Source organism: Pseudomonas sp. PARCl1 (genome assembly GCF_947311875.1).
GTDB classification, from domain to species: domain Bacteria; phylum Pseudomonadota; class Gammaproteobacteria; order Pseudomonadales; family Pseudomonadaceae; genus Aquipseudomonas; species Aquipseudomonas juntendi.
In genome coordinates, this window is record NZ_CAMZMX010000022.1 from 1 (window position 1) to 56509 (window position 56509).

56 protein-coding genes (1 of these 56 cut by a window edge) are annotated in these 56509 nt (G+C 63.4%); 25 read left to right on the top strand and 31 right to left on the bottom strand.

Going from position 1 to position 56509, the window contains the following annotated elements; genetic code table 11:
• Positions 1 to 158 precede the first annotated feature (158 nt).
• The 12 genes from QME24_RS13625 to QME24_RS13680 form a co-directional block, all read right to left on the bottom strand.
• Positions 159 to 1439, bottom strand: a complete 1281-nt coding sequence (locus QME24_RS13625; RefSeq protein WP_054881430.1) for a CynX/NimT family MFS transporter — start codon at positions 1437 to 1439, stop codon at positions 159 to 161.
• Between the two features lie 13 nt (positions 1440 to 1452).
• Positions 1453 to 2100 (bottom strand): FadR/GntR family transcriptional regulator, encoded by a 648-nt coding sequence (locus QME24_RS13630; protein ID WP_281690866.1) that lies wholly within the window; start codon positions 2098 to 2100, stop codon positions 1453 to 1455.
• Positions 2101 to 2243: 143 nt separating this feature from the next.
• Entirely contained in the window at positions 2244 to 3290 is a 1047-nt protein-coding gene (hisC, locus tag QME24_RS13635; RefSeq protein WP_009683023.1) for a histidinol-phosphate transaminase, read from the bottom strand.
• Between the two features lie 2 nt (positions 3291 to 3292).
• On the bottom strand, positions 3293 to 4618 hold the full coding sequence (gene hisD, locus QME24_RS13640; protein WP_029887545.1) for a histidinol dehydrogenase: 1326 nt from the start codon (positions 4616 to 4618) through the stop codon (positions 3293 to 3295).
• A 134-nt stretch (positions 4619 to 4752) separates the two neighbouring features.
• Positions 4753 to 5388, bottom strand: a complete 636-nt coding sequence (gene hisG, locus QME24_RS13645; RefSeq protein ID WP_009683026.1) for an ATP phosphoribosyltransferase — start codon at positions 5386 to 5388, stop codon at positions 4753 to 4755.
• A gap of 91 nt (positions 5389 to 5479) precedes the next feature.
• On the bottom strand, positions 5480 to 6745 hold the full coding sequence (gene murA, locus QME24_RS13650; RefSeq protein WP_009683027.1) for a UDP-N-acetylglucosamine 1-carboxyvinyltransferase: 1266 nt from the start codon (positions 6743 to 6745) through the stop codon (positions 5480 to 5482).
• Between the two features lie 23 nt (positions 6746 to 6768).
• Positions 6769 to 7008, bottom strand: coding sequence for a BolA family protein (locus tag QME24_RS13655; protein ID WP_003255121.1), 240 nt, complete (start codon positions 7006 to 7008; stop codon positions 6769 to 6771).
• 117 nt (positions 7009 to 7125) lie between these two features.
• Positions 7126 to 7428 carry an STAS domain-containing protein gene (locus tag QME24_RS13660; protein ID WP_009683028.1) on the bottom strand — a complete coding sequence of 101 codons (303 nt, stop codon included), beginning with the start codon at positions 7426 to 7428 and terminating at the stop codon, positions 7126 to 7128.
• Positions 7425 to 8072 carry an ABC transporter substrate-binding protein gene (locus QME24_RS13665; RefSeq protein ID WP_009683029.1) on the bottom strand — a complete coding sequence of 216 codons (648 nt, stop codon included), beginning with the start codon at positions 8070 to 8072 and terminating at the stop codon, positions 7425 to 7427. The genes QME24_RS13660 and QME24_RS13665 overlap by 4 nt, the downstream gene beginning before the upstream one ends.
• A 9-nt stretch (positions 8073 to 8081) precedes the next feature.
• A complete protein-coding gene (gene mlaD / locus QME24_RS13670; protein WP_009683030.1) occupies positions 8082 to 8567 on the bottom strand; it encodes an outer membrane lipid asymmetry maintenance protein MlaD in 486 nt (161 codons plus the stop codon).
• Positions 8567 to 9364, bottom strand: coding sequence for a lipid asymmetry maintenance ABC transporter permease subunit MlaE (gene mlaE / locus QME24_RS13675; RefSeq protein ID WP_009683031.1), 798 nt, complete (start codon positions 9362 to 9364; stop codon positions 8567 to 8569). Before mlaE ends, mlaD begins: the two co-directional genes overlap by 1 nt.
• Positions 9364 to 10173 carry an ATP-binding cassette domain-containing protein gene (locus tag QME24_RS13680; RefSeq protein ID WP_009683032.1) on the bottom strand — a complete coding sequence of 270 codons (810 nt, stop codon included), beginning with the start codon at positions 10171 to 10173 and terminating at the stop codon, positions 9364 to 9366. The genes mlaE and QME24_RS13680 overlap by 1 nt, the downstream gene beginning before the upstream one ends.
• 247 nt (positions 10174 to 10420) lie before the next feature.
• On the opposite strand from QME24_RS13680, the gene QME24_RS13685 reads away from it, so the two are divergent.
• The 10 genes from QME24_RS13685 to QME24_RS13730 all read left to right on the top strand — a co-directional run bounded on the left by QME24_RS13685 (position 10421) and on the right by QME24_RS13730 (position 17418).
• Complete coding sequence (locus QME24_RS13685) at positions 10421 to 11395, top strand: KpsF/GutQ family sugar-phosphate isomerase (RefSeq protein WP_054881447.1); 975 nt, start codon at positions 10421 to 10423, stop codon at positions 11393 to 11395.
• Positions 11395 to 11919 carry an HAD family hydrolase gene (locus QME24_RS13690; protein WP_009683034.1) on the top strand — a complete coding sequence of 175 codons (525 nt, stop codon included), beginning with the start codon at positions 11395 to 11397 and terminating at the stop codon, positions 11917 to 11919. The genes QME24_RS13685 and QME24_RS13690 overlap by 1 nt, the downstream gene beginning before the upstream one ends.
• Before the next feature lie 8 nt (positions 11920 to 11927).
• Positions 11928 to 12500, top strand: coding sequence for an LPS export ABC transporter periplasmic protein LptC (gene lptC / locus QME24_RS13695; protein ID WP_029887548.1), 573 nt, complete (start codon positions 11928 to 11930; stop codon positions 12498 to 12500).
• Positions 12487 to 13011 carry a lipopolysaccharide transport periplasmic protein LptA gene (gene lptA, locus QME24_RS13700; protein ID WP_029887549.1) on the top strand — a complete coding sequence of 175 codons (525 nt, stop codon included), beginning with the start codon at positions 12487 to 12489 and terminating at the stop codon, positions 13009 to 13011. The genes lptC and lptA overlap by 14 nt, the downstream gene beginning before the upstream one ends.
• Entirely contained in the window at positions 13012 to 13737 is a 726-nt protein-coding gene (lptB, locus tag QME24_RS13705; RefSeq protein ID WP_010952146.1) for an LPS export ABC transporter ATP-binding protein, read from the top strand.
• Between the two features lie 173 nt (positions 13738 to 13910).
• Positions 13911 to 15404, top strand: coding sequence for an RNA polymerase factor sigma-54 (locus QME24_RS13710; RefSeq protein ID WP_054890012.1), 1494 nt, complete (start codon positions 13911 to 13913; stop codon positions 15402 to 15404).
• A 79-nt stretch (positions 15405 to 15483) separates the two neighbouring features.
• A complete protein-coding gene (gene raiA, locus QME24_RS13715; protein WP_003255135.1) occupies positions 15484 to 15792 on the top strand; it encodes a ribosome-associated translation inhibitor RaiA in 309 nt (102 codons plus the stop codon).
• 12 nt (positions 15793 to 15804) lie between these two features.
• The gene (ptsN, locus tag QME24_RS13720) at positions 15805 to 16269 is read left to right on the top strand and encodes a PTS IIA-like nitrogen regulatory protein PtsN (protein WP_009683041.1); all 465 of its coding nucleotides are present in this window, start codon (positions 15805 to 15807) and stop codon (positions 16267 to 16269) included.
• 2 nt (positions 16270 to 16271) lie between these two features.
• Complete coding sequence (gene rapZ, locus QME24_RS13725; RefSeq protein WP_009683042.1) at positions 16272 to 17126, top strand: RNase adapter RapZ; 855 nt, start codon at positions 16272 to 16274, stop codon at positions 17124 to 17126.
• A 19-nt stretch (positions 17127 to 17145) separates the two neighbouring features.
• Positions 17146 to 17418: an HPr family phosphocarrier protein gene (locus QME24_RS13730; protein ID WP_009683043.1), complete on the top strand. Its 273-nt coding sequence runs from the start codon at positions 17146 to 17148 to the stop codon at positions 17416 to 17418.
• 55 nt (positions 17419 to 17473) lie between these two features.
• On the opposite strand, the gene QME24_RS13735 is transcribed toward QME24_RS13730, so the two are convergent.
• The 6 genes from QME24_RS13735 to pmbA form a co-directional block, all read right to left on the bottom strand.
• Positions 17474 to 18367: a ZIP family metal transporter gene (locus tag QME24_RS13735; RefSeq protein ID WP_009683044.1), complete on the bottom strand. Its 894-nt coding sequence runs from the start codon at positions 18365 to 18367 to the stop codon at positions 17474 to 17476.
• Between the two features lie 11 nt (positions 18368 to 18378).
• Entirely contained in the window at positions 18379 to 18990 is a 612-nt protein-coding gene (locus tag QME24_RS13740; RefSeq protein ID WP_029887551.1) for a superoxide dismutase, read from the bottom strand.
• Position 18991: 1 nt separating this feature from the next.
• Entirely contained in the window at positions 18992 to 19453 is a 462-nt protein-coding gene (locus QME24_RS13745; RefSeq protein WP_029887552.1) for a hypothetical protein, read from the bottom strand.
• 27 nt (positions 19454 to 19480) lie between these two features.
• Positions 19481 to 20857 (bottom strand): class II fumarate hydratase, encoded by a 1377-nt coding sequence (locus QME24_RS13750; protein WP_054881433.1) that lies wholly within the window; start codon positions 20855 to 20857, stop codon positions 19481 to 19483.
• Positions 20850 to 21251, bottom strand: a complete 402-nt coding sequence (locus QME24_RS13755; protein WP_281690867.1) for a FagA protein — start codon at positions 21249 to 21251, stop codon at positions 20850 to 20852. The genes QME24_RS13750 and QME24_RS13755 overlap by 8 nt, the downstream gene beginning before the upstream one ends.
• Positions 21252 to 21480: 229 nt before the next feature.
• Positions 21481 to 22827, bottom strand: coding sequence for a metalloprotease PmbA (pmbA, locus tag QME24_RS13760; protein WP_054881434.1), 1347 nt, complete (start codon positions 22825 to 22827; stop codon positions 21481 to 21483).
• A gap of 108 nt (positions 22828 to 22935) precedes the next feature.
• Here pmbA and yjgA point away from each other — a divergent pair, with 108 nt between their 5' ends.
• On the top strand, positions 22936 to 23457 hold the full coding sequence (yjgA, locus tag QME24_RS13765; RefSeq protein WP_009683052.1) for a ribosome biogenesis factor YjgA: 522 nt from the start codon (positions 22936 to 22938) through the stop codon (positions 23455 to 23457).
• 114 nt (positions 23458 to 23571) lie between these two features.
• Here yjgA and tldD read toward each other — a convergent pair whose 3' ends face one another.
• From tldD to mreB, 8 genes are all read right to left on the bottom strand, one after another.
• Complete coding sequence (tldD, locus tag QME24_RS13770) at positions 23572 to 25011, bottom strand: metalloprotease TldD (RefSeq protein ID WP_009683053.1); 1440 nt, start codon at positions 25009 to 25011, stop codon at positions 23572 to 23574.
• 2 nt (positions 25012 to 25013) lie between these two features.
• Positions 25014 to 25865, bottom strand: a complete 852-nt coding sequence (locus QME24_RS13775; RefSeq protein ID WP_054881435.1) for a carbon-nitrogen hydrolase family protein — start codon at positions 25863 to 25865, stop codon at positions 25014 to 25016.
• Between the two features lie 14 nt (positions 25866 to 25879).
• Entirely contained in the window at positions 25880 to 29701 is a 3822-nt protein-coding gene (locus tag QME24_RS13780) for a YhdP family protein (protein ID WP_281690868.1), read from the bottom strand.
• A gap of 88 nt (positions 29702 to 29789) precedes the next feature.
• Entirely contained in the window at positions 29790 to 31247 is a 1458-nt protein-coding gene (gene rng, locus QME24_RS13785; protein WP_009683058.1) for a ribonuclease G, read from the bottom strand.
• Positions 31248 to 31301: 54 nt separating this feature from the next.
• Positions 31302 to 31940 carry a Maf family protein gene (locus QME24_RS13790; RefSeq protein ID WP_281690869.1) on the bottom strand — a complete coding sequence of 213 codons (639 nt, stop codon included), beginning with the start codon at positions 31938 to 31940 and terminating at the stop codon, positions 31302 to 31304.
• Between the two features lie 32 nt (positions 31941 to 31972).
• Positions 31973 to 32461, bottom strand: a complete 489-nt coding sequence (gene mreD / locus QME24_RS13795) for a rod shape-determining protein MreD (RefSeq protein WP_029885529.1) — start codon at positions 32459 to 32461, stop codon at positions 31973 to 31975.
• The gene (mreC, locus tag QME24_RS13800; RefSeq protein WP_080709180.1) at positions 32461 to 33516 is read right to left on the bottom strand and encodes a rod shape-determining protein MreC; all 1056 of its coding nucleotides are present in this window, start codon (positions 33514 to 33516) and stop codon (positions 32461 to 32463) included. Before mreC ends, mreD begins: the two co-directional genes overlap by 1 nt.
• Before the next feature lie 165 nt (positions 33517 to 33681).
• On the bottom strand, positions 33682 to 34719 hold the full coding sequence (gene mreB, locus QME24_RS13805; RefSeq protein WP_003255163.1) for a rod shape-determining protein MreB: 1038 nt from the start codon (positions 34717 to 34719) through the stop codon (positions 33682 to 33684).
• A gap of 205 nt (positions 34720 to 34924) precedes the next feature.
• Between mreB and gatC the strand changes: the two genes are divergently transcribed.
• The 5 genes from gatC (at position 34925) to QME24_RS13830 (ending at position 39725) form a co-directional block, all read left to right on the top strand.
• Positions 34925 to 35212 (top strand): Asp-tRNA(Asn)/Glu-tRNA(Gln) amidotransferase subunit GatC, encoded by a 288-nt coding sequence (gene gatC, locus QME24_RS13810; protein WP_003255165.1) that lies wholly within the window; start codon positions 34925 to 34927, stop codon positions 35210 to 35212.
• 15 nt (positions 35213 to 35227) lie between these two features.
• Positions 35228 to 36679: an Asp-tRNA(Asn)/Glu-tRNA(Gln) amidotransferase subunit GatA gene (gene gatA / locus QME24_RS13815; RefSeq protein ID WP_029885531.1), complete on the top strand. Its 1452-nt coding sequence runs from the start codon at positions 35228 to 35230 to the stop codon at positions 36677 to 36679.
• 11 nt (positions 36680 to 36690) lie between these two features.
• Complete coding sequence (gene gatB / locus QME24_RS13820) at positions 36691 to 38136, top strand: Asp-tRNA(Asn)/Glu-tRNA(Gln) amidotransferase subunit GatB (protein WP_009685165.1); 1446 nt, start codon at positions 36691 to 36693, stop codon at positions 38134 to 38136.
• A gap of 110 nt (positions 38137 to 38246) precedes the next feature.
• Complete coding sequence (locus QME24_RS13825) at positions 38247 to 38621, top strand: septal ring lytic transglycosylase RlpA family protein (protein WP_054881438.1); 375 nt, start codon at positions 38247 to 38249, stop codon at positions 38619 to 38621.
• A gap of 60 nt (positions 38622 to 38681) precedes the next feature.
• Complete coding sequence (locus QME24_RS13830) at positions 38682 to 39725, top strand: calcium/sodium antiporter (protein WP_054905741.1); 1044 nt, start codon at positions 38682 to 38684, stop codon at positions 39723 to 39725.
• A gap of 16 nt (positions 39726 to 39741) precedes the next feature.
• Here the strand turns inward: QME24_RS13830 and QME24_RS13835 are convergent, their stop codons facing one another.
• The 4 genes from QME24_RS13835 to QME24_RS13850 form a co-directional block, all read right to left on the bottom strand.
• On the bottom strand, positions 39742 to 41103 hold the full coding sequence (locus QME24_RS13835; RefSeq protein WP_281690870.1) for an amino acid permease: 1362 nt from the start codon (positions 41101 to 41103) through the stop codon (positions 39742 to 39744).
• Between the two features lie 56 nt (positions 41104 to 41159).
• Positions 41160 to 42101, bottom strand: coding sequence for an AEC family transporter (locus QME24_RS13840; RefSeq protein ID WP_232892576.1), 942 nt, complete (start codon positions 42099 to 42101; stop codon positions 41160 to 41162).
• 152 nt (positions 42102 to 42253) lie between these two features.
• Positions 42254 to 42814: a response regulator transcription factor gene (locus QME24_RS13845; protein ID WP_029885058.1), complete on the bottom strand. Its 561-nt coding sequence runs from the start codon at positions 42812 to 42814 to the stop codon at positions 42254 to 42256.
• The gene (locus tag QME24_RS13850; protein ID WP_009685158.1) at positions 42814 to 44070 is read right to left on the bottom strand and encodes an ATP-binding protein; all 1257 of its coding nucleotides are present in this window, start codon (positions 44068 to 44070) and stop codon (positions 42814 to 42816) included. The genes QME24_RS13845 and QME24_RS13850 overlap by 1 nt, the downstream gene beginning before the upstream one ends.
• Before the next feature lie 201 nt (positions 44071 to 44271).
• On the opposite strand from QME24_RS13850, the gene QME24_RS13855 reads away from it, so the two are divergent.
• From QME24_RS13855 to QME24_RS13895, 9 genes are all read left to right on the top strand, one after another.
• Positions 44272 to 44988 (top strand): SIMPL domain-containing protein, encoded by a 717-nt coding sequence (locus QME24_RS13855; protein ID WP_009685157.1) that lies wholly within the window; start codon positions 44272 to 44274, stop codon positions 44986 to 44988.
• Positions 44989 to 45401: 413 nt separating this feature from the next.
• Entirely contained in the window at positions 45402 to 47027 is a 1626-nt protein-coding gene (locus QME24_RS13860) for an ABC transporter substrate-binding protein (RefSeq protein WP_054881441.1), read from the top strand.
• Positions 47028 to 47172: 145 nt separating this feature from the next.
• A complete protein-coding gene (locus QME24_RS13865) occupies positions 47173 to 48765 on the top strand; it encodes an ABC transporter substrate-binding protein (protein WP_281690871.1) in 1593 nt (530 codons plus the stop codon).
• Between the two features lie 146 nt (positions 48766 to 48911).
• The gene (locus tag QME24_RS13870) at positions 48912 to 50291 is read left to right on the top strand and encodes an OprD family porin (protein ID WP_029885060.1); all 1380 of its coding nucleotides are present in this window, start codon (positions 48912 to 48914) and stop codon (positions 50289 to 50291) included.
• Between the two features lie 78 nt (positions 50292 to 50369).
• Positions 50370 to 51980, top strand: coding sequence for an ABC transporter substrate-binding protein (locus QME24_RS13875; RefSeq protein WP_054881443.1), 1611 nt, complete (start codon positions 50370 to 50372; stop codon positions 51978 to 51980).
• Positions 51981 to 52070: 90 nt separating this feature from the next.
• A complete protein-coding gene (locus QME24_RS13880) occupies positions 52071 to 53081 on the top strand; it encodes an ABC transporter permease subunit (protein WP_009685151.1) in 1011 nt (336 codons plus the stop codon).
• Between the two features lie 10 nt (positions 53082 to 53091).
• The gene (locus QME24_RS13885; RefSeq protein ID WP_009685150.1) at positions 53092 to 54018 is read left to right on the top strand and encodes an ABC transporter permease subunit; all 927 of its coding nucleotides are present in this window, start codon (positions 53092 to 53094) and stop codon (positions 54016 to 54018) included.
• Between the two features lie 10 nt (positions 54019 to 54028).
• A complete protein-coding gene (locus tag QME24_RS13890) occupies positions 54029 to 54997 on the top strand; it encodes an ABC transporter ATP-binding protein (protein ID WP_029885062.1) in 969 nt (322 codons plus the stop codon).
• Positions 54997 to 55965, top strand: coding sequence for a peptide ABC transporter ATP-binding protein (locus QME24_RS13895; RefSeq protein ID WP_009685148.1), 969 nt, complete (start codon positions 54997 to 54999; stop codon positions 55963 to 55965). Before QME24_RS13890 ends, QME24_RS13895 begins: the two co-directional genes overlap by 1 nt.
• Positions 55966 to 56282: 317 nt before the next feature.
• Here QME24_RS13895 and QME24_RS13900 read toward each other — a convergent pair whose 3' ends face one another.
• On the bottom strand, positions 56283 to 56509 hold the end of the coding sequence (locus tag QME24_RS13900) for a hypothetical protein (RefSeq protein ID WP_029885064.1). 673 nt of this gene lie beyond the right edge of the window; the window shows 227 of its 900 coding nt (coding positions 674-900); the start codon falls outside the window, past its right edge; its stop codon occupies positions 56283 to 56285.

A 56509-nucleotide genomic window follows, 5' to 3' on the forward strand; every position in this document is an offset into this window, starting at 1 on the left:
CTTTATCGGCGCTTGGGTGAAAAGGGAGGAGGGGCGAGGTCTCCCACGGTCTGTACTGCGCTAACAGTCAGAAGCTGGCTTTGTCCCTCCTCCTCCCTTCAAGTCTAACCATACAAGCTGGCTTGCCGGCGACAGGGCCGGTGCTGCCCAGCACAGATTCAGACTTTTTCGCTGGTCACCTGCACATGCAAAGCCCGCCCGGCCCCCAACCCGAAGACGATGGCGCCGACGCCAAGCACAGCGAAGATCCAGCCCACGGCCGCCCAGCCGCCCGTCAGGTCATGCACCAACCCCACCGCGAACGGCCCCATCGACGCCAGGGTATAACCCACGCCTTGGGCCATGCTCGACAGGTTGGCCGCCACGTGGGCGTCCTTCGAGCGCAACACGATCAAGGTCAGCGCCAGGGCAAATGTACCACCCTGCCCCAGGCCCAGCACCACGGCCCAGCCCCACAGCCCGGAAAGCGGGGCATACAGGCAACCGAACAGGCCCGCCAGAGTGGTCAGCATGACCACCACGATTGCCAGCCGCTGGTCCTTGCCGCGAGTGGCCAGCCACGGCGCGCTCAGCGAACTCAGCAACTGCACGATGACCGACCCGGAAAGGACCAGGCCGGCCTGGGTCGGGCTCAGGCCACGACCGATCAGGATCGACGGCAGCCAGCCAAACACGATGTAGGCCAGCGACGACTGCAGGCCCATGTACAGGGTCACCTGCCAGGCCAACGGGTCACGCCAGAGGCCACGCACGCGGTATGCCACCTTGTGCAGGCCGTGCCCCTGGCGGGCTTGTGGCAGCCAGACCAGCATGGCCAGCAGCGCCGGGAGCACCCAGAAGCCCAGGCCCAACGCCCAGCTGCCACCGAAATGGCTGGCCAAGGGCACGGTGGCACCCGCCGCCATGGCCGCGCCCAGGCACAAGGCCATGGTGTACACCCCGGTCAGCGTGCCTGCGTGCTGGGGGAAGTCGCGCTTGACGATACCGGGCAACAACACCCCGATGATGCCGATGCTGGCGCCAGCCATCAGGCTGCCCAGAAACACCCCCGCCACGCCCAAACTGCTGCGCACGACAATGCCCAAAGCCAGGGTGAGCAGAATGCCGACGATCACCCGCTCACTGCCAAAGCGCCTTGCCAGCATCGGTGCCAGCGGCGCAAACAGCCCCAGGCACAACACCGGTAAGGTGGTCAGCAAACCGGCTTGCGAAGCGTTCAGCCCCAGGCTTTCGGACACCTGGCCCAACACGGGCGCCATGCTCGACAGCGCCGGGCGCAGGTTCAGCGCCACCAGCACCAGGCCGAGCAACAGCAGCCACGGCCGACGTAATTGCACCGGCTGCTGCTGGATTTGCTCGTCGTCGGCCTCGGCGTCGATCAGCAGTTCATCGAGGTCACGCGCGTGCGGTGGGGTGTTGCGGGGTAGGGACTCAGCCATGGTGTTCTCGGGGTCAGGATTCGATGAGGGTACGGCTCAGGCGCTTGGCCCGGTCCGCATCACGCTGTTCGATGGCGTCGAGGATCTGCCCATGCAGATCGAACGTGGCCTGGCAGCGCGGCACGGTCGCCATGCTGTGCTGCAGCGCCGCCGCGACCACGCCGGAGAAATAGCGGTAAAGCTCGCTGAGGGCGGGGTTGTGGGCGGCATCGACCAGCCGCTGGTGAAACACCAGGTCGCATCTTATGTAGTGATCGACATCACCATGAAAATGCCCGGCGCTGCCGGCCAGCGCTTCGCGCAGCCCTTGCAGGTCTGCATCGGTGCGCCGCAGCGCGGCCAGGCCAATCGCCTCCGCCTCGAGAATGTGGCGTGTTTCACGGGCCTGCTCGGCGGTACAGCGGGCCATGGCCTGCATCGCCAGCAACGGGTCCTGCGCGGTACGCAGGTAGCTGCCGTCGCCTTGGCGTACTTCGACCAGGCCGCTGAAGGCCAGCACGCGCATGGCTTCGCGCACGGTGTTACGGCTGATGCCCAGATGCAGGGCCAGTTCCGGCTCGGTCGGCAGGCGCTGGCCGATCTGCCAGTCACCCTGGGCGATGCGCTCACGCAGTTGCTCAACGGCCTGCTCGACGAGGGAGCGTTTGATCAATAACGGCATGGATACATCCAGTCATCGGACGAATTAGGGCTAACCATAAGCGCTGAATCAACAGGCTGCAACGCTTCACAGAATTGTTTTTGAGTAGGCACCAAGCGCCGCGCGGGCGGCGCTCGGTGTGACAGGCACTAGAAAGGGCCCGGTCAGTTCAAGGCATCCAGCAGCGCCTGGTTCATCTCCGGGGTGCCAATGGTGATCCGCAGGAACTGGGCGATACGTGCCTGCTTGAAGTGGCGCACGATGACGCCCTGCTCGCGCAAGCGCGCTGCCAACTCGGCGGCATCCTGTTGCGGGTGGCGCGCGAAAATGAAGTTGGCCGCCGACGGCAGCACTTCGAAGCCCTTGGCCTGTAGCTGGCCAACCAACGCCTCGCGGCTGTCGATCACCTTGCGGCAGGTTTGCTCGAAGTACTCTCGGTCCTCGAAAGCCGCGGCAGCGCCAACAATGGCCGCACGGTCCAGCGGGTAGGAGTTGAAGCTGTTCTTGATGCGCTCCAATGCTTCGATCAGGTCCGGGTGCCCCACGGCCAAGCCGACACGCAGCCCCGCCAACGAGCGCGATTTGGACAAGGTCTGGGTCACCAGCAGGTTGTCGTAGCGGTCGACCAGGCTGATGGCGGTTTCGCCGCCGAAGTCGATGTACGCTTCATCCACCACCACCACCGAGTCACGGTTGGCCTGCAGCAGTTGCTCTACCGCCTGCAGTGGCATCAGGCAACCCGTAGGCGCGTTGGGGTTGGGGAAGATGATCCCGGCATTGGGCTTGTTGTAGTCCTCGATACGGATCTGGAACTGCTCGTCCAGGGCTACCTGCTCGAACGCGATGCCGTAGAGACCACAGTACACCGGGTAGAAGCTGTAGCTGATATCGGGGAACAACAACGGTGCATCGTGCTGGAACAGGCCGTGGAAGATGTGCGCCAGCACCTCGTCCGAACCATTGCCGACAAACACTTGCGCCGGGGTAACGCCGTAATACTCGGCCACCGCCTGCTTCAGGCGGTCACCGTTAGGATCGGGGTACAGGCGCAGGTTGTCGTTCAGTTCCGCGCGCATGGCCTCCAGCGCCTTGGGCGACGGGCCGTAGGGGTTCTCGTTGGTGTTCAGCTTGACCAGCCGCGCCAGTTTGGGCTGCTCGCCCGGCACGTAAGGCACCAGGTCCTTGACGAAGGGGCTCCAGAATCGGCTCATGTTCAGTTCCCCTTCTGTTGGGTAAGGATGCGGTATTCAGCGCTTCGGGCGTGCGCGGTCAGCGATTCGCCACGGGCCAGCACGGAGGCAGTCTGGCCCAGTTCGGACGCGCCTTGCTCGGAGCAGAAGATGATCGACGACCGCTTCTGGAAGTCGTACACACCCAACGGCGACGAGAAGCGTGCAGTGCCGGAGGTTGGCAACACGTGGTTGGGGCCGGCGCAGTAATCACCCAGTGCTTCGCTGGTGTGGCGGCCCATGAAGATCGCCCCAGCGTGGCGAATGTGCGGCAGCCAGGCCTGCGGGTCGGCCACCGACAGCTCCAGGTGCTCGGGGGCAATTCGGTTGGCCACGTCCATGGCCTGCTGCATGTCTTTTACCTGGATCAATGCACCACGGCCGTTGACCGACTTCTGGATGATTTGCGCACGCTCCATGGTCGGCAGCAGCTTGTCGATACTGGCAGCGACACGGTCGAGGAAGGCGGCATCCGGGCTGACCAGAATGGCCTGTGCGTCTTCGTCGTGTTCAGCCTGGGAGAACAGGTCCATGGCGATCCAGTCCGGGTCGGTCTGACCGTCGCACACCACCAGGATTTCCGAAGGCCCGGCGATCATGTCGATGCCCACCTGGCCAAATACATGGCGCTTGGCAGTGGCGACGTAGATGTTGCCCGGGCCGACGATCTTGTCGACCTGTGGCACGCTTTCGGTGCCATAGGCCAGTGCCGCGACCGCCTGGGCGCCACCGACAGTGAACACGCGGTCGACACCGGCGATGCAGGCAGCGGCCAGCACCAGCTCGTTGACCTCACCGCGCGGGGTCGGCACCACCATCACCACTTCGGCCACGCCGGCCACCTTGGCCGGGATGGCATTCATCAGCACCGACGAGGGGTACGAGGCCTTACCGCCGGGCACATACAGGCCGGCCCGATCCAGCGGGGTAACCTTCTGCCCCAGTACGGTGCCGTCGGCTTCGGTGTACTGCCAGGAATCCTGCTTCTGCCGCTCATGGTAGATGCGCACACGTTCGGCGGCCTTTTCCAGGGCCTGGCGCTGTACGGGGGTGATACGGGTCAGCGCCAGCTCCAGGCGCTCGCGATCGAGGATCAGGTCATCGATCGATGTGGCCTGAACGCCATCGAAACGCTGGGTGAACTCCACCAGCGCTGCGTCGCCACGCTCGCGCACGGCCTTGATGATGTCCAGCACGCGCTGGTTGACCGCGTCATCGGACACACTTTCCCAGCTCAGCAGATGATCCAGATGTCGGGCGAAATCCGGATCAGCAGCGTTGAGACGGGCAATTGCAGTGGACACGGTCATGGCGAGGGCCTCGATGATTAGCGAATGCTCAGGCGCCCTAGGCTACCAGTCCATCCGCGCGGGCACCCGAGAAAAGTGGCTATGACGCGGATAGATGGGCGCGGCAGCAACGGCCGCGCGCAATCGGTAGGGAATTAACCGCGGTGTCGCGATTCGACCGCCGCGCGCAGCGTGTCGATAAGGCTCTGGATGCGGGCGTGCTGCATCTTCATGGAAGCCTTGTTGACCACCAGGCGCGAGCTGATCGTGGCGATCATTTCCTGGGGCTCCAGGCCATTGGCCCGCAGGGTGTTGCCGGTATCCACCACGTCGATGATCTTGTCGGCGAGGTTGATCAGCGGTGCCAGCTCCATCGAGCCGTACAGCTTGATGATGTCGACCTGGCGGCCCTGTTCAGCGTAGTAACGCTTGGCGACGTTGACGAACTTGGTGGCCACGCGCAGGCGGCCCTTGGGCTCAGGGGCGCCGACCACGCCTGCGGTCATCAGCTTGCAGCGGGCAATCTGCAGGTCCAGTGGCTCGTACAGGCCCTGGCCGCCGTACTCCATCAGCACGTCCTTGCCGGCCACACCCAGGTCGGCAGCACCATGCTCGACATAGGTCGGCACGTCGGTAGCACGCACGATCAGCAGGCGTACGTCGTCCTGCGTGGTAGGGATGATCAGTTTGCGGCTCTTGTCCGGGTTCTCGGTCGGCACGATGCCGGCCTCGGCCAGCAACGGCAAGGTATCGTCGAGAATACGGCCTTTGGAAAGCGCGATGGTCAACATTGGAACGTCGGTCCTTAAGCGGCTACTGCTGGCCAGGTCAGGGACCTGGCCGCTTTCAATTCGAACGGTGCGTCCTTGCACCAGAGGGCGATCAGCCCGGTACGCGGCGGATTTTCGCGCCGAGCATCTGCAGTTTTTCTTCGATGCACTCGTAGCCACGGTCAATGTGGTAGATGCGGTCGATCAGCGTGTCACCTTCGGCCACCAGCGCCGAGAGCACCAGGCTGGCCGACGCGCGCAGGTCGGTGGCCATGACCGGGGCGCCTTTGAGGGCCGGTACACCGGTAACGATCGCGGTGTTGCCTTCGACCTGGATCTGCGCCCCCATGCGGTGCATTTCGTACACGTGCATGAAACGGTTTTCGAAGATGGTTTCGATGACGGCACCGGTGCCTTCGGCAATGGCGTTCAGCGAGATGAACTGCGCCTGCATGTCGGTGGGGAACGCCGGGTACGGCGCAGTACGCAGGTTCACGGCTTTTGGCCGCTTGCCCTGCATGTCGAGCTCGATCCAGTCTTCACCGGTGGTGATCTCGGCGCCGGCTTCCTTGAGCTTTTCCAGCACGGCCTCAAGGATGGTCGGGTCGGTATCCTTGACCTTGACGCGGCCACCGGTCACGGCAGCGGCAACCAGGTAGGTACCGGTCTCGATACGGTCCGGCATCACACGGTAGCTGGCCGACGCCAGGCGCTCGACGCCATCGATGGTGATGGTGTCGGTACCGGCACCTTGCACCTTGCCGCCCATGGCGTTGATGAAGTTGGCCAGGTCGACCACCTCCGGCTCACGCGCAGCGTTCTGCAGCACGCTGCGGCCTTTGGCCAGCGCTGCGGCCATCATGATGTTTTCGGTACCGGTCACGCTGACGGTGTCGAAGAAGAAATGCGCACCGCGCAGGCCGCCCTCAGGCGCCTTGGCCTTGATGTAGCCGGCTTCGACCTCGATCTTCGCACCCATGGCCTCCAGACCACGGATGTGCAGGTCGACCGGGCGCGAACCGATCGCGCAACCGCCAGGCAGTGCCACCTCGGCCTCGCCGAAGCGGGCGACCATCGGGCCCAGCACCAGGATCGAGGCGCGCATGGTCTTGACCAGCTCGTACGGCGCGACCAGGGTCTTGATGGTGCGGGGGTCGATTTCCACCGCCAGCTTTTCGTCGATCACAGGCTCGATGCCCATGCGGCCGAACAGCTCGATCATGGTGGTGATGTCGTGCAGGTGCGGCAGGTTGCCTACGGTGACCGGGCCATCGGCCAGCAGGGTCGCCGCCAGAATCGGCAGGGCCGCGTTCTTCGCACCCGAAATACGGATCTCGCCGTCAAGACGAGCGCCGCCAGTAATAATCAGTTTGTCCATTGGAATCTCGCCGCCAAGTTGGCTCAGGTGCGCTCAGCCCAGGCTGCGCTGCTGAAAAATTTCATGGTTACCGCATGGATGCTGCCATTGGCGATCCATGGATTCAGATGAGCATAGATAGCCTGCTGACGTTTGACCGGGCTCAGGCCAGCCAACTCGTCGCTGATCACGTTCAACTGGAAGTTGCAGCCTTCGCCTTCAACTTCGACCCGGGAACCCGGCAATTTCTCTTCAAGGAAGCTTTTAACTTCTACGGCCTGCATGCTCAACCTCAATCGGCGCCCGATGCGCACGGGTCGGCCATCATACAAAAAAGCCCCTCGCCTGCGAAGCCCAACGAGGGCTTCGCTGACCGAGGGGCCGTCATCCGTGCCGGGCCATCAGGTCGCCAGCACTTGATCGAGGTCGTAGACCTCGGCAATTTCCCGCATGTCGTCGGGCATGCCCCGCACCCGACAGGCCTTGCCTGCGGCCTGGGCATCGCGCATGAACGACAGCAGCAACGACAGGCCGACACTGGTGGAGCGCAGCACGCCCGAGCAATCGAGCACCAGTTGCGCATCCCGGCTGGCAGTGATCAGCGCCTTGCCTTGCTTGCGCAACTGCGGCCCGCTGCGATAGTCCAGCACGCCGGACAGGCTCAGCACGCCCGGCTCAGCCATGCTTACCGCGGCCTCACTCATTTCACCGCCTTTTCTGGCGAGTTGTCGGCGGCCTGCTTGGCCTTGGCCACTTCGCCGGCCCAGCCGTCGATGGTCTTGTCCAGGTTGTTGCCGTTGCGCTGCATGGCGTCGGCGAACTGGTCACGGAACAGCTTGCCGATGTTGATGCCGTTGACGATGACGTTACGCACCTTCCACTCGCCACCCAGGTTTTCCAGGGTGTACTGCACCGGGTACACGGCGCCATTGTTGCCGGTAACCTTCATGCCCACCGAAGCGCGCTTGCCATCATCGGCCTTGGCCGGGTCGACGACGATCCCCTGGTTGTTGTACTCCAGCAACGCATTGCCGTAGAACTGGAACAGGCTGCGCTTGAAGTTTTCCTGGAAGCGCTGCATCTGCTCGGGCGTGGCCTTGCGCGAGTACTTGACGGTCATGATGCTGCGGGAAATACCGTCGGCATCGACCACCGGCGCGAGAATCCGGTCAAGGGTGTCGTAGAACGCTTGTGGGTTGGCCTTGTACTGCTCTTTGTTGGCCTTGAGTTCACCCAGCAACTCGGTGGTGGTGCCCTGAACCACGTCATGCGGCGACTGCGCGGCCAAGGTCATCAGGGGGAAAGCCGCCAGCAACACCAGCAGGCCACGTCGCAAGATCGAAATCATGGAAACTCCTCAATTAGCCGGTTGCGCTTCTTTCGGTTCCTTGCCAACGGAGTTGAGCAGGAACTTGCCTATCAGGTCTTCCAGCACCAGGGCAGACTGGGTGTCGTGAATGGTCGAGCCATCCTTGAGCACGTCTTCCTCACCGCCCACGCTGATACCGATGTACTTCTCGCCGAGCAGACCGGCGGTCAGGATCGAGGCAGTGGAGTCGGTCGGCAGGTTGTCCACCGACTTGTCCAGCTGCAGGGTCACCCGACCGGTATAGGAATCACGGTCCAGATCGATGGCGGTGACCTTGCCGATGGTCACGCCCGCCATGGTCACCTTGGCTCTGACCGTCAAACCGGCGATATTGTCGAAATAGGCATAAACTTTATAGGTATCGCTGCTCGGGCTGGCCGACAGCCCGCTGACACGCAGGGCCAGCAGCAGCAGCGCCAGGATCCCGGCCAGCAGGAACAGGCCGACACCGATTTCCAGGGTGCGGTTTTGCATCAGAAATCTCCAAACATCAAGGCGGTCAGAATAAAGTCCAGACCCAGCACTGCCAACGAGGCATAGACCACGGTCTTGGTGGTTGCACGGCTGATCCCTTCTGAAGTGGGCTCACAGTCGTACCCCTGGAATACGGCGATCCAGGTCGCGACGAATGCGAACACCAGGCTCTTGATCAGCCCGTTGAGCACGTCGTCGGTGAACGAAACACTGTTCTGCATGTTGGCCCAGAACGAGCCCTCGTATACGCCCAGCCAGTCCACGGCGACCCACGAGCCCCCCCAGATACCGACCACACTGAAGATCAGCGCCAGCAGCGGCAACGAGATGAAACCGGCCCACAAGCGTGGCGCCACGATGTACTTGAGCGGGTCGACGCCGATCATCTCCAGGCTGGACAACTGCTCGGTGGACTTCATGTTGCCGATTTCGGCAGTCAGTGCAGAACCGGCACGGCCCGCGAACAGCAACGCCGTGACCACCGGCCCAAGTTCCCGCAACAGGGTCAGGGCCACCATCTGGCCCACGGCCTGCTCGGAGCCGTACTTGGTGAGGATGCTGTAGCCCTGCAGCGCCAGCACCATGCCGATGAACACCCCGGACACGACGACGATCGCCAGCGACAGCACGCCCACCGAGTACAGCTGCCTGATCAGCAGTTGGAAGCCACCGCCAATGCCGCCGCGCCCGACCAGGGCATGGAACAGGAACAGGCAGGAACGCCCGAGTACCGCCACCACGTCGATGGCCGAGCGGCCCAGCAGCCGGACACGTTCGAGTAAGGATTTTCTGCGCATCAACGCGCCCCCAGCAGGTCGGCGCTGTAGTCAGGCGCAGGGAAATGGAACGGCACCGGGCCATCCGGGTCGCCTTTCATGAACTGGCGGATCCGCGGGTTGTCCGAGCCCATCAGCTCATCGGGGGTACCCTGCCCCAGCACCTGGCCGTCGCCCACCACATAGATGTAGTCGGCGATGCTGGCGGTTTCTGCGAGGTCATGGGACACCACGATGCTGGTAATGCCCAAGGCATCGTTGAGCAGGCGGATCAAGCGCACCAGTACCCCCATGGCAATCGGGTCCTGCCCGACGAACGGCTCGTCGTACATGAGGATCTGCGGGTCCAGGGCGATTGCCCGGGCCAGCGCCACGCGGCGCTTCATGCCACCGGACAGCTCATCGGGCATCAGGTCGATGGCCCCACGAAGCCCCACGGCCTGCAGTTTCATCAACACGATGTCACGGATCATGTCGTCTGCAAGCTGGGTATGCACGCGCAGCGGAAATGCGACGTTCTCGAACACATCGAGGTCGGTGAACAGCGCGCCGCTCTGAAACAGCACGCCCATCTGCTTGCGGGCGTCGAACAGGTCGCTGCGCGACAGCGTCGGCAGGTTCTGCCCGGCGACCCATACCTCACCACTGGCGGGGCGCAGCTGCGCGCCCATCAGGCGAAGCAACGTGGTCTTGCCGCAACCCGATGGCCCCATGATGCCGGTGACCTTGCCGCGCGGGATGCGAATATCGACGTTGCTGAAAATGCTACGCGAACCGCGCTTGAAGGTAACACCCTTCAATTCCACCGCGTAGGCGCTATCCACACTCATCTAGACTCCTTGCTGATGCAGCCTCGTCCTTATGGACGCCAGCCTCCCTGCAGAAGGCACACGCGCCCTTGGCAGGCCGAATAGCGGCGAACTATAGCACCGCTGCCCGCGCGCCCCCAAGGTCATGCATGCCCCGTTCAGCTACGAGACAGGCTGGGGCGCCCGTGACCAGGCAGATGGAAAAGGTGAGGGTTTCGTCGATTGCGGCTATAATCGCCGACTTTTCATCAGGCAGTGCTTTATCGACATGAGCCAATCCAGCGAGCTGATTCAATCCGCACAGCGCACCGTGCGCCTGGAACTCGAGGCCGTAGAGGGCCTGCTGGCGCGCATCGACGAGCATTTCGTCAAAGCCTGCGAACTGATCCTGGCCAGCCAGGGCCGCGTCGTGGTGCTTGGCATGGGCAAGTCCGGGCATATCGGCAACAAAATTGCCGCGACCCTCGCCAGCACCGGCACCCCCGCGTTTTTCGTGCACCCGGCCGAAGCCAGCCATGGCGACATGGGCATGATCACCGGCAACGATATCATCCTGGCGCTGTCCAACTCAGGCAGCACGGCCGAGATCGTCACGTTGCTGCCGCTGATCAAGCGCCTGGGCATCACCCTCATCAGCCTTACCGGCAACCCGGACTCCACCCTGGCCCAGGCAGCAGAGGTGAACCTGGATGCCCGGGTCGCACAGGAGGCCTGCCCGCTGAACCTTGCCCCTACCTCCTCGACCACTGCGGCACTGGTGTTGGGTGACGCGCTGGCCATTGCCCTGCTCGAAGCGCGCGGGTTCACTGCCGAGGACTTTGCCTTTTCGCACCCTGGCGGCGCCTTGGGGCGGCGGCTGCTGCTGAAGGTCGAGCATGTGATGCACAGCGGTGACCAGCTGCCCAAGGTGCTGCGTGGCACGTTGCTCAAGGATGCCCTGCTGGAAATGTCGCGCAAAGGGCTGGGCATGACCGCTGTGCTCGAGGCAGACGGCAAGCTGGCCGGTATCTTCACCGATGGCGACCTGCGCCGCAGCCTGGACCGCAATATCGACGTGCATACCACGTTGATCGACCACGTCATGACCGTGCATGGCAAAACTGCACGGGCCGAAATGCTCGCCGCCGAGGCCCTTAAAATCATGGAAGACAACAAAATCAACGCACTGGTGGTCGTCGACCAGGACGACCGGCCGACAGGTGCCCTGAACATGCACGACCTGTTGCGTGCAGGAGTTATGTGATGAGCCAGAATCTCATGCAACGTGGCCAGGCCATCAAGCTGGCCGTGTTCGATGTCGACGGCGTACTGACCGATGGGCGACTGTACTTTCTCGAAGACGGCAGCGAATTCAAGACCTTCAATACCCTCGACGGCCAGGGCATCAAGATGCTCATGGCGTCGGGCGTGACCACGGCCATCATCAGCGGGCGCAAGACCCCGGTGGTCGAGCGGCGGGCTGCGAACCTGGGTATCGCGCACCTGTTTCAGGGCCGCGAAGACAAATTGGTGGTTCTTGACGGGCTGCTTGCCGAACTCGGCCTAAGCTATGAACAGGTCGCCTACCTGGGCGACGACCTGCCCGACCTGCCGGTGATTCGCCGCGTCGGTCTGGGTATGGCAGTGGCCAACGCCGCGCCCTTCGTTCGCCAGCATGCCCACGGCGTGACCCAGGCGCGCGGCGGCGAAGGCGCTGCCCGCGAGTTCTGCGAACTGATCATGCAGGCCCAGGGCACCCTGGACGCTGCCAACGCCAACTACTTGTAAGGCCGCCCATGTTCAGCAAGAAGGTCCGCAATATTGCGCTGCTGGCGGTGATTGCTGCCGTGCTCGCTGCCATTGGCTACTGGAATGTCAGCCCTGAAAGCTTCCTCGACCAGCCTGTGGCCCAGGTCGACGAAAGCGCCATCGACTACTATGCGATCAACGCCCATAGTGTGCAGTTCTTGCCGGACGGCAAATTGCAGTACGAAATGACCGCCGACAAGGTCGAGCACGTCAAGGCGACCGAAGTTACCCTGGTGACCACGCCCGACCTGCGCCTTTACCGCGGCACCGAATACCCGTGGCATGTTCAGAGCGAGCGCGCCGAGGTCAGCCCGGACGGCAACGAGGTCGAACTGATCAACAAGGTCCGCGTTGCCCGCACCGACGAAAAGCAACGCGACACCATCATCACCAGCTCACGCATGACCGTATTCCCGCAGAAGCAATATGCGCAGACCGAGCAAGCCGTTAGAATCGACGGCGCCGGTGGCACAACCACGGGCAAGGGCATGAAAGCGTATTTGAAAGAAGGCAAGATGGACTTGCTCTCTAACGTAAGAGGACAGTATGAGGCTCGTTAAAACCCTCCCCCTTTTGCTCAGCCTGAGCGCAGCACTGGGAAGCGCGAGCGCCTTCGCCCTGCCGAATGACCGTGACCAGCCAATCCGTATCCAGGCCGACAACGCGCATCTGGACGACAAGCAGGGTGTCGCGACGTACACCGGTGACGTGATCATCACTCAAGGCTCGATGATGATCAAAGGCAATACCGTGACCATGACCCGCGCCGCCAACGGCGACATCGACGTGGTCACTTCGGTTGGCAACCTGGCCTACTTCGAGCAGCAGCAGAGCGCCGCCAAGCCCGACAAGATGAAGGGCTGGGCAGTGACCATCCAATACCAGGCGCAAAAAGACACCGTGATCCTCACCGACCGCGCCAAGGTCGAGAACGAAGGCAACACCACCGAGGGCGAGAAGATCGTCTACAACACCAAGTCGCAGGTGGCTACCGCCGGCCGTGGCGGTAACGTGACCCAGCCACGTCAGCGCATCGACATGGTGATCCAGCCCAAGAAGAAGGCCGAGTAAATGGCAACCCTAAAAGCCCAGCACCTGGCCAAAAGCTACAAGGGGCGCCAGGTCGTACGTGATGTCAGCCTGTCGATCGACAGCGGCCAGATCGTCGGATTGCTCGGCCCGAACGGTGCCGGCAAGACCACCTGCTTCTACATGATCGTCGGCCTGGTCCAGGCCGAGCAGGGTCGTGTCCTGATCGACAACCTCGATGTCAGCCACCAGCCCATGCACGGCCGCGCGCGCGCCGGCATCGGCTACCTGCCGCAGGAAGCCTCGATCTTCCGCAAGCTTTCGGTGGCCGACAACATCATGGCCATCCTCGAGACCCGCAAGGACCTCGACCGCGATGGCCGGCGCAAGGAACTGGAAAGCCTGCTGCAGGAGTTCCACATCAGCCACATCCGCGACAACCTCGGCATGAGCCTGTCCGGTGGCGAACGCCGCCGTGTCGAGATCGCCCGCGCCCTGGCGACCGCGCCCAAGTTCATCCTGCTGGACGAACCCTTCGCCGGCGTGGACCCGATCTCGGTCGGTGACATCAAGCAGATCATCCACCACCTCAAGGCCAAGGGTATCGGTGTGCTGATCACGGACCACAACGTGCGCGAAACCCTGGATATCTGCGAGACCGCCTACATCGTCAACGATGGCCGGCTGATCGCCGAAGGCGACGCCGAAACCATCCTGGCCAACGAACTGGTCAAAGAGGTTTACCTGGGCCACGAGTTCCGGCTCTGACCCACCCCTGCCTGGGGTACTGGCAACCTGCCCTGAAGCCGGGGTTAAAATTGTTACGTACTCTAGGCAAACGCTACAATTTAAGGCATAAAACTTGCTTGATCTGGCGCCCCGGCGCCCTCGTGTAGTGGATGGCGCATGCGCGCCGGCGAACAAGGTATTAAGCCCCAGCCATGAAACCATCGCTCGTCCTAAAAATGGGCCAGCAACTGACGATGACACCGCAGTTGCAACAGGCCATCCGCCTGCTCCAGCTTTCCACCCTGGACCTCCAACAGGAAATCCAGGAGGCGCTGGAGTCGAACCCGATGCTCGAACGCCAGGAAGACGGCGACGACTTCGACAACAGCGACCCGATGGCCGACAACGCCGAGAACAAGCCGGCCGCCGACGTTCAGGACAACAGCTTCCAGGAAATCACGGTCAGTGCCGACAACCTCGAAGACGGTGAATGGAGCGAGCGTATCCCCAACGAGCTGCCGGTCGACACCGCCTGGGAAGACATCTACCAGACCAGCGCCAGCAGCCTGCCGAGCAACGATGACGACGAGTGGGACTTCACCACGCGGACATCGGCCGGCGAAAGCCTGCAAAGCCACCTGCTGTGGCAACTGAACCTGGCGCCGATGTCGGATACCGACCGCCTGATCGCCGTGACCCTGATCGACAGCATCAACGGCCAGGGCTACCTGGAAGACACCCTCGAAGAAATCTGCGCTGGCTTCGACCCGGAGCTGGATATCGAGCTGGACGAAGTCGAAGCGGTGCTGCACCGCATTCAGCAGTTCGAACCGGCAGGCGTCGCGGCACGCACCCTTGGCGAGTGCCTGTTGCTGCAACTGCGCCAACTGCCTGCCAGCACGCCGTGGCTGAACGAGGCGAAACGGCTGGTCTGCGATTTCATCGACTTGCTCGGCAGCCGCGACTACAGCCAGCTCATGCGGCGCATGAAAATCAAGGAAGACGAACTGCGCCAGGTGATCGAACTGGTGCAAAGCCTCAACCCGCGCCCGGGTTCGCAGATCGAGTCCAGCGAGCCCGAGTACGTGGTACCGGACGTGATCGTGCGCAAGGACAGCGACCGCTGGCTGGTGGAACTGAACCAGGAAGCCATCCCGCGCCTGCGCGTGAACGCTCAATACGCCGGCTTCGTGCGCCGCGCCGACACCAGTGCCGACAACACCTTCATGCGCAACCAACTGCAGGAGGCGCGCTGGTTCATCAAGAGCCTGCAAAGCCGCAACGAAACCCTGATGAAAGTCGCCACGCAGATCGTCGAGCATCAGCGCGGCTTCCTCGATCATGGCGACGAAGCGATGAAACCGCTGGTGCTGCATGACATTGCCGAAGCGGTGGGCATGCACGAGTCGACCATTTCCCGGGTGACCACGCAGAAATACATGCACACGCCCCGCGGCATCTACGAACTGAAATACTTTTTCTCCAGCCACGTCAGCACCTCCGAAGGCGGAGAATGCTCGTCTACAGCGATCCGCGCGATCATCAAGAAACTGGTTGCAGCGGAAAATCAGAAAAAGCCATTGAGTGACAGCAAGATCGCTGGTTTACTGGAGGCACAAGGCATCCAGGTGGCCCGCCGCACCGTCGCCAAGTACCGCGAGTCTCTCGGCATCGCACCGTCGAGTGAGCGCAAGCGACTGATGTAGCCCCTGAGATCTGCCATAGCGTTTGCGGGGCAGGTGCAAAACCTGCCTCTTTATGCACGGGCAACAAAGGAGAAGCTGTATGCAAGTCAATATCAGTGGACAGCATGTAGAAGTCACCCAGCCACTGCGCGATTACGTGCTCGAAAAGCTCGCCCGCGTGGAAAGTCACTTCGACAAGATCACCAACGTGCAGGTCATCATGAAGGTCGAGAAGCTGCAGCAGAAGGTCGAGGCGACCCTGCAGATTCCCGGCGGCGAAGTGGTAGCAAACGCCGAACACGAAGATATGTATGCAGCGATCGATGCCTTGGCCGACAAGCTCGACCGCCAACTGAAAAAACACAAGGAAAAACAGCAAAGCCTGCTGCAAGGTGCAGCTGCCCGCTGATCCCCCTCATCCATGATCCGACTTGAAACCATCCTGACCCCCGGCCGTTCCCTCGTGAACGTGCCGGGCGGCAGTAAGAAGCGCGCCCTGGAAAAGGTCGCCACCATCATCGCCGAACAAGTGCCGGAACTGGAGATGCAAGTCGTCTTCGAAAAGCTGGTCGCCCGGGAAAAACTCGGTTCAACCGGTTTCGGCAATGGCATCGCCATTCCGCACTGCCGGCTTGAAGGCTGCTCCGCGCCAGTCAGCGCCCTGCTGCACCTGGAAGCACCCATCGATTACGATGCCATCGATGGCGCGCCGGTAGACTTGCTGTTCGTCCTGCTGGTCCCTGAAGCCGCCACCGATGCCCACCTGGAACTGCTGCGCCAGATCGCCAGCATGCTCGACCGCAAGGACGTGCGTGATCGCTTGCGTTCGGCCACCAGCAACGAGGCCTTGTACCAGGTTGTCCTGGACGTACAGAACGAGCACTGAACATGCGCCTGATCATCGTCAGCGGCCGGTCTGGCTCCGGCAAGAGCACCGCCCTCGACGTCCTGGAAGACAACGGTTTCTATTGCATTGACAACCTGCCCGCCGGGCTGCTGCCGCAGCTCGCGGAAAATGCACTGATCAACACCGAACTGCTGCAGCCGAAAGTGGCAGTGTCGATCGACGCCCGCAACCTGCCCAGCCACCTGTCGCGCTTCCCCGAGCTGCTAGCCGACGCCCGTGCCCGCCACATCCAGTGCGATGTGCTGTACCTGGATGCCGATGAAGATACCCTGCTCAAGCGGTTTTCAGAAACCCGCCGCCGCCACCCGCTGACCAACGCCGACCGCTCGCTGGCAGAGGCCATCCGCGTGGAGAGCGAACTGCTGGGGCCGATTGCCGACCTGGCCGACCTGAAGATCGACACCACCAGCCTGAACCTCTACCAGTTGCGTGACACGATCAAGTTGCGCCTGCTCAACAAGCCCGAGCCTGGTACCGCATTCCTGGTCGAGTCATTCGGCTTCAAACGCGGCATGCCGGTCGATGCCGATCTGGTGTTCGACGTACGCTGCCTGCCCAACCCCTACTGGAAGCCCGAATTGCGTGAGCACTCCGGCCTGGAACAGCCGGTGATCGACTACCTGGCCGCGCAGCCAGACGTCGAGGACATGTTCAACGATATTTCCAGCTACCTGCTCAAGTGGCTACCCCGCTTCGCAGCCAGTAACCGTGCCTACGTGACCATTGCCATTGGCTGCACCGGCGGCCACCATCGTTCGGTGTACATCACCGAACGCCTCGGCCAGTTGCTGCAACAGTCCCTGAAAAACGTCCAGGTCCGCCACCGCGACCTCTAGCCCAAGGATCCGCCCCACGATGCCCGCCCGCGAAATCACCATCATCAACAAGCTGGGCCTGCATGCCCGGGCGGCAGCGAAGTTCGTCGGCGTGGCCGGCCGCTTTCCCTGCCAGGTGCGGGTCGGCCGCGCGCCGGACAAACTGGTAGACGGCAAAAGCATCATGGCCGTGATGATGCTGGCGGCTGGCAAGGGTACCCAGGTGCACCTGCATACCGAGGGTGAGCAGGACAACGATGCCATGGACGCGCTGGTCGAGTTGATCAACAACTACTTCGACGAAGGCGAGTAAGCCTCCAAGCCCTGCACCGCGCCCACAGTGTGCACCCCTTCAACCTGACCAAAGATCAGGACAGCGCGGTATCCATCACCATCATCAGGCAAAAGCCGATGCACAGCCCCAGGCTGGCCAGGCGGTGATGGCCGTTGCTGCGCGATTCGGGGATGACTTCCTGGGTTACCACCAGCAGCATCGCGCCGGCTGCGCAGGCGAGCCCCAGGGGCAGCAGCAATTCGGCGACATTCACCAGCCAGGCACAGATCACCGCAGCCACAGGCTCGACCAACCCCGAAGCCGCGCCGATCATGAACGCCTTGAAGCGCGGCATGCCCGCCCCTGCCAACACCAGGGCAATCACCAGCCCCTCGGGCACATCCTGCAACGCGATGCCCATGGCCAGGCTGTCTGCGTCAGCCATGCCACCCCCGGCTGACACACCAATCGCCATGCCTTCGGGAATGTTGTGGGCAATGATGGCAATGACGAATAGCCAGATTCGCGCGGCGATCACCGGCTGCTGCGCACTGCCAACCAGCGCTTGCGGCGAGGCGTTGGAGACCTTGAGGTCGATAAGGAACAGGCACAACGCGCCGAACATCAAGCCGAAGCTGATCAAGCCACCCGCACCCCATGGGCTGAAGCCGATGGCCTGGGCCGCATCCAGCCCGGGCATGATCAATGAAAATGCCGTAGCCGCCAGCATGACCCCGGCGCCGAAGCCCAGCAAGGTGTCGGCCAACGCCACCGGCATGTTACGAATGACCAGCACCGGTACTGCGCCCAGCGCCGTGCCCAGCGCACACAAAGCGCCGCCCTCCAGGGCGCGCAGCATGCGCGGCGCCAAGTCCAGCCAGGCAAGACCGCGCGCCGCCAGCAGCGCGGTACCCGCCAGCAACAGCAAGGCACCCAGCGCCTGGCGAAACAGGCGCACACTGCTGACCGACATGACCTCTGAGCGCATACCGGTTCGACTCACTTCAGGGCTTCGAGATAGCGGTGTTGCACTTGCGCCCAGTCGATGACGTTGTAGAAGGCACCAATGTATTCCGGGCGGCGGTTCTGGTATTTCAGGTAATACGCATGCTCCCACACGTCCAACCCGAGAATCGGCGTGTTGCCATGCATCAGTGGGCTGTCCTGGTTGCCGCTGCTTTCCACGACCAGGGTTTTCTGCGGCGTTACGCTGAGCCAGGCCCAGCCGCTGCCGAAGCGGGTCAGGGCGGCCTTGGTGAAGGCTTCCTTGAACGCGTCGAAACCGCCCAGTTGCGTGGTGATGGCTTGTGCCAGCTCGCCCGTGGGCTCACCCCCGCCCTGCGGCGACATCACGGTCCAGAACAGGCTGTGGTTGGCGTGACCGCCACCGTGGTTGGTCACGGCGCCACGCAGCCGCTCCGGCAAGTCCCCGACCGCAGCGACCAGTTTTTCGACTGGCCATTCAGCCCACTCGGTGCCTTCGACGGCGGCGTTGAGGCCATTGACGTAAGTCTGGTGGTGCCTGGTGTGGTGGATCTCCATGGTCTGCGCGTCGATGTGCGGCTCCAGCGCGTCGTAGGCGTAAGGCAAAGCAGGCAAGGTATGGGGCATGTCAGTGAATTCCGTAGGCTTGAGTACTGGGTACCACGCCGGCCGGGGCAGCGAGTTCGCTGGCGCCGATGTTGTGGCGGTTGAGCAGGCGTTCGGTACGCGGGTACTGGCCGTACTCCGCGATGAAACCGAGCAGTTCGGTGTAGGTACGCCCACTGTGGCGCAGGGCTGCGTCCCGCAGCGCCTGTGGCAAGCGGGCTTGCTGGCTGGCCTGTAGCAGCCACTGGTGCGCGGCACAGAGGTAATCGGCACTTTCATGCGGCTGGTTCAGGCGCAGGTGCAGGTCGGCCAGGTTATGGTGAGCGACGACCAGGGCAGCCACCGCTTCGTCGACGTCATGCCAGCGCTCGAACAGCACCTGGGCCAGGGCCAGGGCTTGCAGGTAATGTTCCCGGGCATCGACCAGCTCGCCTTGTTCGAACAGGCGGTTGGCCAGTTCCATGGTGCGTTTCCAGTGCTGCATGTCTGTTTCCTCGGCGGTAAGGCAGTGTCAGATGCCGCCAGCGGTGAGTTTTTCCGGGTCCAGCAGCGTTTCCAGCTGGTCCCGCGACAGGTCGGTATGCTCCAGGGCGACATCAATGATCGGGCGACCTTGCTGGTAGGCGGTCTTGGCAATTTCAGCGGCCTTCAGGTAGCCGATGATCGGGTTCAGTGCAGTGACCAGGATCGGGTTGCGCGCCAGCGCCTCCTTCAGCTTGCCCTCGTTGACCTTGAAGCTGGCAATGGCTTTGTCGGCCAGCAGGCGGCTGACGTTGGCCATCAACTCGATGCTCTCCAGCAGGTTGCGTGCGATCAGCGGCAACATCACGTTCAGTTCGAAGTTGCCCGACTGCCCGGCCACGGCGATGGTGGCGTCGTTGCCGATGACCTGCGCGGCGACCATGGCCGTAGCCTCCGGGATGACCGGGTTGACCTTGCCTGGCATGATCGAAGAGCCCGGCTGCAGACCCTGCAGTTCGATTTCCCCAAGGCCGGCCAGAGGGCCCGAGTTCATCCAGCGCAGGTCGTTGGCAATCTTCATCAGTGCCACCGCTGTGGTCTTGAGCTGGCCGGACAGGGCTACCGCGGTATCCTGCGAACCGATCAGGGCAAACAGGTTGTGCCCCGGCGTGAACTGGACCTGGGTCAGGCCGCTGAGCTGGCGCGCGAAAGCGGCAGCGAACTGCGGGTGGGCATTGATGCCGGTGCCCACTGCGGTGCCGCCCTGGGCCAGCGCCTGCAGGCTTGGCAGGGTGGCTTCGATGTGCGCCTTGGCACCTTCGATCTGCGCTGCCCAACCGTCCAGCACCTGGCTCAGGCGCACGGGCATTGCATCCATCAGGTGGGTACGGCCGGTTTTCACGTACTGATGCACCTGCCTGGACTTGGCCTCGATCACCTGCACCAGGTGCGCCAGGGCAGGTAACAGCTGCTCATGCACGGCGAGGGCAGCGCTGGCGTGAATGGTGGTGGGAATGATGTCGTTGCTGCTCTGGCCGCAATTGACGTGGTCGTTGGCATTGACCGGCTCGCCGAGCACACGGCTGGCCAGGGTGGCGATCACCTCGTTCGCGTTCATGTTCGAGCTGGTGCCCGAGCCTGTCTGAAACACGTCGACCGGGAAGTGCTGGATGTAGTCCTGCGCCAGCAGCTGTTCCACCGCCTTGACGATGGCCTGCCCCTGGCCGGCGGACAGTTGCTCCAGCTCTACGTTGGCCTTGGCCGCAGCCGCTTTGGCCAGCAGCAAGGCACGAATGAACTGGGCCGGCATGCGCTGGCCGCTGATCGGGAAATTGTCGACCGCGCGCTGGGTCTGGGCGCCATACAGGGCTTGGGCCGGCACCTGCAATTCACCCATGCTGTCGCGCTCGATACGGGTATCACTCATCATCAAATCCTTGCATCAGTTCATCGGGAGAAATCGACGGCAGCAGGCTGCAGTTCGCCAACTGAATGGCGTAGGGCTGCCAACGCTGGTTCTGGGCCTGGCGGTCGAGGTTGCGCAGGTCCAGCAACGGCCGCCAGGCCTGGTCCAGGCACAGGCAGCGCCAGTACCAGGGCAACATGCGGTCGCAGGCGGTGTCGAGCAGCAGGCGGAAGGAGGTCAACGCCACCGTCCATGGCGAGGTTTCGGTACAGCACACCAGGTAACGGCCTTCGGCCAGGTAGTGCTCGATCAGGCGCGGCTCGTCAGGTTCGAGCGCGCAGCGGATCCGGCGGCTGAGCCAGCGCCAGTTTTCCAGGTAGGGCAGTTCGCGGAGGACGGAATTCATGAACATCATCGCCGAGCTACTGGATAATGATATTCATTATTAATTGATAAATAGAATCACTTCAAGGGGAGCTGATGAAAGAAAAAACCCGGCGCGAGGGCCGGGTCTTGTATTCCACTGAAATTCTTTATTGCCGGTACCGGCCTCTTCGCGGGCTTGCCCGCTCCCACAGGGGATTGCATAGGCTTCAAGCTGTGGGAGCGGGCGAGCCCGCGAATGGGCCGGTACAGGCAATGAATCAGCTACCTGCCACAGTCATCCGCTCGATCAGCACCGACCCGGTGTGGATATTGCTGCGGGTTTCAAGATCGCTGCCAATCGCGACAATCTGCTGGAACATATCCTTCATGTTGCCGGCAATCGTCACTTCCTGCACCGCATGCTGGATTTCACCATTCTCGACCCAGAAACCCGCTGCCCCACGGGAGTAATCACCCGTCACCATGTTCAGGCCATGGCCCATCAGCTCGGTCACCAAAAGCCCACGCCCCATACGCCGGATCAGGGCAGCCTGGTCCTCGACGCCGTGGCTGACGAACAGGTTGTGTACACCCCCCGCGTTGGCCGTGCTGGGCAAGCCCAGCTTGCGCCCCGAATAGGTACCCAGCAGATACGACACCAGCTCGCCTTTGTCGACGAACGGTTTGGCGTAGGTCGCCAGGCCGTCGGCGTCGAACGCTGCACTGGCCAGCGCGCGCGGAATGTGCGGGCGCTCGTCGAGGGTCAGCCAGGACGGGAACAGGCGCTGGCCGATGCTGCCTTCGAGGAACGACGACTTGCGGTACAGATTGCCGCCGGAAATCGCCGACAGGAAGCTGCCGAACAAACCGCCTGCCAGTTCTGCGGAAAACAGCACCGGCACTTCGCAGGTTGGCACCGGGCGCGCGCCGAGGCGGCTGGCGGCCCGCTGCGCGGCCCGCACACCAATGCTGCGCGGGTCGGCCAGCAGGTTGCCCTGGCGGTTGACGTCATACCAGTAATCGCGCTGCATCTGCCCGTCGCCTTCAGCGATCATCACGCAGCTCAGGCTGTGCCGGGTCGAGGCGTAAGCACCGATGAACCCGTGGCTGTTGCCATACACGCGGCAGCCCTGGTGGGTGTTGAGGGTGGTGCCATCGGCATTGAGGATGCGCGGGTCGGCATCGAACGCCGCCGCTTCGCACGCCAAGGCCATCTCGATGGCTTTCTCGGGCTCGAGAGCCCAGTCGTGATACAGGTCCAGGTCCGGAATTTCCCGGGCCATCAACGCCGCGTCCGCCAGGCCCGAACAGTCGTCCTCGGAGGTGTGCCTGGCAATGGCCAGCGCTGCCGCGACGGTTTCCCGGATCGCCTCCGGGCCACTGGCCGAGGTACTGGCCGAGCCTTTGCGCTGGCCAACATAGAGGGTGATGCCAAAGCCCTGGTCGCGGTTGAATTCAACCGTTTCGACCTCGCGCTGACGTACCGTGGTGGACAGGCCCTGCTCCAGCGACACGGCCACTTCGCAGGCACTGGCCCCTTGGCGGCGCGCTTCGGCGATGATCGCCTCGACCTGCTCTTGCAATGCTGGCAGGTCTTTCGGACCTACGCTCTGGACTGCACTCATGGTTCTCTCCACTCAAATTCTGCGTTCGGCGAGGGTCATTCTACGACCGGGCCGGACAAGCGGCCCCCGACTGGTTATCATGGCGGCGATTTCTAGCGGACTGCCACCATGGTTGATTCAAACGACGACGCCTTCGACGGCGAAAAAAGCAAAACCCAGATCAAGCGCGAGCTGCATGCGCTGGTCGAACTCGGCGAGCGCCTGACTACGCTCAAGGCCGATACCCTGGCCCGCCTGCCGTTGACCGACGAGCTGCGCAAGGCCCTGGCCGAGGCCAGCAAGCACACGGCTCATGGTGCGCGTAAACGCCACATGTCGTTCGTCGGCAAGCTGATGCGCGTGCAGGACCTGGATGCCATCCATGCCCTGCTCGAGCAGATGGACAGCTCGACTCGCCAGTACAACGAACGCTTCCACGGCCTGGAACGCTGGCGCGACCGGTTGATCGACGGTAACGACGAAGACCTTGAACGCTTCGTCAACGAATACCCCGACACCGATCGCCAGCAACTGCGTTCGCTGGTGCGCCATGCCCAGCACGAGAAGGCGCGGAACAAACCGCCGGCCGCCGCGCGCAAGGTGTTCAAGTACATCCGCGACCTCGACGAGTTGCAGCGCGGGTTGCGCTGACAGGCTGAGGCCCTGCGGGAGCGGGCGTGCCCGCGAAGCAGGCGACGCGGTGCCCGGCACCGGCTTCGCCGGTGTTCGCGGGCAAGCCCGCCCCCACAATGGCCCCAAAGGCCATCACGCGCCGGTACCGCCCACGGTGATCGCATCCAGCTTCAGCGTCGGCTGCCCAACCCCGACCGGCACCGATTGCCCGTCCTTGCCGCACGTCCCTACCCCGCTGTCCAGCGCCAGGTCGTTGCCGACCATCGACACCCGGCTCATCGCCTCCGGACCATTGCCAATCAAGGTCGCGCCCTTCACCGGTGCGGTAATCTTGCCGTCTTCGATCAGGTAGGCCTCGCTGGTCGAAAACACGAACTTGCCGCTGGTGATGTCCACCTGGCCACCCCCGAGGTTGGCGCAGTAGATGCCCTTCTTCACCGAGGCGATGATTTCCTGCGGGTCGCTTTCGCCGGCACGCATGTAGGTGTTGGTCATGCGTGGCATCGGCAGGTGAGCGTAGGATTCGCGGCGACCATTGCCGGTCACTGCCATGCCCATCAGCCGCGCGTTCAGCTTGTCCTGCATGTAGCCCTTGAGCACACCGTTCTCGATCAGGGTGGTGCACTCGGTCGGCGTACCTTCGTCATCCACGCTCAGCGAACCGCGGCGGCCTTCCAGGGTGCCGTCATCGACGATGGTGCACAGGCTCGACGCCACTTTCTCGCCAACCCGGCCACTGAACGCCGAGCTGCCCTTGCGGTTGAAGTCACCTTCCAGGCCATGGCCGACCGCCTCGTGCAGCAGCACGCCCGACCATCCCGAGCCCAGCACCACTGGCAAGGTACCGGCCGGCGCCGGGATCGCTTCGAGGTTCACCAGGGCCTGGCGCAGCGCCTCACGGGCGTAGCCCATGACCCGCTCTTCGGTGAAGAAACGGTAGTCGGTACGCCCGCCACCACCCTGCCCGCCGCGTTCGCGACGGCCGTTCTGCTCAACGATGACGCTCACATTGAAACGCACCAGCGGCCGCACATCTGCAGCCAGGCTGCCGTCCGCTGCAGCGATGAGGATGCGCTCCCAGACCCCGGCCATGCTCACGCTGACCTGCTGGATACGCGGGTCAAGCGCGCGGGTCGCGGCATCGACACGCTTCAGCAACTCGACCTTTTCGGCACGGCTGAGTACATCGAGCGGGTTGTCCGCCGCATACAGCGCGGTCACTGACGGGCTGCGGAAGGCCTGCACGGTGCCGTTCTGCCCGGCGCGGGAAATCGAACGCGCGGCGCGCGCGGCCGACGTCAGCGCTTCAAGGTTGATGGCATTGCTGTAGGCGAAGCCGGTCTTTTCACCGGACTGGGCACGCACGCCCACGCCTTGGTCCAGGTTGAAGCTGCCCTCTTTGACGATGCCGTCTTCCAGCGCCCAGGTTTCCGAAATCTGGCCCTGGAAATACAGGTCGGCAGCGTCGATGCCGGGGCCGGCCAATTCACCGAGCACGCTTTGCAGGCTGTCCAGGGTCAAGCCGCCTGGGGCCAGGAGCTGCTCACTGACGGTGGATAACATCTGGCTCATAGTCACTCCAAGGTGGGCGCAGGCCGCAATGCGTCCTGCGAAAAAAAGCGCCGGTGCGATACCACCGGCATGCGCGCCCGGATGGACGCCTGTTCTTCAATGTCGCGCTCGGCAAGCAATACCGCTTCGCCTTGCGCCTGTTGTGCCACGATCCGCCCCCAAGGGTCGACGATCGCCGCATGGCCATGGGTTTCCCGTGGGCCTGGGTGGGTACCGCCCTGCGCTGCCGCCAACAGGTAGCACTGGGTCTCGATGGCCCGGGCGCGCACCAGCACGTCCCAGTGTGCTGCGCCGGTTACCGCAGTGAACGCCGCCGGTGCGCTGATCAGTTCCGCGCCAGCGGCACGCAACGCGCTGTACAACTCTGGGAAACGCAAGTCGTAACATACGCTCAACCCCAGCTGCCCGACCGGCGTGTCCGCCACCACCACGTGTGCGCCATGGGCAAAATCATCCGATTCACGGTAGCGGCCGCGGTTATCGGCAACGTCCACGTCGAACAAGTGCAGCTTGTCATAGCGCGCAGCCACTTCACCGTGCTCATCGATCAGCAGCGAGCAGGCATGTGCCTTTGCGTCGGGCTGGCCGACCGGTGGCAAGGGCATGGTACCGGCGACTATCCATAACCTGAGGTCGCGGGCGGTACGTTTCAACCATGGCAGGATAGGCCCGTTCCCCGATGCCTCGGCTCGGCCGATGGCAGCGGCGTCCTTGCGGCCCATGGCAGCGAAGTTTTCCGGCAGCACCGCCAGCCGCGCACCACCCTGTGCAGCCTGCTCCAGCAAGGCACCGGCACGCTGCAGGTTGGCCAGCACGTCGTCCTGGCTGACCATCTGGATCACCGCTGCCTTCATGGGCACTCCTGGCACTATTTCTCGAAGGGTTTCACAAAGGTGATTCTAGGCTCTTTCCACGGCCCTTCGACACGGTAATGCACGCTGGCAAAACGCGAGACGCGGTCACCGATCAGCCGGTCGACCAGGAACAACGCCCCGCCCACGGCTGGCGCCCCCACGATCAACGCGGCCAGCGGCAGGTTGTTGGTCACCGGCAGGCTCACCTGCAGGTTGGCATTGACCTGGTCACGTACCAGGTCCAACGTGCCCTCCAGCTCGAAGCTGCTCGACGGGCCGGTCATGGTGATCGGTTCGCGGGTCACGTACACACCATTGCTGGCCGCCAGCAGGCCTTTGACACGGTCATAGGCCAGGCCTTTGTCGAACAGGTCGGAGAAGTCCAACCGCAGGCGTCGGCCAATCGAATTGAAGTTGAGCAGGCCAAAGACCCGCAACGCCTGGGCACTGCCATCGACCTCGACGAACTGGCCAGACCGCAACGCCGCGTCCATGCTGCCCGAGAAGCGCGTCAGGCTGACGGCAGCCGGCGAGCCTGGCCAGCGGCCGTCCACGTCCAGGCGGAAGTCGCGGCTGGTGACGGTCGGGGCAAAGCCCCAGGCCTTGAGCACGTCGCCCAGGTTCTTGCCTTGCAGGCGGCCTTTGTACCAGCTGCTGGTCTTGCCCGTTTCGCCCTCCCAGCCACCGCCACCGCCAATGCGCAGGCCCTTGAAGTCAAGAGCGATATCGCTGGCGGCAACCCCGCGTGCAGTGGGCCGCAGCTTGATCGAAGCGCTGCCGAACAGGTCGTCACCGCGGTACAGCTTGTCGATGCTCAGGTCCAGCGCCGGGACTTTGCGTGGGTCGAAGGTGGCAAGCGGGTCCGGCCCATCTTCGGCGCGCTCCTGGGCTTGTTTTTCCGCAGGGCTGGGCGCTGGCAGCCGCAGCGTCTGCAGGCGCACGACCATCGGCGCACCCTTGGCATCCGGCACGCGGGCATCGCCGATGACTTCCTGGCTGTCGAGGCGCAGGTCCCAGGCGGGGCCGCCTCGGCTCAACCGTACCAGGGCCTGGTTCAGCTCGGTGCCAAACGCCTTGAGCTGGCCAATGCTCAGGTCCACGCTTTGCAGCATCTGCCGCGCACTGCCACCTGGGTCGTCTCCGCCCAGCCGTGAGGCCTGCTGTTGCCAAGGGGCCAGGTCCAGCGTTTCGAGGCGCCCACGCACGCGCAGGCCCTGTGCAGCGGGCAGTTGGGCGTCACCGGTGCCCAGCAACAACTCGCCCCGGCCTTGGCCGAGCTTGTCGGCCGGCGCGGCGTAGGCAGCACGGGCAAGGTCACCGTAGCCGGCGTCGAAACGCCGCTCCGGGCCCTGTAGCGTCATGCTGAAGCGGCTGTCGCGGGTTTCCGCGGCCGCCTTGCCGAATGGCGCTGGCAAATCGACCGCCAGCCCCTTGAGGTTGGAGTTGACGCTCAAACGATTGTCGCGGCTGCCCAGGCTCAGTTGCAACTGGTAAGGCAGGTCGCCGGAAGCCGGCAGGGCTTGCTTGAACTGCAGCCAGTCGGTCAACGCCTTGAGCGCTACCTGGCCATTGGCATCGATGCGGGTCTGCATCTGCCCAGGTTGGCCCTCGGCCGTTATCTGCGCCGTGACGGGCTTGCCGAAGGCCTGCAGGCTGATGCCCTTGCCGCTGAGGCCTTTGTCGAAATCGAAGCTGAAGTCACCTTTCAAGCGGCTCAGCTCAAGGGTGGGCGGGGCGACCTTCAGGCGCGCGTCATGGGTGGCGAAGTCTACCTGCACTTTGGGCCGCTGCCCGTGAGCCAGCGGGATATCGAGCTTGAGCTTACCCTTCAGCGGCCCTTCACCCTCCCAATCGGCGAAGATCTCACCGGTGCCGATGGGCGCTTGCTTGAGGATCTTCAGGCCATCACCCAGGCTGCCATCGAAATTGCCCGTCAGGAACAGGTGGCTCTGCTGGCCCTCGTCGACATGCGGGATGTCGACGTCGACGTCACTGACCTGGGTGTCCAGCAGCACCCCGCGCCGGGCCTTGACCCGCACGCCGCTGTCCTCGATGAAGACGTCGCCATCCACATGCTGGACTTGCGGCCAGCCCGGCTGGAAGTCCAGTGCGGCGTCATGCACCTTGAAGAACAGGCTGATACTGCGTGCCTCTGGCGCCGCGCCATGGTTCAGCGAGCCCTGGTACTGGAAATAGCCTTCGTCCACCGCGCCCTTGACGATTGCGCTGCGCAGCCACTCGTCGAGGGCCGGGCTGAGCACTTCGGGCAGATACTTGGCGGTATAACGGCCATCGCCGTCGGTCAGGCCGACGCGCAGGTCCATGTAGTCCTCGCGGCCTTCCTCGAACAGCAGGCGAATCAGGAAATCGCCGGCAATCTTGCCTTCTTCGCCCAGCACCTTCAGGTAGGGCGCGACAAGGGTGAAGCCCTGCTTGTCCAGCACCCAGGTCAAGCGCGCGTTGGCCTTCTGGTAGTGCCAGGGTTTGGCGAAGATCGGGTACAAGTGAAGCATGAAGGCTTCAGTGTCCAGGCGCAGCTCGCCGTGGCCCAGGTCGCCACTGATACTGCCGCTGACGTTACCCGCAGCCGGGGCACTGTGATAAGCATTGAAACCGACCTTGTCCAGGTTGGCCTCGAACTGCAGGCGCTGGTCGCCTTCGGCCTTGGGCCGGGCCTGCAGCCGCACGTTGCGCAGACCACCGGTCACCTTCAGGCCAGTGACCGCCGCCATGGCCGCGTCGGGTAGCGGTGCCAGGGCCTCGATCAGCGGGGTCAGGGGCGTGAGGTCGAGCCGGTCGGCCTGCACCTGCCAGCTCTCATCGGCCGCCTGCTCACCGGGGCGCTGCTGCACCTGCAGGTGCGTCTCCCAACGGCTTTTACCGAGGTCCATGGCCAGCGAGTCGACCACAACGTCGAAGCCCTGGTCGCGACGCTGGAACCAGGCGCCCATGGCCAGGTTGCTCAACATGGCGGCCTTGCGCCCGCTGTAGGCGCCTTTGAGCTCAGGGGCATTGAGCCGCACCACGGCCTTCTGCAACTGCCCCTCGCCCCAATCGACCCAGAACTCGCCGCCTGCACGCAGTGCGTCGGCATGCCATTGGCCCAGCAGGCTGGGCGGCAACCACTGCGACCAGTCGCTTTGCGGCAGGCTCAGGTAGGCCTCGACCTGGCCGTCACGCCAAGCCTCGGCAGAAACACGACTGCGCAGGTTCATCGCCAGGGGCTGGCCATCGGGCAGCGTCGCCCGCAGGTCCAGGGCCTGCCGCGAGGGGCCGGCCTGCAAGCCGGCACTCACATACGTCAGGGTCAGCGGGTCACGCTGCCACGGGTGCACGGTGACCTGGCTGTCGAACACATCGACGCGGCCCAGTTGGCGCAGGCGCTGCAGCAACTCGGCAGGGTTCAGCGGCGTATCGTCCTGCTGCGGCAGGCCCTCAAGGTTCCAGGCGCCCTGCCCGTTCTCGCGCACGATCAATTGCAGGCCACCGAGCTGGATACGCGACAGGCGTACCTCACGCGCCAGCAGGCTGGCCCATACATCAGGCACGACCATGACCTCATCCAGGCGCAACGCCTTGGCACCTTCGCCCAGTTGCAGGTCGCGCACCCGCAATACCGGCGCCAGGCCGCTCCAGCGCCCCTCCAGGGCGCCCACATGTACCGGCATGCCAAGCGCTTGCTCGGCCTTGCTCTGCACGTCGGCACGGTACTCGGCTACCAGGGGTATCAATGCACGGCCGAGGCTGACATACAGCGCCACCAATACCGCCAACAAGGCGCATATGCCCAGCCCCCAACGGGTCAAGGCAACAAGAACGCGGGTCAGACGTCCCATGGCCGTGGCCCTCCAAGTCGTTTATCCATGATGGCCCGTCGCACGGGTTTCGCCAGCGCGACGAGGCAGCGACGTGTTGCTGAGGGCCTCAGAGCAGCACCACGTCGTATTGTTCCTGCGAATACATCGACTCGACCTGGAAGCGAATGGTTCTACCGATGAAGGCTTCCAGTTCGGCAACGTTGCCCGACTCTTCGTCCAGCAGGCGGTCAACCACCTTCTGGTTGGCCAGCACACGGTAGCCTTCGGCCTGGTAAGCACGGGCCTCACGCAGGATCTCGCGGAAAATTTCGTAACAGATGGTCTCGGGGGTTTTCAGCTTGCCACGCCCCTGGCAAGCCAGGCAGGGCTCGCACAGCACCTGCTCCAGGCTTTCGCGCGTGCGCTTGCGGGTCATCTGCACCAGGCCCAGCTCAGTGATGCCGATGATGTTGGTCTTGGCATGGTCGCGTTCCAGCTGTTTTTCCAGGGTGCGCAGAACCTGGCGCTGGTGCTCTTCATCTTCCATGTCGATGAAGTCGATGATGATGATGCCGCCGATGTTGCGCAGGCGCAGCTGCCGGGCGATGGCGGTAGCGGCCTCGAGGTTGGTCTTGAAGATGGTTTCTTCAAGGTTGCGATGCCCAACGAAAGCCCCGGTGTTGACGTCGATGGTGGTCATCGCCTCGGCCGGGTCGACCACCAGATAGCCACCCGACTTGAGCGGCACCTTGCGCTCCAGCGCGCGCTGTATTTCGTCCTCGACGCCATACAGATCGAAGATCGGCCGCTCGCCAGGGTAGTGTTCGAGGCGGTCGGCGATTTCCGGCATGAGTTCGCTCACGAACTGCATGGTTTTCTGGAAGGTTTCCCGCGAGTCGATGCGGATCTTCTCGATCTTCGGGTTGACCAGGTCCCGCAGGGTTCGCAGGGCCAGGCCCAGGTCTTCGTAGATGACCGTCGGTGCACCGCAGGTCTTGATCTGGCTGCCGATCTGCTCCCACAGGCGGCGCAGGTAGCGGATGTCCTGCAGGATTTCCTCGGCCCGCGCGCCTTCGGCGGCAGTGCGCAGGATGAACCCGCCGGCATCCTTGATGTTCTCGCTCTCCATGCAGTTGCTGACCACCTGCTTGAGGCGCTCACGCTCGGCTTCATCTTCGATCTTCAGGGAAATGCCAACGTGGCTGCTGCGCGGCATGTACACCAGATAACGCGAAGGGATCGACAACTGCGTGGTCAGGCGCGCGCCTTTGGTGCCAATCGGGTCCTTGGTCACTTGTACCACCAGCGCCTGGCCCTCGTGCACCAGCGCCGTGATGTTCTCGACCGCCGAGCCTTCGCGCTGGGAAATTTCCGAAGCATGGATGAACGCCGCGCGTTCCAGGCCAATGTCGACGAAGGCGGCCTGCATGCCTGGCAGCACACGCACCACCTTGCCCTTGTAGATATTGCCGACGATGCCACGGCGCTGAGTGCGCTCGACGTGCACTTCCTGCAGCACCCCGTTTTCCACCACCGCCACGCGTGACTCCATCGGGGTGATGTTGATCAGGATCTCTTCACTCATGGCAGGCTCTCGTCAAAAGTTTCTTGTAATGATGGATGGCGAAGGCAGAGCTGGCTACCGCGGGTTTGTTACCTCTGTTGCAGGCACGAGCGGCTGCCAGCAGGCAATGCCAAACTGGCCGAGCAATTCTGCGGTTTCACACAGCGGCAAACCGACCACTGCCGAATAGCTGCCGGCCAGGCCGGTGACGAACACCGCACCCAGGCCCTGGATGGCATAACCGCCTGCCTTGTCCGCCGGCTCGCCGCTAGCCCAGTAACGTTGCGCTTCGTCGGCACCGATCGGGCGAAAATGCACGCTGCTGGCCACGCACAGGCTGCGCACGCGCAGGCCATCGGTCAAAGCGACGGCGGTCAGCACCTGGTGCTCGCGGCCAGCCAGATCAGCCAGCATGGCCAAGGCATCTTCGCGGCTTTGCGGTTTACCCAGAATACGCCCCTCGAGCACCACTGCCGTGTCTGCACCAAGCACCACAGCACGGCGCTCGGGGGCCGTGGCGTTGTCGGGGTGGGCGAGGCAGCCCAGGCCGGCGGCAGCCTTGGCCCGGGCCAGACGCTCGACGTAAGCCTGGGCGCTTTCATCGGCCAGCGGGGTTTCGTCGATGGGGGCGCTGATGACGCTGAACGGCACGCCGATCTGGGTCAGCAATTCACGGCGGCGAGGCGAGCCGGAGGCCAGGTAAAGCGGGTTCATGCAGACATCTCCCTGTCAGCGGCGCATCGCCGTCAGTTGATACGCAAGCGGCGACGCAGGTCGCGCAGGGCGAAACTGATCCACGGCCAGAGCAAGGCGCTGATCACCGCCGACCAGACCAGTGCCAGGGTGGGCAGACGGTTGCCGGTCAGGGCGCTAAGCCACAGCTGGATCAGCTGGGCAATGCCGAAGATCACCAGAATGACCAGGCTTTGCTGCCACATGGGGAACATGCGCAGGCGCTGCTGCAAGGACAGCACCAGGAAGGTGATCAGGGTAAGGATCAGTGCGTTCTGCCCGAGCAAGGTGCCGTACAGCACATCCTCGGCCAGACCCAGCACGAACGCTGTGGTCATGCCCACCTTGTGCGGCATGGCCAGGGTCCAGAACGAAACCAGCAAGGCCAGCCACATGGGCCGGAACACTTCCATGAACTGCGGCATGGGCGAGACGCTGAGCAGCAGGCCGATGGCGAAAGTCAGCCAGATCACCCAGCCGTTGTTGCGGCGCGATGCAGCCATCATTGTCTCCGGGTGTGGGCGGGGGCAGCTGGCGCTGCCGCCGGGGCAGCACTTGGGGCCGCAGGCTGCGCGGCCGGGGCCGTTGGCGTGGCCGGGCTGGCCGGCGCTGCAGGGGTACCCGTGGCCGGTGCGGCCTGCTCGCCGGTTGTGGCTGGCTGGCCGGCGGGCGCGGTGCCCTTGCGGTCGGCTTCTTCCTGGGCCATGGCAGCATCGGTGGCACGCTGCTCTGGGGTGCGCCGGTCACTGAACACCAGCAGCATGTAGCGGCTGCGGTTGAGCGCGGCGGTGGGGATGGCACGCACGATAGCGAACGGCTGCCCGGAGTCGTGGATCACTTCATTGACGGTGGCCACCGGGTAGCCGGCCGGGAAGCGCTGGCCCATGCCGGAACTGACCAGCAGGTCGCCTTCCTTGATGTCGGCGGTATCGGCCACATGGCGCAATTCCAGGCGCTCGGGGTTACCGGTACCGCTGGCGATCGCGCGCAAGCCATTGCGGTTGACCTGCACCGGAATGCTGTGGGTGGTGTCGGTCAGCAGCAGCACCCGCGAGGTATAGGGCATCAACTCGACCACCTGCCCCATCAGGCCGCGGGCATCGAGCACCGGCTGGCCAAGGAACACGCCGTCACGCTCGCCCTTGTTGATCAGGATACGGTGCGTGAAGGGGTTGGGGTCGACCCCGATCAGCTCGGCCACTTCGACCTTTTCGTTGACCAGCGCCGAGGAGTTGAGCAATTCGCGCAGGCGCACGTTCTGCTCGGTCAGGGCCGCCAGCTTCTGCAGGCGCCCCTGCAGCAGCAGGGCCTCGGTCTTGAGCTTCTCGTTTTCGGCAATCAGTTCGGTGCGGCTACCGAACTGGCCCGCCACGCCCTGCCAGGCACGCTGCGGCAAGTCGGTGATCCAGTACGACTCCATCAGCACCAGGCCCATCTGGCTGCGCACCGGTTTGAGCACGTCGAAGCGCGCGTCGACAACCATCAACGCGACTGACAGCACCACCAGAACGAGCAGGCGAACGCCCAGCGAAGGGCCCTTGGAGAAAAGCGGTTTAATGGGCCGTTCCTCGTGGACGACTCAGGAGGTCATTGGACATGGGACAACGCACCAGCCTGGTTGCGGGTTGACGGATACGGCGCCCGTGTGGGCGCCAGCCCAGCACATACAGGTAGCACTGTGCGTACTACCTGTAAACCGGGCGCTCATGAACCGCGAGCAGGATCACTCGCTGGAGAGCAGGTCCATCGCGTGCTTGTCCATCATCTCCAGGGCGCGACCACCGCCACGGGCGACACAGGTCAGCGGGTCTTCGGCGACGATCACCGGCAGGCCGGTTTCCTGGGCCAGCAGCTTGTCGAGGTCACGCAGCAGCGCACCACCACCGGTCAACACCAGGCCACGCTCGGCGATGTCGGAGGCCAGCTCGGGCGGCGATTGCTCGAGGGCGCTCTTCACTGCCTGAACGATGGTCGCCAGCGACTCCTGCAGCGCTTCGAGCACTTCGTTGGAGTTCAGGGTGAAGGCACGCGGCACGCCTTCGGCCAGGTTACGGCCACGCACGTCGACTTCGCGCACTTCGCCGCCCGGGTAGGCAGTGCCGATTTCCTGCTTGATGCGCTCGGCGGTGGACTCGCCGATCAGGCTGCCGTAGTTGCGGCGCACGTAGGTCACGATGGCTTCGTCGAAGCGGTCACCGCCAACACGCACGGACTCGGCGTAGACCACACCGTTGAGCGAGATCAGGGCGATTTCGGTGGTGCCGCCACCGATATCGACGACCATCGAACCGCGGGCCTCTTCTACCGGCAGGCCGGCGCCGATGGCGGCAGCCATTGGCTCTTCGATCAGGAACACTTCACGGGCACCGGCACCCAGGGCCGACTCGCGAATGGCGCGGCGCTCTACCTGGGTCGATTTGCACGGTACGCAGATCAGCACGCGCGGGCTTGGCTGCAGGAAGCTGTTCTCGTGAACCTTGTTGATGAAATATTGCAACATTTTTTCGCAAACGCTGAAGTCGGCGATCACGCCGTCCTTCATCGGACGAATGGCTGCAATGTTGCCAGGCGTACGGCCCAGCATGCGTTTGGCTTCGGTACCGACGGCGACGACGCTTTTCTGGTTGCCATGGGTACGGATGGCAACAACCGAGGGCTCATTCAGGACGATACCGCGCTCACGCACGTAAATAAGGGTGTTGGCAGTACCCAGGTCGATGGAAAGATCGCTGGAAAACATGCCACGCAGTTTCTTGAACATGGGAAAGTGACCCTGGGGAAAGCGTGGGTAAAAAAGTGCGGCAAACTCTAACAATGGCAGGGATTTTGGGCAAGGAGCCAATATGTTAAATTGGCTGTTTTTCCGAGCACGCCAGCAGAAATTCGCGGCTGTTAGACCGCCAAAAAGCTGACATGTTCCTCACTGCGGACCTAAATTCCGTTCTTTGTTTCCCTTGGAGATCCCCATGGCGCTTGAACGCTGCGACGTGGAAAAGATCGCCCATCTGGCCCGCCTGGGCCTGAATGATGGCGAACTGCCACGTATTACCGACGCCCTCAACAGCATTCTTGGGCTGGTCGACCAGATGCAAGCTGTCGACACCACTGGCATCGAGCCTCTGGCTCACCCGCTGGAGGCCAGCCAGCGCCTGCGTCCCGACCAGGTCACCGAAAGCAACCAGCGCGACGCCTACCAGGCCATCGCGCCATCGACCGAAAGCGGTCTGTACCTGGTTCCCAAAGTCATCGAGTAAGGGATAGAGCCTGCCATGCACCAATTGACCCTGGCCGAGATCGCCCGCGGACTCGCCGACAAGTCGTTTTCTTCCGAAGAGCTGACCGGCACGCTGCTGGCGCGCATCAAGCAGCTCGACCCACAGCTCAACAGCTTCATCAGCGTCACCGACGAGCTGGCCCTGGGCCAGGCGCGTGCTGCCGACGCCCGTCGCGCCGCTGGCGAGACCGGCGCGCTGCTGGGTGCGCCCATCGCCCACAAGGACCTGTTCTGCACCAACGGCGTGCGCACCAGCTGCGGCTCGAAGATGCTCGACAACTTCAAGGCGCCGTATGACGCCACCGTGGTCGCCAAGCTGGCCGAAGCCGGCATGGTCACCCTGGGCAAGACCAACATGGACGAGTTCGCCATGGGTTCGGCCAACGAATCCAGCCACTACGGCGCGGTGAAGAACCCGTGGAACCTGGAACACGTGCCAGGCGGCTCGTCCGGCGGTTCTGCCGCGGCCGTGGCGGCGCGCCTGCTGCCAGCCACCACCGGCACCGACACCGGCGGGTCGATCCGCCAGCCGGCGGCGCTGACCAACCTCACCGGCCTGAAACCGACGTACGGTCGTGTTTCGCGCTGGGGCATGATCGCCTACGCCTCCAGCCTCGACCAGGGTGGCCCACTGGCGCGAACCGCCGAAGACTGCGCCTTGCTGCTGCAAGGCATGGCCGGCTTCGACGCCAAGGACTCCACCAGCATCGAAGAGCCGGTGCCGGACTACAGCGCCAACCTCGGCGCCTCCTTGCAGGGCCTGCGCATCGGCCTGCCCAAGGAGTACTTCGGTGCAGGCCTGGACCCACGCATTGCCGACCTGGTCCAGGCCAGCGTCAAGGAGCTGGAAAAGCTCGGTGCCGTGGTCAAGGAAATCAGCCTGCCGAACATGCAGCACGCCATTGCCGCGTACTACGTGATCGCACCTGCCGAGGCCTCGTCCAACCTGTCGCGTTTCGACGGTGTACGCTTCGGCTACCGCTGCGAGGCGCCCAAGGACCTGACCGACCTGTACAAGCGTTCGCGTGGCGAAGGTTTCGGCGTTGAAGTCCAGCGCCGCATCATGGTCGGCACCTATGCCCTGTCGGCCGGCTACTACGACGCGTACTACGTGAAGGCGCAACAGATCCGCCGCCTGATCAAGAACGACTTCATGGCCGCTTTCAACGAGGTCGACCTGATCCTTGGCCCGACCACGCCCAACCCGGCCTGGAAGCTGGGCGCCAAGAGCAGCGACCCGGTCGCCGCCTACCTCGAAGACATCTACACCATCACCGCCAACCTGGCGGGCCTGCCGGGCCTGTCGATGCCCGCGGGCTTCGTCGACGGCCTGCCGGTCGGCGTACAGCTGCTGGCGCCGTACTTCCAGGAAGGCCGGTTGCTCAACGTCGCGCACCGCTACCAGCAAGTGACCGACTGGCACACCCGTGCCCCCAACGGCTTCTGAGGAGTTCACACATGCAATGGGAAGTTGTGATCGGGCTGGAAATCCACACTCAGCTCGCCACCCAGTCGAAGATCTTCTCCGGCAGCGCTACCACCTTCGGCTCCGAGCCGAATACCCAGGCCAGCCTGGTTGACCTGGGCATGCCGGGCGTTTTGCCGGTGCTGAACCAGGAAGCCGTGCGCATGGCCTGCATGTTCGGCCTGGCCATCGATGCCGAGATCGGCAAGCGCAACGTGTTCGCGCGCAAGAACTACTTCTACCCGGACCTGCCCAAGGGCTACCAGATCAGCCAGATGGACCTGCCGATCGTCGGCAAGGGCCACCTGGACATCGCCCTGGAAGACGGCACCATCAAGCGCATCGGGGTCACCCGCGCGCACTTGGAAGAAGACGCAGGCAAAAGCCTGCACGAAGACTTCAGCGGCTCTACCGGCATTGACCTGAACCGCGCCGGCACACCGCTGCTGGAGATCGTGTCCGAGCCTGACATGCGCAGCGCCAAGGAGGCCGTGGCGTACGTCAAGGCGATCCACGCACTGGTGCGCTACCTGGGCATCTGCGACGGCAACATGGCCGAGGGCTCGCTGCGTTGCGACTGCAACGTGTCGATCCGCCCGAAAGGCCAGGCTGAATTCGGTACCCGCTGCGAGATCAAGAACGTCAACTCGTTCCGCTTCATCGAGCGTGCCATCAACAGCGAGATCCAGCGCCAGATCGACCTGATCGAGGATGGCGGCAAGGTGGTGCAGGAGACCCGCCTGTACGACCCGAACAAAGATGAAACCCGTTCCATGCGCAGCAAAGAGGAAGCCAACGACTACCGTTACTTCCCCGACCCGGACCTGCTGCCGGTCGTGATCGAAGACAGCTACCTCGACAGCATCCGCGCTGCCCTGCCCGAGCTGCCGCCGCAGAAGGTCGAGCGCTTCCAGCGCCAGTACGGCCTGTCGGCCTACGATGCCAACGTGCTGGCCTCCAGCCGCGAACAGGCCGACTACTTCGAAGAAGTGGTGAAAATTGGCGGTGACGCCAAGCTGGCCGCCAACTGGGTCATGGTCGAACTGGGGAGCCTGCTGAACAAGTTGGGCGTGGAGATCGACCAGGCACCGGTCAGCGCTGCGCAACTGGGTGGCATGCTGCTGCGCATCCGCGATAACACCATCAGCGGCAAGATCGCCAAGACCGTGTTCGAAGCCATGGCTGGCGGTGAAGGCGATGCCGACAGCATCATCGAAAGCAAAGGCCTGAAGCAGGTCACCGACACCGGCGCAATCGAGAAGATGCTCGACGAAATGCTGGCCGCCAATGCCGAGCAGGTGGAACAGTACCGCGCGGCTGATGAAGCCAAGCGTGGCAAGATGTTCGGCTTCTTCGTCGGCCAGGCCATGAAAGCCTCCAAAGGCAAGGCCAACCCGGGGCAGGTGAACCAAATGCTCAAGGCCAAGCTCGAAGGGTGATTGTTTTATCCCTGTAGTCCTGCAAGGGCTTCGCCCTCGTTCGCGGGCATGCCCGCTCCCACAGGTACAGCGCCGACCTGTGGGAGCGTCGCACTAGGAGAGCACCTGACTTGCTAAAACGATCCCTCGGCACCCTCGCCCTGTTTTCGTTCCTGGCCGGCTGCGCCAGCCATGACATCGACCCACGCGGTTACGACCAGACCGGCACCGCTTCCTATTACGGCTCGCGCCACCACGGCAAACGCACCGCCAGCGGCGAACCGTTCAACCAGCACGGCCTTACCGCCGCCCACCGCAGCCTGCCGTTTGGCAGCCGCGTTCTGGTGACCAACATGGCCAACCAGCGCAGTGTGGTGGTACGCATCAACGACCGTGGCCCGCATACCCGCGGCCGGCTGATCGACCTGTCACGCGCCGCCGCCGAAAAAATCGGCATGCTGCGTAGCGGCACAGCGCGGGTGCGGGTACAAGGGCTTAGCGACTGACGCGACAGGAGTTCGACCATTTTCGACTTGGCCACCCTTCCCACCTTCAGCCTGCTGCAACTGGGCACAGCCCTGCTGTTGCTGGTAGGCGGCGCCGAACTGCTGGTGCGCGCCGCCCTGCGCCTGGCGCAGCGCCTGCACGTGCGCCCGCTGATCATCGGCCTGAGCCTGGTCGCCTTCGGCAGCACCGCACCACAGTTGACCGTCAGCCTGCAGGCGGCCTACCAGGGCGCGCCGGATGTAGCGGTCGGCAGCGTGGTCGGCAGCAATATCTTCAATGTGCTGGTAGTGCTCGGCCTGGCCGCATTGATCATTCCACTGCGGGTTTCGCGCCAGTTGGTACGTCTGGACATACCGCTGATGATCCTCGCCAGCGGCCTGGTCTACGCACTGTGCGCCAACGGCCAGCTGGGCCGGTTCGAAGGCGGGTTGCTGTTGCTGGGCCTGGCCGGCTACCTGGCCATGCTCTGGCACCAGTCGCGCCATTACGCACGCACCTACCCTGCCCCCGATGCCGCCCAGGCCAGCGCCGGGCGCTTCTGGCCAGCCACCGTGCTGCAGGTGCTGTTCGGCCTGGGCCTGTTGACCCTGGCAGGCCACTTGCTGCTTGAAGCCGCCGTCGAGGTGGCCACCGACCTGGGCCTGTCCGAGCGCGTCATCGGGCTGACCGTGGTCGCTGTGTGCACCTCCCTGCCGGAATTGGCCGCTGCCTTGATTGCGGCCCTGCGGGGCGAGCGGGAGATCGCCGTGGGCACGGTCATTGGCAGCAACCTGTTCAACGTGCTGGCGGTGCTGGGCCTGACCGCACTGGTGACCCCACAGCCGCTGTCGATTTCACCCAATGCGCTGTCGTTCGACCTGCCCGTGATGCTCGGCGTTGCCGTACTGAGTATGCCGGTGTTCTATTCCGGCTACCGCATTACCCGCGCCGAAGGGCTGGTCTTCCTGTGCCTGTACCTGGCTTATGGCCTGCACGTCGCGGCCTTCACCATGGGGCTGCCGCTGGCCGGCCGCCTTGAGCGGCTGATGCTGTTCTACGTGCTGCCGGTACTGGCCCTGGTGCTGCTGTACACCACCGTGCGTGCCTGGCGGCGGCAGCATTGAGGGGCATGAGCCCGACTCAGTACTTCCCCTGGCGAGCCTTCTTCAGCTTGAAGGCCACCCACAGCGCGGCAATCCATGCCGGTATCAGCATCACTGAAATGCGAATCGGCGGGGTCAGGTACATCACCACCAGGATCAACACGATGAATGCCAGGCACAGGTAGTTGGTCAGCGGGTGCCCCAGGCTCTTGTAGAACGGGGTGATGCCCGCGGCCAGCTTGGCTTTGCGGAACTTCAGGTGGGTGATGCTGATGCTCGCCCAGTTGATCACCAGCGCCGATACCGCCAGGGCCATCAACAAGCCAAAGGCCTCACCCGGCATCAGGTAATTGATCACTACGCACAAGCCGGTGGCGAACGCCGATACCCCCAGTGCGGTCAGGGGCACGCCGCTGCGGCTGACCTTCAGCAACTGGCGCGGCGCATCGCCCTGGCTGGCCAGGCCGAACAGCATGCGGCTGTTGGCATACACGCAGCTGTTGTACACCGACAGCGCCGCGGTAAGCACCACAATGTTGAGAATGGTGGCCACCAGGTCGCTGTCCAGTTCGTGGAAGATCATCACGAACGGGCTACCGCCTTGCACCATCTTCTGCCACGGGTACAACGACAGCAGCACGGCCAGCGCGCCGATGTAGAAAATGAGGATACGGTACACCACCTGGTTGGTGGCCTTGGGGATGCTCTGGCGCGGGTTGTCGGCCTCGGCAGCGGTAATGCCCACCAGCTCCAGGCCGCCAAACGAGAACATGATCACCGCCAACGCCATCACCAGGCCGCTGACGCCATTGGGGAAGAACCCGCCGTACTGCCACAGGTTGGCTACGCTGGCATCGGCGCCGCCCTGCCCGCTGCTCAGCAACCAGGCACCGAAGCCGATCATGCTGACAATGGCCACCACCTTGACCAAGGCGAACCAGAACTCCATTTCGCCATAGACCTTTACCTGGGTAAGGTTGATCAGGTTGATCACCACGAAAAAGATCGCCGCAGTGGCCCAGGTCGGGAATTCCGGCCACCAGTACTGCACGTAGATACCCACAGCCGTGAGCTCGGCCATGCCGACCAGCACGTACACCACCCAGTAGTTCCAGCCCGAGACGAAACCGGCGAACTCGCTCCAGTACTGGTGGGCAAAATGGCTGAAGCTACCGGCAACCGGCTCTTCCACCACCATTTCACCCAACTGGCGCATGATCAGGAAGGCCATCAGGCCGGCGATGGCGTAACCCAGCAGTACCGATGGGCCAGCCAGCTGGATGGTCTGGGCGATGCCCAGGAACAGCCCGGTACCGATGGCCCCACCCAGCGCAATCAGCTGGATGTGGCGATTCTTCAGCCCGCGCTGTAACCGCTCGGGCGTGCTCTGGTCTTGCATGAAGTGTCCTTTAGCTCAGTGAGGCAGTGCTGTTGCTGTTGTTTGCAGTCAAGGATCTAGATCCATCCGCCCCACTGCAAGATGAAAATACCAATGTTGGTGGTGATTGCTGCCATCAACGTGGTGATCACGATGATCGACGCCGCCAATTGGTGGTTGCCGTTGGCCGCGCGCGCCATCACGTAGCTGGCGGCCGCCGTCGGGCTACCGATGTACAGGAACAGGATGCCCAGCTCGGCACCGCGAAAACCAAACAGCCAGGCACCCAGGGTGCCGAGCAGCGGTAACCACACCATCTTCACCAGGCTGGCATCGATGGCCAGGCGGCCACTGTCGCGCAGTGCCGCCAGCGACAGGGTGCCGCCGATGCAGATCAGCGCCAGTGGCAGGGTCATCTGCGCCAGGTAGTCGCCTGAAGTGAGCAGCCAGTTGGGCAGCGGCACCTGGCCGTAGGCCATCGGGGTGGCCACCAATACGCTGATGATCAGCGGGTTGCTGAAAATGCTCTTGCAGATGCTCCAGGGGTCGGACTTGAGGTCCGGGCTGTACACCGCCAGCACCACCGCGGACAGCGAGTTGTACATGAGGATGACCACGCCGGCGAGTACCGCCCCCAGGGAAATACCATAGTCCCCGTACAGGCTGGCGGCCAAGGCCAGGCCAATGACGCCGTTGTTGCCGCGAAAGGCGCCTTGGGCATAGATACCGCGATCGGCCATGGGGCTGCGCCAGATAGCCATGCCCCAGGCAAGGGCGAAGCCGATCAGGGTCGCTGCGATGAAGTACAGGATGACCCCGGGCTGGACCGCCGTAGCCAGGTCAGCGTGGTAGATGCCCAGGAACAGCAGGGCCGGCATGCACACGTTGAACACCAGCTGCGAAGCGACCTGGTTGAAGTTATCGTCGATCAGGCGAATGCGTTTGAGCAGCACGCCCATGAACAGCATGGCGAAAACCGGTGCCGTGATATTCAGCGTCTGGATGAGAAGGGCGAGCATGCGCTAGCGATCCTGGAGGGGTTGCCGTCAGGTGGCAATGATACGCCAACAGCCGGGATTTGCGGGGATCGCGGGGTGTTACAGATAAATTTCTGTCCACACCGGCCCTATCGCCAGCTTGCCAGCGATGAGGCCGGTACAGGCAATATGAATCAGCGCCGAACCGGACGCTTCTGCAGTTTGCGCTGCAAGGTCCGCCGGTGCATGCCCAGCGCCCGTGCGGTGGCCGAGATATTGCCATCGTGCTCGGTCAGCACTCGCTGGATATGCTCCCACTGCAGGCGGTCGACCGACATCGGGTTTTCCGGCACCAACGTGTCCAGGTCGGTGTGCTCCGACAGCAACGCCGCCAGCACGTCGTCGGCATCAGCCGGTTTGCACAGGTAGTTGCAGGCGCCGCGCTTGACCGCCTCCACTGCCGTGGCAATGCTCGAATAACCGGTCAGGATCACCACGCGCATTTCCGGGTCCAGCTCCAGCAGCTTGGGCAGCAGCACCAGGCCGGAGTCGCCGTCCATCTTCAGGTCCAGCGTGGCGTAATCCGGCAGGTCCTGCTGGGCCAGGATCAAGCCCTCTTCGGCGGAACCGGCAATGCTCACGCGGAACCCGCGACGGCTCATGGCGCGCGCCATGACCCGGGTGAAGGTGGCATCGTCATCCACCAGCAGCAGGTGCGGCAGCTCTTCGCTCTCGACCTGGTTTTCTTCGCTCATCATTCATCTCCTCGCTTGCCATAGGGCAGGCGCAGTTCGGTCAGGGTGCCACCCTGCTCATGACTATAAAGTTTTACCGAACCGCCCGCACGGGTCACGCTGGCCTTGCTCAAGAACAGGCCCAGGCCGAAACCTTTGCCCTTGGTGGTAATGAAGGGTTTGCCGATGGCTTCGGCAATGGCCGGCGGCACGCCAGGGCCATGGTCGCGGATGCTGATAACGATATCCTGAGCGTCCCAGTCAAGGCGCACTTCAAGGTCATCGGGGCAGGCATCGGCCGCATTGTTCAACAGGTTCAGCAGCGCCTGGGTCAGGTCCGGTGGCGGGGTCAGGCGCGGCACCTGGCCGTCACGCAGGCGCTGGAAGCGGTAGCTGCTTTCCGGGCGCATCAGGTGCCAGCGGTTCAGCGCTTCGTCCAGCCAGGCGGTGACATCCTGCTCGACCACCGCCAGGCGGCGGTTGGCTTCAGCGGCGCGTACCAGTTGCTGCAGGGTTTCCTTGCACAGCTTCACCTGGTCCTGAAGGATTTGCAGGTCTTCCTGCAACAGCGGGTCGGTGTGGTCCTGGCGCATTTCATTGATCAGCACACTCATGGTGGCCAGCGGCGTGCCCAGCTCATGAGCGGCGCCGGCGGCCTGGGTGGCTACGGCCAGCAACTGCTCGTCGCGCAGGCTTTCTTCACGCCGCTCGGAGCGTAGTTGCTCCTGGCGCCGCAGCTCTTCAGCCATGCGTGCCGCGAAGAAGGTGATCACCGCCGCCGCCAGGGCAATACTCAGCCACATGCCGTACACCTGCATCTTGTCCCGCGCCATGGGCAGGCCTTCGAGCGGGTAGAACTGCACCAGCAGCAAGCTGTAGGCGGTCAGGGCAATACCGGACAGGATCAGCGAATACAGCCACGGCAGGGTCACTGCGGCAATGGCCAACGGTACCAGGTAGTAGGACACGAACGGGTTGGTCGAGCCGCCGGAGTAATACAGCAAGGCACTGTGGATCAACAGGTCACAGGCCAGCTGCAGGGCGTATTCCATTTCGGTGACGGGCACCGACAAGCGCAGGCGCAGGGCGGTGAAGGCACACAGCAGCGACGACAAGGCCAAGGTACCGGCCAGCGATAGCCAGGGTAAGGGCAGCAGTTCGGTCCAGTAGGCGACACCGACCGAGCCGGCCTGGGCAGCCAGGACCAGCACACGAATGACGGTCAGGCGCCAGAGGTTCTGGCGGGTAGCGGACAACGGTTGTACGGCGGCGAGCATGAGCTCTCCTGATGAGTGCTCCAGAAAATCGGCTGGAGTATACCGAAGCCGGGCCCCCTGCTGCAGCGCTGCGGCAAAGCGCCACACTTTGTCACACTGTCATGATGGCACTGTTGAACCCACTACACTGGTGCCGGTCTGATTGGCCATGCGTGGCATGGATGACCAGCGACCACGCCTTTTATTGCCAAGGAGTACCACATGCACATTCCACGTCACGGCGCCGCCCTGATCATGTCTTGCGGCCTGCTCGCCAGCCTGCCGGCACTGGCGGCCGATGAACCGCGCTACAACCAGGTATCGCTGCGCGCCGAGGTCAGCAAGGAAGTGGCGCGCGACCTGATGGTCGTGACCTTGTATAGCGAAGCGCAGAACAGCGACCCCGGCAAGCTCGCCAAGCAGATCACCGAAACCATGAACAAGGCCGTGCAGCAGTCGCGCCAGGTCAAGGATGTGAAGATCAGCCAGGGCAGCCGCAACAGCTACCCCGTTTACGACAGCAAAGGCCAGAAGATCACCGGCTGGCGTGAACGCGCCGAGCTGCGCCTGGAAAGCGCCGATTTCCCGGCCCTCTCGCAACTGACCGCCGACCTGCTGCAAGAGCTGAAAATGGGTGGCATGGACTTCTCCATCGCGCCGGCCACGCGCAAGTCCAGCGAAGACGAGCTGCTCAAGGATGCCGTCGATGCGTTCAAGGCCCGTGCACAACTGGCCACGCAAGCCTTGGGCGGCACAGGCTACAAAGTGGTCAGCCTGAACCTGAACAGCAGCGGCTACCCACGGCCGTACCTGCGCAGCGCCCCTATGGCCATGAAGGCCATGAGCGCAGATGAAGCGGCGCCGGCGCCCGACATCGAAGCCGGTACCAGCGAGGTGAGCATGAATGCTGATGGGTTGATTGAAGTGCAGATGCCTTAAGCAACTAGCGCCGATATGCGCGGCCTGGGGTCGCGACGGGGCGGGGGCGCTCCCCTGTTGTAGCAGTGTGCTGCACAGGGGGCCGCTGCGCGCGGCCCATCGCGACGCAAGGCCGCTCCTACAGGGGCCGTGTGGGGGGCTGAAAAAAGCGTTTCAGACCTTTCTTACGCACCGTTCAGGTGCATCCTACAAAATTCCCGCCTCGAAACACCTCGAAAAAAGCCATCATTTTGCCCACGCAAACGTTTAACTTCGCCGAAAGTTATAGCGATGCGACATCCATGTACGTTCGTGCCACATTCCAGGCGCCAACTATCCTTGTACCTGTTGCATTGGGAACATCCCCTGCATAAGTATCCGCAGGTCGGCTCACGAGGCCACCTCACTCGAAAAATGACAAAAATGAGGCCACCATGCTCAAACACGCAGTCATACCGTTCCTGCTCGGTGCAGGCTTGCTCACCGGTGCTCCGTCGGCACTTGCCGCGTCCAACCTGGTGTTCTGCTCCGAAGGCAGCCCGGCCGGCTTCGATCCAGGGCAATACACTACCGGCACCGACTTCGACGCCTCGGCCGAAACCGTCTTCAACCGCCTGACGCAGTTCGAACGCGGCGGCACTGCAGTGATACCCGGCCTGGCCACCCGCTGGGACGTGTCCGACGATGGCAAGACCTACACCTTCCACCTGCGCGAGGGGGTGAAGTTCCACACCACCGACTACTTCAAGCCGACCCGCCCGTTCAACGCCGACGACGTGCTGTTCACCTTCAACCGCATGCTCGACAAGGACCACCCCTTTCGCAAGGCCTACCCGACCGAGTTCCCGTACTTCACCGACATGGGCATGGACAAGAACATCGCCAAGCTGGAGAAGCTTGACGAGCACACCGTCAAGTTCACCCTCAACGAGGTCGATGCAGCGTTCATCCAGAACCTGGCCATGAGCTTCGCCTCGATCCAGTCCGCCGAATACGCCGACCAGTTGCTCAAGGACGGCAAGGCCGCCGACATCAACCAGAAGCCGATCGGCACCGGCCCGTTCGTGTTCAGCAAGTACCAGAAGGACGCGCAGATCCGCTTCAAGGGCAACAAGGACTACTGGAAGCCCGAGGACGTGAAGATCGACAACCTGATCTTCGCCATCACCACCGACGCCTCGGTACGCATGCAGAAGCTGAAAAAGAACGAATGCCAGGTCACCCTCTTCCCACGCCCGGCCGATATCGAGCCGCTGAAGGCCGACAAGAACCTGCAGATGCCCCAGCAGGCCGGCTTCAACCTGGGTTACATCGCCTATAACGTGATGGACCAGATCAAGGGCAGCAACCAGCCCAACCCCATGGCCCAGCTGAAAGTGCGCCAGGCGCTGGACATGGCCGTGGACAAAAAGCGCATCATCGAGTCGGTCTACCAGGGCGCCGGCCAGTTGGCGGTCAACGCCATGCCGCCCACGCAGTGGTCGTATGACACCAGCATCAAGGACGCACCGTTCGACCCGGAAAAAGCCAAACAACTGCTCAAGGAAGCCGGCATCAAGGAAGGCACCGAAATCACCCTGTGGGCCATGCCCGTGCAACGCCCGTACAACCCCAATGCCAAGCTGATGGCCGAAATGCTGCAGTCCGACTGGGCCAAGATCGGCATCAAGGCAAAAATTGTCAGCTATGAGTGGGGCGAGTACATCAAGCGCTCCAAAGCCGGCGAACAGGGCGCCATGCTGATTGGCTGGAGCGGCGACAACGGTGACCCGGACAACTGGCTAGGCACCCTCTACGGCTGCGATGCCATTGACGGCAACAACTTCTCCAAGTGGTGCTACAAGCCCTACGACAGCCTGATCAAACAGGCCAAGGCCACCTCTGACCAAGCCAAGCGCACCGAGCTGTACCAGCAGGCACAGCGCATCCTCAAGGAGCAGGTGCCGATCACCCCGATCGCCCACTCCACCGTCTACCAGCCGATGAGCGTCAAGGTGAAGGACTTCAAGATCAGCCCGTTCGCGCTGAACGCCTTCTACGGCGTCAGCGTGGACAAATAGGGTAGCCCCGGCACCCGCCAGGCGGTGGGTGCCCTCCCCTCCAATCACTGATTTCTGTCGGCCTGCAGCTATCCGCTGCGGGGTCGGCACACTGTTGCCGCCATTCGTACCCGTAGGCGGTGCAAACAGAGGAAAAGGACTTGCCATGCGCCACGCCACCCGACTTGCTGCCCTGCTGGCCCTGGGCCTGATCAGCCAGGCCCCCCACCTGTACGCCAACAGCCTGGTGTTCTGCTCCGAAGGCAGCCCTGCCGGTTTCGACACCGCCCAGTACACCACCGCCACCGACAACGACGCCGCCGAACCGATCTACAACCGCCTGGTCGAGTTCGAACGTGGTGGCACCGCCGTGCACCCTGCCCTGGCTACCCGCTGGGAGGTGTCCGACGACGGCTTGAAGTACACATTCCATCTGCGTGAGGGGGTCAGGTTCCACAGCAACAAGGCCTTCACGCCCAGCCGCGACTTCAATGCCGACGACGTGCTGTTCACCTTCAACCGCATGCTCGACAAAGCCCACCCGTTCCGCCAGGCCTACCCCACCGAGTTCCCCTATTTCATCAGCATGGGCCTGGACAAGAACATCGCCCGGGTCGAGAAACGCGACCCTCTGACCGTGGTGTTCACCCTGAACGCGGTGGATGCCGCATTCATTCAGAACCTGGCCATGAGCTTCGCCTCGATCCTCTCTGCCGAGTACGCCGAGCAGCTGCTGGCCACCGGGCGTGCCAGTGACATCAACCAGCACCCGATCGGCACCGGCCCGTTCGTGTTCCAGCGCTACCAGAAGGACTCGCAGATCCGCTACAAGGGCAACAAGGCCTACTGGGCCCCCGAGCAGGTCAAGCTCGACAACCTGGTGTTTTCGATCAACGTAGACCCCTCGGTGCGCATCCAGAAACTGCGCCGCAACGAATGCCAGGTCACCCTGCACCCGCGCCCGGCCGACCTGCCGGCCCTTCGCGCCGACAGCCAGCTGCAGGTGCTGCAGCAGCCGGGCTTCAACCTCGGCTACATCGCCTACAACACCCGCCATGCACCGTTCGACCGCCTGGAAGTACGCCAGGCGCTGGACATGGCGGTGAACAAGCAAGCCATCATCCAGGCGGTGTACCAGGACGCCGGCCAGTTGGCAGTCAACGCCATGCCACCGACCCAATGGTCCTACGACAACAGCCTCAAGGATGCCCCTTACAACCCGGAAAAGGCCCGCCAACTGCTGCGCCAGGCCGGCGTAGCGCCAGGTACCGAGGTCACCTTGTATGCCATGCCGGTGCAGCGCCCGTACAACCCCAACGCCAAGCTGATGGCCGAAATGCTGCAGGCCGACTGGAACAAACTCGGCCTCAAGGTGCGCATCGTCAGCTACGAGTGGGGGGAATACATAAAGCGCATGAAAAACGGCGAGCACGACATCGCCCTGATCGGCTGGACCGGTGACAACGGCGACCCCGACAACTGGCTGGGCACCCTCTACAGCTGCGCCGCCATTGGCAGCAACAACTACTCGCAGTGGTGCGATCCGCAGTACGACAGCCTGGTCATGCAGGCCAAGCGCGTGAGCGACCCGGTGCAACGCAGCGCCCTGTACCAGCAGGCACAGCAGCGCCTCAAGCAGCAGGTGCCGATCACCCCGGTGGCCCATTCCACCGTCAACCAGCCGCTCAGCGTCAAGGTTTCCCAATTCAAGGTCAGCCCGTTTGGGCGCAATGATTTCTCCGGTGTGAGTGTTGACTGATGGCCAACCTGCACCGGCCGCTTCGCCGGTACAGGCAACACAGCGTCCGGATCAAGCCCGGCAACCCCGCGGCAACCCTGGCAACACCGCAGCAAGCACCCGGCCCACAAGGCCGGCCATAACTAGAAAAGAAAGGGAGCTTCAACTTGAAACTATTCACCTTGAGCGCACTGGCCTTATCCATCAGTGCAGTGACCACCGTGGCCCAGGCTGACCCGCAAAGCCAGGCGTTCATTCCCATCACCCTCAAGAGCACCAGCGAGCAAGCCCAGGCCAGCGGTTTTATCGAGGGGCAGAACCTGTCCGGCAGCACCCGTAACTGGTACGCCCGCGAACGCGCGGCGCGCGCCCCCCTGTGGAAGTACTACAAGAACGACGGCACCCGCCACGACACCCACAGCCGTGAGAACTGGGTGCAGGGCACCATCCTCAACTACAGCTCCGGCTTTACCGAGGGTACCGTCGGCATCGCCGTCGAGGCCGCCGGCTACAATGCCATTGCGCTGCAGCAGAGCCGCCAGGCCGTAGCCGGCCCCAACAACCGCACCCTCACCCACAGCGACGGCGACCCCATCGGCCAGTGGAGCAAGCTGGGCCTGGGCAACATCAAGGCACGCGTGTCCAACACCACCCTCACCCTGGGCCGGCAATCGGTGGACACACCCATGATCGCCTACATCGGCAACCGTGCCCTGCCGTCGAGCTTCCAGGGCGTGTTCCTGCACAGCGCCGAGTTCGACAACCTCAACTTCGACCTGGGCACCTTCGACCGCGTTTCGCCGCGTACCGAGCAAAGCCTCAGCAAGTTCCGCAGCGAGTACAGCGCCACTGGCGTGGAAACCGACCGTGCCAGCACTGCCGGCATCAACTACCAGCCGTTCAAGAGCCTGAGCACCAGCCTGTACGCCACCAAAGTCGATGACTTCTGGAACCAGTACTACTTCGGCGCCAACCACGTGCTTGGCGACAGTGCGGTGCTCAGCCTGACCACTGGCCTGAACTACTACAAGACAGTCGACGCCGGCAGCCAGAAAATGGGCAAGATCGACAACGACACCTACAGCCTGTCGTTCGGCCTGACCCACCAGGCGCACACCCTCAGTGCTTCGTGGCAGCAGGTCAACGGCAACGAATACTTCGACTACCTGCACGAAACCAACGGCATTTTCCTGGCCAACTCGTTGCTCTCGGACTTCAACGGCCCGAACGAGAAATCCCTGCAGATTTCCTACGTGCTGAACATGGCGCCCTACGGCGTGCCAGGCTTGAAGTTCAACCTGTACAACGCCCGCGGCTGGGGCATCGATGGCACCCACTACCGTGGCACCGCCTATGACGTGAGGGGCCTGGATGGCGAAACCCACTACGAGTGGGGTATCGGCACCAGCTACGCGGTGCAGAGCGGGCCGTTGAAGGACACCAGTATCCGCGCCACCTACACCACGCACCGCGCCAGCAAGGCGCAGGCCGATGGCAGCCTGGACGAGTTCCGCGTGGTCACCACCATCCCATTCAACATTCTCTGACCGTTTGCGCCACGGCCCGCTGCACGGCGGGCCTTGGCGGCTACGCTGGAATCAATGCACGCAGGGAGTCTTCAACCCATGCACAGAGTTTTCATCAAGTCGCGACCGCTACGCCTGGCGCTGGCTGCGCTGGTGCTCGGCAGTGCCACGCAACTGGCGGCCAAGCCGCTGGTGGTCTGCACCGAAGCCAGCCCGGAGGGCTTCGACGTGGTCCAGTACACCACCGGCGTCACCTTCGATGCGTCCTCTGAAACACTGTTCAACCGCCTGGTGGACTTCAAGCCCGGGACCACCGACATCGAGCCGGCCCTGGCCGAGCGCTGGGACATTTCAGCAGATGGCCTGACCTATACCTTTCACCTGCGCAAGGGCGTGAAGTTCCACAGCACCGACTACTTCACACCCACCCGCGAATTCAACGCCGACGATGTGCTGTGGAGCCTGCGGCGCCAGCTGGACCCGGCGCACCCGTGGCACGACAAGACCAGCGTCGGCTACCCGTACTTCGAGAGCATGGCCTTCAGCCAGTTGCTCAAGGCGGTGGACAAGACCGACGAGCATACCGTGGTGATCACCCTCACCCGCCCCGAAGCACCGTTCCTGCATGACATGGCCATGGGCTTCACCTCTATCTATTCGGCAGAATACGGCGACCAGTTGCTCAAGGCCGGCAAGGCCGCCGAGCTGAACAGCAAACCCATCGGTACCGGGCCGTTCATCTTCCAGCGCTACAACAAGGACGCGCAGGTCCGCTTCAAACCCAACCCCGACTACTTCCGCGGCAAACCGCCGGCCGACGCCCTGATCTTCGCCATTGCCACCGACAGCAATGTGCGCCTGCAGAAATTGCGCGCCAACGAGTGCCAGGTGGCGCTGTACCCCAAGCCGGACGACGTGCCCTCGATCAAGGCCGACCGCACACTCAAGGTGGCTGAAACCGAAGCGCTGGTGACCGGCTATGTTGCCATGAACACCCAGCACAAGTACCTCAGCGACGTGCGCGTGCGTAAAGCCATCAACATGGCGTTCGACCGCCAGACCCACGTCGACCAGCTGTTCGGCAAAGGTAATGCCTTGGTCGGGGTGAACCCCTACCCGCCCAGCATGATGGGTTTCAACCCGGCCAACCAGAACCCGCCGCGTGACCTTGCCAAGGCGCGCGCCCTGCTCAAGGAGGCGGGTGTGCCGGAGGGCACCGTCATCACCCTGTTCACCCGCAACGGCGGTGGCATGACCAACCCCAACCCGCGCCTGTCGGCCGAGATGCTGCAGGCCGACCTCGGCCAGATCGGCCTGAAGCTGGATATCCGTGTGATGGAGTGGGCCGAGATGCTGCGCCGCGCCAAGCGCGGTGAAGCCGACCTGGTGTCCACCGGCTGGGCGGGCGACAACGGCGACCCGGACAACTTCCTCACCCCCCTGCTCAGTTGCGAGGCGGCCAAGACCGGCGAGAACTATGCGCGCTGGTGCAACCCTAAGTTCCAGGAGCTGATCAGCCGAGCCCGCGAGGTGGTCGACAATGACGAACGGGCAAGGCTCTATAGCGAGGCATTGAAGGTGTACGATGACGACCAACCGTGGATCAGCATGGCCCACCCGAAGATGTTCACCGCCATGCGTGACAATGTAGAGGGCTACGTGATCAGCCCTCTGGCCAAAAACAACTTCGCCACCACCCGGGTGAAGTAGAACAACGACGACCGCCGGCGCCCAGCAGGGAACCGGCGGCACTGCCGTAGCGTGCTGCTGGCCGTACGGTCTAATGAGGTAACCCCGACAATGTTGAGTTTTATTGCCCGGCGCCTTGGCCTGCTGATACCGACCTTTTTCGGCATCACGTTGCTGACTTTCGCGCTCATACGCCTGATCCCCGGCGACCCGGTGGAAGTGATGATGGGCGAGCGCAGGGTCGACCCCGAAATGCATGCCCAGGCCATGGAGCGCCTGGGCTTGAACAAACCCCTGCCGGTCCAGTACCTGGACTATGTCGGCAAGCTGGCCCAGGGCGACCTGGGTGAATCGCTGCGCACCCGCGAAAGCGTGTGGCGCGAGTTCCTGACCTTGTTCCCGGCCACCCTGGAACTGGCCTTTGCCGCGCTGTTGTTCGCTGGCGTGGTCGGCCTGCTGGCCGGGGTGATCGCGGCGCTCAAACGCGGCTCGCTGTTCGACCACGGGGTAATGGGCATATCCCTGGCGGGCTATTCGATGCCGATCTTCTGGTGGGGTCTGATCCTGATCATGTTCTTCTCGGTGAGCCTGGGCTGGACCCCGGTGTCCGGGCGCATCGACCTGCTCTACGACATCGAGCCGAAAACCGGCTTCATGCTGATCGATACCCTGCTCAGCGATGAGGAAGGCTCATTCAAGGACGCGGTGATGCACCTGATTCTGCCTGCCATCGTGCTCGGCACCATCCCGCTGGCGGTAATCGCGCGCATGACCCGCTCATCGATGCTTGAAGTGCTGCGCGAGGACTACATCCGTACAGCCCGTGCCAAAGGCCTGTCGCCGGCCCGGGTAGTGTTCGTGCATGGCTTGCGCAACGCATTGATCCCGGTGCTCACCGTGTTCGGCCTGCAGGTCGGCACGCTGTTGGCCGGTGCGGTGCTGACCGAAACCATCTTCTCCTGGCCGGGCATCGGCAAATGGCTGATCGAAGCCATCGGCGCCCGTGACTACCCCGTGGTCCAGAACGGCATCCTGCTGATCGCCTGCCTGGTAATCCTGGTCAACTTCGTCGTGGACATTCTCTACGGCCTGGCCAACCCACGCATCCGTCATCAGCGCTGAGGCCCTTGCCATGACTAGCCCGATTCCGAAATCCGTGTCGCCGGCCAGCCCGGTGGACCAAAGCCTGCTCTACCCTTCGCCGTACAAAGAATTCTGGCAAGCCTTCGCGCGCAACAAAGGCGCGGTGATGGGCCTGGCGTTCATGTGCCTCGTGGTGTTCTGCGCGCTGTTCGCGCCATGGGTCGCCCCCCATGACCCCAGCGAGCAGTACCGCGACTTCCTGTTGACCCCACCGGTGTGGCTGGAGGGCGGCACCTGGCAGTTCATCCTTGGCACCGACGAACTCGGCCGCGACCTGCTTTCACGCCTGATCCAGGGCGCGCGGCTGTCGCTGCTGATCGGCCTGTCCTCGGTGGTGATGTCGCTGATCCCGGGCATCCTGCTAGGCCTGCTGGCCGGGTTCTTCCCGCAACTGCTGGGCCCGTCGATCATGCGCCTGATGGACGTGATGCTGGCCCTGCCGTCGCTGCTGCTGGCGGTGGCGATCGTCGCCATTCTCGGCCCAGGCCTGATCAACACGGTGATTGCGATCGCCATCGTATCGCTGCCCTCTTACGTGCGCCTGACCCGCGCCGCCGTCATGGGCGAGCTGAACCGCGACTACGTCACGGCCGCACGCCTGGCCGGCGCCGGCTTGCCACGCCTGATGTTCGTCACGGTGCTGCCCAACTGCATGGCACCGTTGATCGTGCAGGCCACCTTGAGTTTTTCCTCGGCGATCCTCGACGCCGCCGCCCTGGGCTTCCTTGGCCTGGGCGTGCAGCCGCCCACCCCCGAGTGGGGCACCATGCTGGCTTCGGCGCGTGACTACATCGAGCGTGCCTGGTGGGTGGTGAGCCTGCCCGGCCTGACCATTCTGCTCAGTGTGCTGGCAATCAACCTGATGGGCGACGGCCTGCGCGATGCGCTGGACCCGAAACTCAAGAACGCCGCCTGAGGAGAACGCCATGTCACTGTTACAGATCAACAACCTGAACGTGCGCTTCGGCGACGCCACTGCCGTACCGGTGGTCGATGGCCTGGACCTGGCGGTGGACGCCGGCGAGATCCTGGCGATCGTTGGCGAGTCCGGCTCGGGTAAATCGGTCACCATGATGGCCCTGATGGGCCTGATCGATGCGCCTGGGCGCATTACCGCCGACGCCCTCACGTTCGACGGCACCGACATGCTCAAGCTCAGCGGCCGGCAACGGCGCAAGGTGGTGGGCAAGGACATCGCCATGGTCTTCCAGGACCCGATGACCGCACTGAACCCCAGCTACACGGTAGGCTTCCAGATCGAGGAGGTGTTGCGCCAACACTTGGGCCTGAAGGGCAAGGCAGCGCGCCAACGTGCCCTTGAGCTATTGAAAAAGGTCGAGATCCCGGCGGCGGAAAGCCGCCTGGATGCCTACCCGCACCAGTTGTCCGGCGGCATGAGCCAGCGTGTGGCAATTGCCATGGCGATTGCCGGCGAACCCAAGCTGCTGATCGCCGATGAGCCCACCACCGCGCTGGACGTGACGATCCAGGCGCAGATCATGGAACTGCTGGTGAACCTGCAGAAAGAGCGCAACATGGCGCTGATCCTCATCACCCACGACCTTGCCGTGGTCGCCGAAACGGCCAGGCGGGTGTGCGTGATGTATGCCGGCCAGGCGGTGGAAGTTGGCCAGGTTCCGGAGCTGTTCGACCTGCCGGCCCACCCTTACAGCGAAGCCCTGCTGGCGGCCATCCCCGAACACAGCCTTGGCGCCGAACGCCTGGCTACCCTGCCCGGCATCGTGCCTGGCCGCTACGACCGGCCCGTGGGCTGCCTGCTGTCGCCGCGCTGCCCTTATGTACAGGACAACTGCCGGCGCCAGCGCCCGCCCCTCGACCCTCAGGCGCACAGCCTGGTGCGTTGCTTCTACCCGCTGAACCAGGAGGTGGCGTAATGGCCGTGGTTCTGACTGCCCGGGAATTGACCCGGCATTACGAAGTATCCCGCGGGCTGTTCAAAGGCCACGCACTGGTCCGCGCGCTCAACGGCGTGTCGTTCGAGCTGGAGGCCGGCAAGACCCTGGCGGTGGTGGGTGAGTCTGGCTGCGGCAAGTCGACCCTGGCCCGCGCCCTGACATTGATCGAAGAGCCGTCTTCCGGCTCCCTGCAAATTGCCGGCACCGAAGTCACTGGCGCCAGCAAGGCCCAGCGCAAGCAACTGCGCCGCGACGTGCAGATGGTATTCCAGAGCCCCTACGCTTCGCTCAACCCGCGGCAGAAGATTGGCGACCAGTTGGCCGAACCTTTGCTGATCAACACCTCGCTAAGCAAGGCCGAACGGCGAGACAAGGTGCAGAAGATGATGGAGCAGGTCGGCCTGCGCCCCGAGCATTATCAGCGCTACCCGCACATGTTCTCTGGCGGCCAGCGCCAGCGCATCGCCCTGGCCCGGGCGATGATGCTGCAGCCCAAGGTACTGGTGGCAGACGAACCGACTTCCGCGCTGGACGTGTCGATCCAGGCACAGGTACTGAACCTGTTCATGGACTTGCAGAAGGAGTTCAACACCGCCTACGTGTTCATCTCGCACAACCTCGCGGTGGTGCGGCACGTGGCCGACCAGGTGCTGGTGATGTACCTGGGAAGGCCTGCGGAAATGGGGCCTAAGGAGGACATCTACGAGAAGCCGCTGCACCCGTACACCCAGGCACTGCTGTCAGCGACACCGGCGATTCATCCCGACCCGCTGAAGCCGAAAATCAGAATTGCCGGGGAGTTGCCCAACCCGCTGAACCCGCCGGACGGCTGCGCGTTCCACAAGCGCTGCCCACATGCCACTGAGCGCTGCGCCAAGGACGTGCCGGCGTTCAGGCAAGTCGGTACACGGCAAGTGGCCTGTCATTACGCGGAGCAGTTTCTTTAATCAGTTGCCAGAGCGGTCTGCGCTGGCGTGAGGTTCACGCGACCTCTGCAGAAGCGGCCTTGCGCCGCGATGGGCCGCACCGCGGCCCCCAGCCGCTCAATGCATGAAAATCCAGATCAGGATAATCACCGGTATCGGCACGCCGATCATCCACAGCAATATCGAGCGCATGTTCAACCTCCGTCAATGGTGGCAATAGCAAAGGGCGGCCTGGGCCGCCCTTACTGTCAGTGCATGAACAGTGCAATCAGGATGATCACGGGAATCGGTACTCCAAGCATCCACAGCAATATCGAGCGCATGATAATTCTCCTTGCTTAACGTTGAACGGTGCGGGTAGTGACGTAGTCGCCTTCCAGCCACTGCACGCGGTCGCGCAGGCGGCCGCCATACAGGGCCGCGACGCTGGCGATAAAGGCGCCGCACAGCAGCGCGACGAAGGTCCACAGGGCAGTCCAGGCAGCTACCTTGGCGGCAGTGTCGGCCGCTTGCTTGGCATCGTTTTTCAGCTGCTGCACCTGAGCCATTACCTGGTCCACGCGAG

Bases quoted from the DNA above. Each gene is read 5' to 3' on its own strand.
- QME24_RS13625 (WP_054881430.1), bottom strand. From the start codon at position 1,439: ATGGCTGAGTCCCTACCCCGCAACACCCCACCGCACGCGCGTGACCTC.
- QME24_RS13630 (WP_281690866.1), bottom strand. From the start codon at position 2,100: ATGCCGTTATTGATCAAACGCTCCCTCGTCGAGCAGGCCGTTGAGCAA.
- hisC (WP_009683023.1), bottom strand. From the start codon at position 3,290: ATGAGCCGATTCTGGAGCCCCTTCGTCAAGGACCTGGTGCCTTACGTG.
- hisD (WP_029887545.1), bottom strand. From the start codon at position 4,618: ATGACCGTGTCCACTGCAATTGCCCGTCTCAACGCTGCTGATCCGGAT.
- hisG (WP_009683026.1), bottom strand. From the start codon at position 5,388: ATGTTGACCATCGCGCTTTCCAAAGGCCGTATTCTCGACGATACCTTG.
- murA (WP_009683027.1), bottom strand. From the start codon at position 6,745: ATGGACAAACTGATTATTACTGGCGGCGCTCGTCTTGACGGCGAGATC.
- QME24_RS13655 (WP_003255121.1), bottom strand. From the start codon at position 7,008: ATGCAGGCCGTAGAAGTTAAAAGCTTCCTTGAAGAGAAATTGCCGGGT.
- QME24_RS13660 (WP_009683028.1), bottom strand. From the start codon at position 7,428: ATGAGTGAGGCCGCGGTAAGCATGGCTGAGCCGGGCGTGCTGAGCCTG.
- QME24_RS13665 (WP_009683029.1), bottom strand. From the start codon at position 8,072: ATGATTTCGATCTTGCGACGTGGCCTGCTGGTGTTGCTGGCGGCTTTC.
- mlaD (WP_009683030.1), bottom strand. From the start codon at position 8,567: ATGCAAAACCGCACCCTGGAAATCGGTGTCGGCCTGTTCCTGCTGGCC.
- mlaE (WP_009683031.1), bottom strand. From the start codon at position 9,364: ATGCGCAGAAAATCCTTACTCGAACGTGTCCGGCTGCTGGGCCGCTCG.
- QME24_RS13680 (WP_009683032.1), bottom strand. From the start codon at position 10,173: ATGAGTGTGGATAGCGCCTACGCGGTGGAATTGAAGGGTGTTACCTTC.
- QME24_RS13685 (WP_054881447.1), top strand. From the start codon at position 10,421: ATGAGCCAATCCAGCGAGCTGATTCAATCCGCACAGCGCACCGTGCGC.
- QME24_RS13690 (WP_009683034.1), top strand. From the start codon at position 11,395: ATGAGCCAGAATCTCATGCAACGTGGCCAGGCCATCAAGCTGGCCGTG.
- lptC (WP_029887548.1), top strand. From the start codon at position 11,928: ATGTTCAGCAAGAAGGTCCGCAATATTGCGCTGCTGGCGGTGATTGCT.
- lptA (WP_029887549.1), top strand. From the start codon at position 12,487: ATGAGGCTCGTTAAAACCCTCCCCCTTTTGCTCAGCCTGAGCGCAGCA.
- lptB (WP_010952146.1), top strand. From the start codon at position 13,012: ATGGCAACCCTAAAAGCCCAGCACCTGGCCAAAAGCTACAAGGGGCGC.
- QME24_RS13710 (WP_054890012.1), top strand. From the start codon at position 13,911: ATGAAACCATCGCTCGTCCTAAAAATGGGCCAGCAACTGACGATGACA.
- raiA (WP_003255135.1), top strand. From the start codon at position 15,484: ATGCAAGTCAATATCAGTGGACAGCATGTAGAAGTCACCCAGCCACTG.
- ptsN (WP_009683041.1), top strand. From the start codon at position 15,805: ATGATCCGACTTGAAACCATCCTGACCCCCGGCCGTTCCCTCGTGAAC.
- rapZ (WP_009683042.1), top strand. From the start codon at position 16,272: ATGCGCCTGATCATCGTCAGCGGCCGGTCTGGCTCCGGCAAGAGCACC.
- QME24_RS13730 (WP_009683043.1), top strand. From the start codon at position 17,146: ATGCCCGCCCGCGAAATCACCATCATCAACAAGCTGGGCCTGCATGCC.
- QME24_RS13735 (WP_009683044.1), bottom strand. From the start codon at position 18,367: ATGCGCTCAGAGGTCATGTCGGTCAGCAGTGTGCGCCTGTTTCGCCAG.
- QME24_RS13740 (WP_029887551.1), bottom strand. From the start codon at position 18,990: ATGCCCCATACCTTGCCTGCTTTGCCTTACGCCTACGACGCGCTGGAG.
- QME24_RS13745 (WP_029887552.1), bottom strand. From the start codon at position 19,453: ATGCAGCACTGGAAACGCACCATGGAACTGGCCAACCGCCTGTTCGAA.
- QME24_RS13750 (WP_054881433.1), bottom strand. From the start codon at position 20,857: ATGAGTGATACCCGTATCGAGCGCGACAGCATGGGTGAATTGCAGGTG.
- QME24_RS13755 (WP_281690867.1), bottom strand. From the start codon at position 21,251: ATGATGTTCATGAATTCCGTCCTCCGCGAACTGCCCTACCTGGAAAAC.
- pmbA (WP_054881434.1), bottom strand. From the start codon at position 22,827: ATGAGTGCAGTCCAGAGCGTAGGTCCGAAAGACCTGCCAGCATTGCAA.
- yjgA (WP_009683052.1), top strand. From the start codon at position 22,936: ATGGTTGATTCAAACGACGACGCCTTCGACGGCGAAAAAAGCAAAACC.
- tldD (WP_009683053.1), bottom strand. From the start codon at position 25,011: ATGAGCCAGATGTTATCCACCGTCAGTGAGCAGCTCCTGGCCCCAGGC.
- QME24_RS13775 (WP_054881435.1), bottom strand. From the start codon at position 25,865: ATGAAGGCAGCGGTGATCCAGATGGTCAGCCAGGACGACGTGCTGGCC.
- QME24_RS13780 (WP_281690868.1), bottom strand. From the start codon at position 29,701: ATGGGACGTCTGACCCGCGTTCTTGTTGCCTTGACCCGTTGGGGGCTG.
- rng (WP_009683058.1), bottom strand. From the start codon at position 31,247: ATGAGTGAAGAGATCCTGATCAACATCACCCCGATGGAGTCACGCGTG.
- QME24_RS13790 (WP_281690869.1), bottom strand. From the start codon at position 31,940: ATGAACCCGCTTTACCTGGCCTCCGGCTCGCCTCGCCGCCGTGAATTG.
- mreD (WP_029885529.1), bottom strand. From the start codon at position 32,461: ATGGCTGCATCGCGCCGCAACAACGGCTGGGTGATCTGGCTGACTTTC.
- mreB (WP_003255163.1), bottom strand. From the start codon at position 34,719: ATGTTCAAGAAACTGCGTGGCATGTTTTCCAGCGATCTTTCCATCGAC.
- gatC (WP_003255165.1), top strand. From the start codon at position 34,925: ATGGCGCTTGAACGCTGCGACGTGGAAAAGATCGCCCATCTGGCCCGC.
- gatA (WP_029885531.1), top strand. From the start codon at position 35,228: ATGCACCAATTGACCCTGGCCGAGATCGCCCGCGGACTCGCCGACAAG.
- gatB (WP_009685165.1), top strand. From the start codon at position 36,691: ATGCAATGGGAAGTTGTGATCGGGCTGGAAATCCACACTCAGCTCGCC.
- QME24_RS13835 (WP_281690870.1), bottom strand. From the start codon at position 41,103: ATGCAAGACCAGAGCACGCCCGAGCGGTTACAGCGCGGGCTGAAGAAT.
- QME24_RS13840 (WP_232892576.1), bottom strand. From the start codon at position 42,101: ATGCTCGCCCTTCTCATCCAGACGCTGAATATCACGGCACCGGTTTTC.
- QME24_RS13845 (WP_029885058.1), bottom strand. From the start codon at position 42,814: ATGAGCGAAGAAAACCAGGTCGAGAGCGAAGAGCTGCCGCACCTGCTG.
- QME24_RS13850 (WP_009685158.1), bottom strand. From the start codon at position 44,070: ATGCTCGCCGCCGTACAACCGTTGTCCGCTACCCGCCAGAACCTCTGG.
- QME24_RS13855 (WP_009685157.1), top strand. From the start codon at position 44,272: ATGCACATTCCACGTCACGGCGCCGCCCTGATCATGTCTTGCGGCCTG.
- QME24_RS13860 (WP_054881441.1), top strand. From the start codon at position 45,402: ATGCTCAAACACGCAGTCATACCGTTCCTGCTCGGTGCAGGCTTGCTC.
- QME24_RS13865 (WP_281690871.1), top strand. From the start codon at position 47,173: ATGCGCCACGCCACCCGACTTGCTGCCCTGCTGGCCCTGGGCCTGATC.
- QME24_RS13875 (WP_054881443.1), top strand. From the start codon at position 50,370: ATGCACAGAGTTTTCATCAAGTCGCGACCGCTACGCCTGGCGCTGGCT.
- QME24_RS13880 (WP_009685151.1), top strand. From the start codon at position 52,071: ATGTTGAGTTTTATTGCCCGGCGCCTTGGCCTGCTGATACCGACCTTT.
- QME24_RS13885 (WP_009685150.1), top strand. From the start codon at position 53,092: ATGACTAGCCCGATTCCGAAATCCGTGTCGCCGGCCAGCCCGGTGGAC.
- QME24_RS13890 (WP_029885062.1), top strand. From the start codon at position 54,029: ATGTCACTGTTACAGATCAACAACCTGAACGTGCGCTTCGGCGACGCC.
- QME24_RS13895 (WP_009685148.1), top strand. From the start codon at position 54,997: ATGGCCGTGGTTCTGACTGCCCGGGAATTGACCCGGCATTACGAAGTA.